This window comes from Cupriavidus sp. 05N40 (genome assembly GCF_056397305.1).
Genome location: NZ_JBFTND010000006.1, coordinates 1 through 57,671 on the forward strand (window position 1 = coordinate 1; position 57,671 = coordinate 57,671).

Genomic DNA, 57,671 nt, shown 5'->3' on the forward strand with positions numbered 1-57,671 from the left:
CCGAAAGGCCGCTCGCGAAAAGCGAGCGGCTTTTTTTCTTCATTTTCGTAAAACGAAGGGGAGGAAACGGGGGTATGCTGTTTGGACGGGTCCTGCAAGTGAGGCAAGCAGCATTTGCACGGGGTCATGAATCGTTGGCGACGCCTGTCTTGCAATCGATTCATGCGACCCAATTTACGCCTAAATGACTGACTGGGGAAAATGATGTCCGGAACACAACTCCTCCCGGCTGAGCCGATTCGCCTCCCACTGTTGCCGTTGCGCGACGTGGTGGTGTTTCCGCACATGGTGATCCCACTGTTCGTGGGACGTCCGAAGTCCATCAAGGCGCTTGAAACTGCGATGGAGTCGGGCAAGAGCATCATGCTTGTAGCCCAGAAAACGGCGGCCAAGGATGAGCCGACCGCCGACGACCTCTACGAGGTAGGCTGCATCGCCAATATCCTGCAAATGCTCAAGCTGCCCGACGGCACCGTCAAGGTGCTGGTGGAAGGCACGCAGCGCGCGAATATCCGCGAAGTGAGCGAAGACGACTCGCACTTCATGTGCGAAGCCGTGCCCGTGCCGCCGGGCCCGGTCGAGACCGCCGAGACGGAGGCGCTGCGTCGCGCCATCGTGTCGCAGTTCGACCAGTACGTGAAGCTGAACAAGAAGATCCCGCCCGAGATCCTGACTTCGCTGTCGGGCATCGACGAGCCTGGCCGCCTGGCCGACACCATCGCCGCGCACCTGCCGATCAAGCTCGAGCAGAAGCAGAAGATCCTGGAGATGGTGAACGTCACCGAACGCCTGGAAAGCCTGCTGTCGCAACTCGAAGGCGAGATCGACATCCTCCAGGTCGAGAAGCGCATCCGTGGCCGCGTCAAGCGCCAGATGGAGAAGAGCCAGCGCGAGTACTACCTGAACGAGCAGGTCAAGGCCATCCAGAAGGAACTGGGCGAGGGCGAAGAAGGCGCCGACCTGGAAGAACTCGACAAGCGCATCAAGGCTGCGCGCATGCCGAAGGAAGCCAAGAAGAAGGCCGACGCCGAATTCAAGAAGCTCAAGCTGATGTCGCCGATGTCGGCCGAAGCCACCGTCGTGCGCAACTACATCGACACGCTGGTCAACCTGCCGTGGCGCAAGAAGAGCAAGGTCAACAACGACCTCGCCAACGCCGAGCGCGTGCTGGACGAAGACCACTATGGCCTGGAGAAGGTCAAGGAACGCATTCTCGAGTACCTCGCAGTGCAACAGCGCGTGGACAAGGTGAAGGCGCCGATCCTGTGCCTGGTCGGGCCTCCCGGCGTGGGCAAGACCTCGCTCGGTCAGTCGGTGGCGCGCGCCACGAACCGCAAGTTCGTGCGCATGGCGCTCGGCGGCGTGCGCGACGAGGCCGAGATCCGCGGCCATCGCCGTACCTACATCGGCTCGATGCCGGGCAAGATCCTGCAGAGCCTGTCCAAGGTCGGCGTGCGCAACCCGCTCTTCCTGCTCGACGAAATCGACAAGATGGGCATGGACTTCCGCGGCGACCCGTCGTCGGCGCTGCTCGAGGTGCTGGACCCGGAACAGAACCACACGTTCCAGGACCACTACATCGAAGTGGACTTCGACTTGTCGGACGTGATGTTCGTGGCGACCTCCAACTCGCTGAACATCCCGCCGCCGCTGCTGGACCGCATGGAAGTGATCCGCCTCTCGGGCTACACCGAAGAGGAAAAGGTCAACATCGCCCAGCGCTACCTGCTGCCCAAGCAGATCAAGAACAATGGTCTGAAGGCAGGCGAGATCGAAGTCAGCGAAGAAGCCCTGCGCGACATCATCCGCTACTACACGCGGGAAGCGGGCGTGCGTTCGCTCGAGCGTGAAGTGTCGAAGATCGCCCGCAAGGTGGTGAAGCTGCTGCTGCTCAAGAAGGAATCGGGCACGGTCAAGGTAGCCTCGGAGAACCTGGACAAATTCCTCGGCGTGCGCAAGTACGACTTCGGCCTGGCCGGCAAGGAAAACCAGGTGGGCCAGGTGACCGGGCTGGCGTGGACGGAAGTGGGCGGCGATCTGCTGACCATCGAAGCCGCGATCATGCCGGGCAAGGGCAACATCACCCGCACCGGCTCGCTGGGCGACGTGATGAAGGAATCGGTCGAGGCAGCACGCTCGGTGGTGCGCTCGCGGGCACGTCGTCTGGGCATTACGGACGAGATGTTCGAGAAGCGCGACATCCACATCCACGTGCCCGAAGGCGCCACTCCCAAGGATGGTCCTTCGGCCGGCGGTGCGATGACCACGGCGCTGGTATCGGTACTGACGGGCATTCCCGTGCGTGCCGACGTGGCCATGACCGGCGAGATCACGCTGCGCGGCGAAGTGCTGCCGATCGGCGGCCTCAAGGAGAAGCTGCTGGCGGCCCATCGCGGCGGCATCAAGCTGGTGCTGATCCCCGAGGAGAATGTGAAGGATCTCGCGGAGATTCCGGACAACGTCAAGAACGCCATCGAGATCGTCCCGGTGCGCTGGATCGACAAGGTCCTGGAACTCGCGCTCGAGCGCAAGCCCGAGCCGCTGACCGAAGATGTGGCCAAGCCCGCCGACGTGGCGGACAAGGCTGCTGCCAAAGTCGAGATGATCCACCACTGAGATCTCACCGGGATCGCCGGGGCTCGCCGTTCGGGGCCTCGCAGGATGGCAGCAATGGAAGACGCCGCGGGTCACGCCCGCGGCGTTTTTTCATTGCGCGCCGACCCCTGTTTTCAGGGGTATTCATGCGGCCTTCGCGCTGTTCGACGCTAGCGCGAAGAATGCTTGGCAAAAGGCCAAAGCCTGTATTACACTTGCGGCCTYGCAACGCAAACAGCAGTAAATGCTCTGATATGTGCGCGGCGATGCTTGCAGCATGCAGTGTGGCTGCGGTACGAGCGGGTGCTTAGCTCAGTTGGTAGAGCGGCGCCCTTACAAGGCGTAGGTCGGGGGTTCGAGCCCCTCAGCACCCACCATCGCTCCTGCCGCAAGACAAGCCACACCACCGGCGCATGCAGCCGCACCGAATCCAGGAGTGGTAGTTCAGTTGGTTAGAATACCGGCCTGTCACGCCGGGGGTCGCGGGTTCGAGCCCCGTCCACTCCGCCAGATATACGCAGTCAGCAAAACGGGCCCTTCGCGGCCCGTTTTGCTTTTCTGCGCCTGCCGCCTTCGCGCAAACCTCCATTCGCCGCGCGCTGCCGTGATGCGCCAGGCGAGCGCGGCACCCGCAAATCACGTGAAGCCTGCCGCTCCTGATAGAATCCCGGAGTTTGCCGTTCGTACCAACCCTTTTCCTGAGTCAGCATGCTTGATTTCGTTCGCAACAACCGGCGCTTGATGCTTTTGCTGCTGCTGGTGCTTGTCTTCCCGTCGTTTGTGTTCTTCGGCGTGGAGAGCTACTCGCGTTTCATGGACAGCTCGCACGACGCAGCCAAGGTCGACGGCCGCGCGATCACCACGCAGGAAGTCGACAACGTGGTGCGCGACCAGAGCGAGCGCATGCGCCAGGTGCTCGGCACCAACTATGACCCGCGCCAGTTCGAAGGCACGCAGGCCCGCCAGCAGGTGCTCGACCAGCTGATCCTGCAACGCGTGGTGGCCAACGAGGTCGCCAGCAAGCACCTGACCGTCTCCAACGAACGCCTGTTCGAGAGCATCAGCAGCATCCCGGCCATCGCGCAGTTGCCGAAGAAGAAGGACGGCACCATCGACGACAAGGCTTACGTCGCGCTGCTGGCCCAGCAGGGCATGACGCCCGAGCAGTTCGACGCGCGCATGCGTTTCGATCTCGCCACGCAGCAGCTGGGCGGCTCGATCGGCGGTACCGCCTTCGTTCCCAAGTCACTGCTCGACCGCCTGATCGCCATCCGCGACCAGCAGCGTGATGTGCAGGTGCTGCAGTTCAAGCCCGCCGACTTCGCCGCCAAGGTCAACCCGGACGATGCCGCGCTGAAGGCGTTCTACGAAAGCCACAAGGCCCAGTTCGCCGTGCCCGAGCAGGCCAAGGTCGACTACCTCGTGCTGTCGGCCGATGCGCTGGCCGCGTCGCTGGCGGTCACGCCCGATGAGCTCAAGTCCTACTACGACAGCAATATCGCGCGCTTTCGCACCGACGAGCAGCGCCGCGCCAGCCATATCCTGATCGCCGCCGCCAAGGATGCCCCGGCGGCGGACCGCAAGGCCGCCAAGGACAAGGCCACCAAGCTGCTGGACGACCTGCGCAAGCACCCCGAATCCTTCGCCGACGTGGCCCGCAAGGAATCGAAGGACCCGGGCTCGGCGGAGAAGGGCGGCGACCTCGGCTTCATGGGCCGCGGCGCGCTGGTCAAGCCGTTCGAGGACGCCATGTTCGCGCTCAAGGACGGCCAGATCAGCGACGTGGTGGAGACCGACTACGGCTACCACATCATCAAGCTCACCGGCATCAAGGCGGCCGAGACCAAGCCGCTCGACCAGGTCCGCACCGAACTGGAAGCCGAACTGCGCAAGCAACTGGCCGCCAAGAAGTTCACCGAGCTGGCCGATTCGTTCGGCAACACGGTTTATGAACAGTCGGACAGCTTCAAGCCGGCGGCCGAGAAGTTCAAGCTGGCCATCCAGAGCGCCGACAACGTGACGCGCGAGCCCAACCCGGCGCTGGGTGCGCAGAGCCCGCTCAACAACGAGAAGCTGCTCAAGGCCCTGTTCAGCGACGACTCGATCAAGAGCAAGCGCAATACGGAAGCCGTGCAGGTGGCGCCCAACACCCTGGTGGCGGCGCGCATCGTCGACTACCGTCCGGCCACCACGCGCAAGTTCGAGGAGGTGCAGGCCAAGGTGCGCGAAGGCTATATCGCGCAGCAGGCAGCCGAGCTGGCCGACAAGGAAGGCGCGGCCCGCCTCGAGGCGCTGAAGAAGAGCGCAAGCGCCGAGGGCTTCGGCGCCGCGGTCACGGTCTCGCGTGCCAAGGCCGGCGGCCTGCAGCCGAAGGCGCTGGAGGCCGTGATGCGCGCCGATGTCGCCAAGCTGCCCGCGCTGGTCGGGGTGGACCTGGGCGCGGATGGCTATGCGATCTACCGCATCACCAAGATCAGCCAGCCCGCGCAGGCCGACGCCGCGCAGCGCCAGGGCGAAGCCCAGCAACTGGCCCAGATGGCCGGCCAGACCGAACTGGAAGCCTTCTACGACAGCCTGAAGGCCCGTGCGAAGGTGAAGGTCCTCAAGCCCGCGGCGGCCGCGGACGCAGGTTCAGCCAGCGGTGCCGCCGCGCAGTAACACCGGCATCGCAGCAAACGAGAAGAGGCGCCCATGTGGCGCCTCTTCTCGTTTCAGGCGGCCCGGCGCTGCGCGCAGGCCCGATGCCACGGCAATCCCTAGCGTCCGGCGGTGCGCGCCGCGGGCCCTTTGAGCAGGGGCCTGAGCTGCGGCCACACCGTATCGAGCAAGGTGCCCTGGGCCTGCGCGGTGGGATGGATGCGGTCCTGCTGGAACCAGTCCGGCTTGCTCACCACGTGCTCGAGCAGGAATGGCACCAGCCGCGTCTTGTACTCGCTGGCCAGTCTGGGATAGAGCGCGAAGAAGCGCTCGGTATAGTCCGGCCCGTAGTTGGGCGGGATGCGCATGCCGACCAGCAGCACGCTGGCCTTGGCCTGCTGCGCGCCGCTGACGATGCTGCGCAGGTTGGCCTCGGTGGTCTGCAGCGGCAGGCCGCGCAGCGCATCGTTGGCGCCGAGCTCGACGATCACCACGGCCGGATGGTGCCGGGCCAGCAGGTCGGGCAGGCGGGTCTTGCCGCCCACGGTGGTCTCGCCGCTGATGCTGGCATTCACGACGCTATAATCGAGACGCTCTGTGCGCAGCCGCGTTTCCAGCAGCTTGACCCAGCCCGCATCGCGCGCGATGCCGTATTCGGCGGACAGGCTGTCGCCCAGCACCAGGATGGCCGGCGCCTGCGTTGCCGCGTGCGCCACCGATGCGGTGACGGGCAACACCRTGGCAGCACATAGCGCCAGCGCCAGCTTGCGCCAACCGCACCAGAACTTCTTGCTCATGTCTTCTTCCATTCTTGCTGTCGAGTCACTAGGAAAGACCGTTGCCGACACGACCGGTTCGCTGACGATTTTGCATGACGTCACGTTTTCCGTCACGCCCGGGGAGACGCTGGCCATCGTCGGCGCTTCCGGCTCGGGCAAGTCGACCCTGCTGGGCCTGCTGGCTGGCCTGGACCTGCCCACCACGGGCACCGTCAGGCTCAACGGGCAGGACCTGTTCGAGCTCGACGAAGACCAGCGCGCGGCGCAGCGCGGACGCCATGTGKGCTTTGTGTTCCAGTCGTTCCAGCTGGTCGGCCACCTGAACGCGCTGGAGAATGTCATGCTGCCGCTCGAACTGYGCGGGGAAACCACCAGCGTGCGCGAACGCGCCGCCGACATGCTGGAACGCGTTGGCCTGGGCGGGCGGCTTTCCCATTATCCGCGCACGCTGTCCGGCGGCGAGCAGCAGCGCGTTGCACTTGCGCGCGCCTTCGTCGCGCGGCCCGATATCCTGTTCGCCGACGAGCCCACCGGCAGCCTCGACACGGCCACCGGAGAGGCTGTGATCGCCCTGATGTTCGAGCTGAACCGCGACGCCGGCTCGACCCTGGTGCTGGTGACGCACGACCGCTCGGTGGCGGCGCGCTGCGGGCGCATCCTGACCATCGAGGCAGGGCGCGTGGCCAGGGACGAATGGATGAGCGCGCCGGTCTGACCCCGCGCCGCGCGCAGGCCGGCCGGCAGGCGCGGGCTAGGGCTGGCCCAGCGCGGCGCGCGCCCGAGCGATCAGGTTGCTGGTGGAGGCATCGTGCTGCGCCGGCGCGGCCGCGGTGCCTGTCAGCTCTGCCTCGATCGGCTTGGCCAGGATCTTGCCAAGCTCCACGCCCCACTGGTCGAACGAGTTGATGTTCCAGACCACGCCCTGCACGAAGGTGCGGTGTTCATAGAGGGCGATCAGCGCGCCCAGCGTATGTGGCGTGATGTCTTCGATCAGCAGCGTATTGCTGGGCCGGTTGCCCTCGAACACCATATGCGCGATCCGCAGCTCGTCGCGCATGCCGCCGGCGCGCAATTCCTCGGCGCTGCGCCCGCGCATCAGCGCCTCGCCTTGCGCGAAGCAGTTGGCCAGCAGCTTGGCATGGTGGCCGGGCAGCTCGCGCGGCGGCCGCAGCGGCGCCACGAAATCCACCGGCACGATCTGCGAGCCCTGGTGAATCAGCTGGAAATACGCGTGCTGGCCGTTGGTGCCGGCCGAACCCCAGACCACGGGGGCGGTATGCGCGCGCACATTGCGCCCATCCAGCTGGACCGACTTGCCGTTGCTCTCCATCTCCAGTTGCTGCAGGAAGGCGGGGAACAGTTCCAGCGAAGTGGAATAGGGCGCCATGCAACTGGTCGGCATGCCGAAGAAGTTGCGGTACCAGATGCCGAGCATGCCCAGCACCACCGGCATATTGCGTTCCAGCGGCGCGCTGGCGAAATGCGCGTCCATGGCGCGGCCGCCGGCCAGCAGGTCGGCGAAGGCGTCGAAGCCGACCGCCAGCGCGATCGACAGCCCCACCGACGACCACAGCGAAAAACGCCCGCCGATCCAGTCCCAGAATTCGAACATATGGGCCGGGTCGATGCCGAAGGCGCGCACCGCTTCCACATTGGTCGACACCGCGGCGAAATGGCTGGCCAGTTGCGCCTGGTTCACGCCGCGCGCGAGGAACCACTCGCGCGCGCTGTTGGCGTTGGCCATGGTCTCGAGCGTGGTGAACGTCTTCGAGCAGACGATCACCAGGGTCTGTTCCGGGTCCAGGCGCTCCAGCGTCTCGGCCAGTTCGGTGCCGTCCACGTTGGAGACGAAATGCATGCGCGGCCCGCCGCCGGCCAGGTGCGACAGCGCCCGGCACACCATGCGCGGGCCCAGGTCCGAGCCGCCGATACCGATGTTGATCACGTCCGTGATGCGCTTGCCGGTGGCGCCGGTCCACTCGCCGCTGCGCACGCGCCCGGAGAAGGCGCGCATGCGCTCGAGTACGTCATGGATCGCGAACATCACCGGCTTGCCGTCGACCTTGAACGCAGAGTTGCATTCGGCGCGCAGCGCGATGTGCAGCACGGCGCGGTCTTCGGTGGCGTTGATGTGGTCGCCTGCGAACATGGCGTCGCGGCGCCCGGGGACGCCAGCCTCGTCGGCCAGCTGCATCAGCAGGGCAACGGTCTGCGGCGTGATGCGGTTCTTGGAATAGTCGAGATACAGGCCGGCCGCTTCCAGTGAGAACTGGGCGACACGCTGGCCTGCATCGCCGGCCGCAAACCAGTCGCGCATCGGTGTTTCGCGGATCGCTTCATGATGCTGCAGGAGAGAGTGCCAGGCGTGGAGATCGGTGGGCATGCGTGCGTGATTCTCTGGAGATTCTTGGGTATGCAGTACGGAGACCGGCCGGCGGAAGCCGCTTTCAAGTATAGCGCTCCCGCTTGACGCGGCTTTGGCAAATAGCGGGAATAGACAGCATTGCTGCGGATTCGGAAACACTACCAAATGGGGGTATGGCGCGCTGTCGGCGCCTGGCTGACACTCACTGCGCGCGTCCAAGCCGCCGCGCCACCGCGCGCAGCGCCGATTCGCCGCCGGCCACGCAGACGCCGCCGACGCAGATCACCGCCACGCCCAGTGCCGTGATCCAGTCCGGCAGCTGGCCGAAGGCCAGGTAGCCGATGGTGGTGGCCGACAGGATCTGCAGGTACAGGAAGGGGCTGAGGAACGACGCATCCGCATACTGGAACGCGCGGATGACGAAGTAATGTCCGACCGAGCCGGTGATGCCGGTACTCAGCAGCAAGACCGCCTGCAGCGGCGTGGGCGCGGCGTCGAACCAGAAGAAGGGCACCAGCACGGTGGTCAGGGCCGCGCCGGTSAMGCCRCTCTGGATCAGCGTGGTCATGGGGGCGTCATGSGCGGCGATGCGMCGCGTSAGCATCTGCAKCAGCGCRAACACCAGCGCGGACARCAGGCCCAGCGCAATGCCGGTCGCGCTCARCTCGCCACCGGGGCGCACCACCACCAGCATGCCGGCAAAGCCGATCGCCACGCCGGTCCAGCGGCTGGCGCGGGCATGGATGCCGGGGCGCTCGCCCAGCAGCCACGGCGACAACGCCACCACGAACAGCGGCGCGCAAAAGTTCAGCGCGGTGGCCTCGGCCAGCGGCATCAGCTTGAGCACGCTGAAGAACACCAGCGTGGAAACCAGCATCAGCCCGCCGCGCAGCCATTGCAGGCCCGGCTTTACCGGACGCCATTGCGCGCGAAAGCGTGCCGGCCCCAGCAGCAGGAAGATGGCAACCACATGCCCCACGTAGCGCACCCAGGCCACGCCGACCACCGGCACGCCCTGATGGGTCAGCGTCTTGCTGCTGGCGTCGAGCAGGCTCAGTATCCACTGGCCCAGCACCAGCAGCGCAACGCCGGTGAGCAGCTGGCGCCGGGCCGGGGAGTTCGCCGGAGCCGGCGGGGCCAGGCGTGCGCCGCGATCGGTGGCGTTGTTCATGCGCGGCGCGGCTCCCGCAGCAGGGCGTTGAACAGGCTGCGCAGCGGTATGTAAAGCTCGCTGGCGGTCAGTCCCGCGGGGCCGGTGCCCTCGGCCACCAGAAAATCGGCGGCACGCCCGTGCAGCCATACGGCTGCCTGCGCGGCTTGCAGCGGCGGCATGCCCTGCGCCAGCAGGGCGCCGATCATGCCGGCCAGCACGTCGCCAGTGCCGGCGGTGGCCAGCCCGGCGTTGCCGGTCGGATTGATCGACAGGGCCTGGGTGCTCCCTGCGTCGGGAGGTGCCGCGATCACCGTGCCAGAGCCTTTGAGCACCACCACCGCCTGCCATTGCGCCGCCAGCGAGCGCGCCGCCGCGAGGCGGTCGCGCTGGATCTCGGCCACGCTCAGGCCGGCCAGGCGTGCCGCCTCCAGCGGGTGCGGCGTCATCACGCGGGGCAGCTGGCTGGCCGCCAGCATGGCAGCCAGCGCGGGGTCGGCGGCCAGCATATTGAGCGCGTCTGCGTCCAGCACCAGCGCGGGCGCGCCGGTGGCCGCGGCGCAGCCGTGCAGCAGTTGCGCGAACTGCTTGCGGGCCGCGGCGCCGGTGCCCATGCCGGGGCCGATCACCAGCGCGGACATGTTCGCCAGCTCGATATCCGCGAGCGGGTGCAGCATCAGCTCCGGGTGCACGGGATCGAGCAGCGGGGCCGGTTGCGCCAGGAAGGCGATATGCACGCGCCCGGCACCGAGGTGCTGCGCGGCGCGCGCGCCAAGCAAGGGCGCCCCCGTCATGCCRATGCCGCCGCCGATCACGGCCAGCGAGCCGAAGCTGCCCTTGTTGGTGGCGTGCCGGCGCGCGGGCAGCGCTGCGGCGAACGATGCCGGCAGGCCGACCATGGCGCAGGGCGCTTCGGCCGGCGGGTAGGGCAGGCCCAGCGGGGCGATGTCGACCTCGCCCGCGCAGTCGCGGCCATCGAGCGTGAGCAGGCCGGGCTTGGCGCCGATGAAGGTCAGCGTGCGGCAGGCCCGCACCGCCGGCGCGCCGGCGCCGGTATCGGCGAACAGGCCGCTGGGGATGTCGAGCGCGAATACCGGCAAGCCAGCGTCGTTCGCCTGGACGATCCACTGCGCCATGTAGCCGTCGGCGGCGCGGTTCAGGCCGATGCCGAGCAAGCCGTCCACCAGCGCGCGGGTGTCGGCGGGGAACGGCGGCAAGCCGCCGCGGCAGGCGGATTCGGGCACCGCATGCAGCGGCACGCCGGCCGCGCGCGCCTCCAGCCACGCGCGTGCCGCATCGGCGGGCAGGCGGTCCGGGTCGGCTGTCAGCCATGCCTGGACCTTGCGGCCGGCCAGGTGCAGGCGGGTGGCGGCCACCAGCGCGTCGCCGCCGTTGTTGCCGGGGCCGGCCAGCATCAGCAGCGGGCCGTCCGGCGCTTGCCGCGCCAGCCAGTCCGCCGCGGCCGCGCCCGCGCGCGACATCAGCTCGAATGCGGGCAGCGTGGCCATGGCGCTGGCCTCGATGCGGCGGATGGCGGCCACGTCGTAGAGCGGGATCTCGCCGTGGCTTGCGGCGTCAAGCGCCAGCCAGGCATCGGCCGGCCGGGAGGGCAATGGCAAAGGTGTCTGCATGATCAGCGCGGGCCGAGCCCGTAGCGGGCCGGCGTCAGGCCGTCCAGGTCGATGGCGGGGCGGTTGCCGGCGATCAGGTCGGCGGCGACGCGGCCCGAGCCGCAGGCCATGGCCCAGCCGGTCGAACCGTGGCCGAGATTGAGGAAGAGCCCGGGCACGGCAGTCGCGCCGATCAGCGGCGGGCCGTCCGGCAGCATGGGCCGCGCGCCGGCCCAGAGCGTGGCGCTGCCGTAGTGGCCGGCCACGGGAAACCAGTCACGCGCGACCTTGAGCAAGGTATTGATGGCGGCGGGGCGCAGGTCGAGGCGGCGCGAACCGAGTTCGGCCGTGCCGGCGATGCGCAGGCGGTTGCCCATGCGCGTGATGGCCACCTTGTACGATTCGTCCATCAGCGCGGCCAGCGGTGCCTGCAGCTCGTCGCTGACCTGCACCGTGGCGGAGTAGCCCTTGACCGGATAGAGCGGAATGCGCAGGCCGAGCGGGCGCAGCAGCGCCGCGCTGGCGACGCCCGCGCACACCAGCACGCGGTCCGCCGCAAGCGTTTCGCGCACGCCGCCGGCCTTGATGCTGCCGGCGCCGCCGCCGGCATCGCGCAAGTCCAGCGCGAGCTGCCCGCCCGGCAGCGGCCGCAGGGCGGCGGCGTCGCTGTCCATGACGAAGCGCACGCCCGCGGCTTCGGCCAGCACGCGCAGCCGGCGCACGAACATCGGGCAGTTGCCCGACTCGTCCTCGGGCAGGTGCAGGCCGCCGGCCAGCGGGGTGTCGGTGGTCAGCCCGGGTTCGATGCCCCGGCAACCCGCGGCATCGACCAGGCGATGCGGGACCTCGTGCTCGCGCAGCAGCGCCAGGGCGGGCCCTGCCAGGTCCAGGTCGCGGCGGGTACGGAACAGTTGCAGATAACCCTGCGATTGCTCGTAGTCGATCTCGAGCCGGCCGCGCAGCTTGTGCAGGCACTCGCGGCTGTAGAAGGCCAGGCGCTGCATGCGCACCTTGTTGACGCGGTAGCGCTCCAGCGTGCATTCGCCCAGCCAGCGCAGGATCCAGCGCCACATGGCCGGATCGGCGCTGGGCCGGAACAGTACCGGCGAGGTGCTGGCGAAGAGGTTGCGCAGCACCTTGCCCGGCATTCCGGGCGCGGCCCATGGCGTGACATAGCCCGGCGCGATCACGCCGGCATTGCCGAAGCTGGACTCCTGCGCAGGTGCGGCGCGCCGCTCCACCACGGTCACTTCGAAGCCCGCTTCGCGCAGGTACCAGGCCGAGCAGACGCCGATCACGCCGGCGCCGATGACGATCACATGCATGGCACTCCGTTGGGGGCCGCGGCCCCCGCTGCATTGCAATGCTGCCGGCAGCGCGGGGCGGCCGTCACTTCAGTTCTTTCTGCATCACCACGTCGGGCAGCCATGTGACCAGGTCGGGCCACACGGTGATGATGCCGATGGCTACCACCATCATCATGAAGAACGGCAGCGATACCCGCGCTATGTAGTTGCTGTCCTTGCCCGTCATGCTCTGCAGCACGAACAGGTTGAAGCCCACGGGTGGCGTGACCTCGGCGATCTCGACCAGCAGCACGATGAATATCCCGAACCATACCAGATCGAAGCCCGCGGCCTGCACCATCGGCAGCACCGTGGCGGTGGTCAGCGCGATCATGGAAATGCCGTCCAGCGCGGTGCCCAGCAGGATATAGATCACCGTCAGCACGGCGATCAGCGACCACGGCGACAGGTGCATCGAAGCCACCCATTCGGCCAGCGCGCGCGGGATCCCCGTGAAGCTCATGGTCACCGACAGGAACGAGGTGGCGCCCAGCACGAACATGATCATGGCGGTCAGCCGCGTGGCCGACATGAGGCTTTCCCAGAACGCCTTGCGCGTCAGCGAGCCGCCCATCCACGCCAGTCCCAGCGACGCCACCACGCCGTAGGCGGCCGCCTCGGTGGCGGTGGAATAGCCGGTGATCATGATCCAGGTGATGAAGGCGATCAGGATCATGCACGGCATCAGCTGGCGCACCGAGGCCAGGCGCGAGCGCCAGTCGAAGCGCTCGGCCGGCGGTGTCTTGTCCGGGTTGGACAGCGCCCACACCACGATATAGCCGGAGAACAGCAGCATCAGCAGCAAGCCCGGCAGGAAACCCGCCAGGAACACCCGGATGATGGAGACGTCGGCCGACACCGCATAGACCACCATGGTGATCGACGGCGGGATCAGGATGCCGAGCGTGCCGGCGCACGACAGCGAGCCCAGCGTCACGCGCTCGTCATAGCCGCGCCGCGTCAGTTCCGGCAGCGCGGACTTGGCGATGGTGGCGCAGGTGGCCGCCGACGAGCCCGAGACGGAACCGAAGATGCCGCAGCCCAGGATATTGACGTGCATCAGTCGCCCGGGCAGCCAGTTCAGCCATGGCGACAGGCCGTTGAACATCTGCTCGGACAGCTTGGTGCGGAACAGGATCTCGCCCATCCATACGAACAGCGGCAGCGAGGCCAGGGTGTAGGAGGCGCTCGACGACCACCATGAGTTGGCCAGGTTGACCAGCGCATCGTGGTCGGCGAAGACCACCAGGCCCACCCAGGAGGTGACGGCGATGGCCACCGGGATCCACGCCCCGATCACCAGGAAGACGATCATCACCACCAGCAGGACCAGGGAAACAAGGATGGTGCTCATCAGACGGTCTCCCCGAAATCGCCGGCGGCCAGCTTGGCTTCCTGCGCCAGCTGGTAGCGGGGCTTCTGGCGGCGCGCCACGCGCAGCCACTCGTCGAGCACGGCCAGCGTGAAGCCGGCGCAGCCCAGCACGGCAAAGCTCTGCGGAATCCACAGGGGCACCACGATCTGGCCCTGCGAGACATCGCCGATTTCCCAGCTCTGCCAGGCGAAGCTGAACAAGGCCCAGGTGGCATAGGCCGCGAAGGCGGCGCAGATGGTCAGCGAAAGCAGTTCGAGCCACCAGCGCTGGCGCGGGCTCACGGCTTCGAGCAGCATTTCCACGCGCACGATGCCGCCGTGCTGGAAGGTCTGGCCGAGCACGAGAAAGGCGGAGGCGGCGCAAAGCCAGGCGACGATGTCGTCGCCGCCCTTGAAGATGATGGTGGTCTCGCGCGAGAAGGACATCAGGATCATGACGATGCAGACCCCGAGGATGCACAGCGCGCCGAGCACGGCGAGCAGGTCAAGCAGCCGGTCCAGCCAGCGCTTGTTGACAGCAGGAGCTTCCATGGCGGGTGAGGAGGGATGATGCGGTGAAAAGAGACGCGGGCCGCGGCGGCTGGAACGCTGCCGCGGCTACATGGGGGGCGCTTGCCGTTGCGCCGCTGCCCGCTGGTTTGTCGCCGGAAGCCGGCTTACTTCTTGTAGGCTTCGAGGATGGCCTTGCCGTCGTCGCCGGCGCTCCTGGCCCATTCGTCCACCATCGTCTGGCCAACCTTCTGCATGTCCTGCCTGAGCTGCGGCGAGGGCGGCTGCACGGCCATGCCGTTCTTGCCGAGCACGGCCAGGTATTCGCGCGTCTTTTGCTCGGAGACCTGCCAGCCGCGCTTCTCGGCCTCGGCCACGGTCTTGAGCACGGCGTCCTGTGTCGGCTTGTCCAGCGCGGCGAAGGCCTTCTTGCTGACCACCAGCATGTTCTTTGGCAGCCAGGCGTCCACCGTATAGAAGTACTTCACGCTCTCCCACACCTTGGTGTCGACGCCGGTGGCGCCGGAGGACATGAACGAGTTGACCGTGCCGGTGGCCAGCGCCTGCGCCAGGTCGGCGGCCTGGATGGTTACCGGCTGCGCGCCCACCAGTTCGGCGATCTTGGACGTGGCGGGGTTATAGGCGCGCCACTTCAGGCCCTTCATGTCGGCCGCGGCGTTGATCGGCTTGTTGGCGTAGATGCCTTGCGGCGGCCAGGCCACGGCGTAGAGCAATTTCATGCCTTGCTTGTCGAGCACCTTGTCGGTGACCGCGCGCGACGCCTGCCACAGCTTGTAGGAGTCCTGGTAGCTGGTGGCCAGGAAGGGCACCGCGTCCACGCCGAACACCGGGTTCTCGTTGGCCAGCAGCGACATCAGGATCTCGCCCATCTGCACCTGGCCGGTCTGCACGCCGCGCTTGATCTCGTTGGCCTTGAGCAGCGAGCCGTTGGGATGGATCACGATCTTGAGCTTGCCGCCGGTGGCCTTCTCCACATCGCTGGCCATCTGCTGCAGGTTCTCGGTGTGCAGGTTGTTGGTGGGGTAGCCGGTCGGCAAGTCCCACTTGGTCTGCGCCTGCGCCACGGGGGCCAGCATGGACGCGGTGGCGAGCACCCCGCCCAGCAGCATGTACTTCAGTGTTGCCTTCCCTTGCATCGATCTCTCCTGGTTTGTCGTTGCGGCTCGTTCTGTTTTTTTGCTGCTTCGGTGCTACCTGGGTTCTGCTTTGGCTCTGCTTCGGTTCTGCTTCGGCTCTGCTTCGGTTCTGCTTTCGGGTGCTGCCTTCGGGTGCTGCCTTCGGGGGCTGCCTTGTCCTGCGCGCGCCTCGCGCAAGTCCCGTGCGCGCAGGGCCTTTGTCTTTTCCTTGTCTTTGCCTTGTCTTCCCGTTGTCCTGTCTCTGTCTTGCCCGCGCGGACTGGCTCAGGGGCCACGCGGGCAAGCGCCTTGTCACGGTGCGGGCGCCTCAGGCGGCCGGCTTGACGATGTTCTCCAATGCAATTGCCGTGCCCAGCAACTGCGCGTCGCGCAGCGCGCCGTGCGAGAGCATGAGCCCGACCGGCAGTTCGTCCGGCTGGTGRCAGGGCAGGGAGATCGAGCAGCCGTCGAGGAAATTGAAGGMCGAGGTATTGCGCAACAGCAGCGCGTTGGTGCGGAAGAAAAGCGCGTCGTCTTGCGCCAGCGGCGCGATCGCGGGYGCCACCATCGGCACCGTGGGGCAGGCCACCGCGTCGAAACCGTCGATGCGCGCCAGCACGCGCGCGATCCAGCCGGCGCGCACGCGCATCAGGTCCACATAGTCGGCCGCGCCCATGGCGGCGCCGCGTTCGATGCGCATGGCCACGCGCGGATCGTATTGTTCGCGCCGGCTGGCCAGCGTGCCGCGATGGATGGCGTAGGCCTCGGCAGCCGTGAAGCCGCCGGCCGCGTTGATCGCGGGCAGCTCGGCCAGCTCCGGCAGGTCGATCTGTTCGATCCGCACGCCGGCCGCGGAAAGGCGGGCCAGGGTCCGGTCGAAGGCGCGCGCCACGGTGGTGTCCAGGTCGTCCAGCAGGTACTGGCGCGGCACGGCCAGGCGAATGCCGGCCAGGGCCTTGCTGGCCGGCACCACGGCCTGGTCCGCGATGACGCTGTCCACCAGCGCGCAGTCATGCACCGAACGGGCCATCGCGCAGGCCGTGTCGAGCGTATAGGACAGCGGGAAGGCCCCGTCGAGCGGCACCCGCCGGGCGGTCGGCTTGAAGCCGGTCAGCCCGCAGAGCGCCGCCGGAATGCGGATCGAGCCGCCCGTGTCGCTGCCCAGCCCGGCAACCGCCAGGCCCAGCGCCACCGACACCGCCGCGCCCGACGACGAGCCGCCGGGAATGCGCGCCACGCCGGCATCGGCCGGATTCACCGGCGTGCCGAAATGCGGGTTGATGCCGACGCCGGAGAAGGCGAACTCGGTCATGTTGGTGCGCCCCACCAGCGCCGCGCCGGCCTCGCGCAGGCGGCGCACCACGGTCGCATCGGCCGTGGCCGGGGCCGCGTCGGCGCGCACCGGGGAGCCGGCGCGGGTGGTCTGGCCGGTGACGTCGAACAGATCCTTGACGGACACCGGCAGGCCGGCCAGCGGGTGCAATGGCTGGCCGGCCTGCGCGGCGGCATCGGCCGCGCGCGCGGTCTCGGCCGCGGTGTCGAAGGTGGGGTGGAGCAGGACGGCTTGCGCCGCGGGTTGCCGCGCCAGATGGGCGGCTTCGGCAATCACGCCGGCACGCGATGCGGTGCCGTCGCGAAGTTTTGTCTGTAATGTATGGATATCCGTGGGCATTTGGCTCGCGATCAGTTGCGCTTGGCAGGGTTCGGATCGAGTCTAGCCAGTGCGCCGGCGCGGCGCAACCAGGCTGCGCAAGGGTTGTCCGTTGTCCCCGCGATAGTGCGTAAACGGTTTTGCCTGCCCTCTCTTCGTGCAGAATCCACTGCCACGTCCCCGATGTTTTGCTTGGATTTATTTGGCGTTTATCCTCATAATTTGTTAATAAACTGTCAAGCCAAATCTGTGCGCGAGGCCATCGGGGATATACCTAGTCGCTCCGGATTGCCCGTGTCACGCCGGCTCATGGAATCAACAACGAGAGAGGAGTGAAGACATGGCTCGTAAGCCAGCCGCCGGCCAGGTACCGGCCGAGCACGACAATGCCGGGCAGCAGGGCGCCGCCAGGGCGGAAGCGGGCGCGCCGCCGCGCGCGCTCGGGCCCAATATCGTCTCGTCTTCGCACCTGGTGTCCGAGCGCAGCCCCGAGTTGTCCGAGTTCGAGTTCGGCCTGAATACGGCCTATAACGCCTACAGCCGCTGGGTGGTGCGCTGCATGGGCGCCTCCGGCGTGCGCGACCTGACCTTTCTGGACGTGCTGGTGCTGCATCACGTCAACCACCGCGCCCGGCCCAAGCGGCTGGCCGATATCTGCTTCGTGCTGAACGTGGAAGACACGCACCTGGTGACCTATGCGCTGAAAAAGCTGCAGGGCATCGGGCTGGTCGAGGGCGAACGGGTCGGCAAAGAGGCGACCTACACCACCACGCCGGCCGGCACCCAGGCCTGTGCCCGCTATCGCGAGATCCGCGAGCAATGCCTGACCAGCAACTTCACGGCGGGCAGCGCGGAGAACATCGAGATCGGCGAGCTGGCACGGCTGCTGCGCGTGCTTACCGGCCTGTACGAGCAGGCCGCGCGCTCGGCCACATCGCTGTAGCCCCGGCCGCCAGCGAGSGCTCCTGCGCGCACGGCGGCTTGCGCTGCCGGCGTGCCGCCCGCGTACCCGACATTTCCACCACGATAAACAAGGAAGCCACCGCATGTCGCAGCCATCCTCCGCCGCCTTCGTCCCGGACCGCCGCCGCTGGCAATTCTGGATCGACCGTGGCGGCACCTTCACGGACGTGGTCGGGCTGCGCCCCGACGGCACGGTGGTCACGCACAAGCTGCTGTCCGAGAATCCGGAGCAGTACAGCGACGCCGCCGTGGCCGGCATCCGGCACCTGCTGGGCCTGGCGCCCGGCGAGCCGGTGACGCCGGCGCTGGTGGAGGTGGTGAAGATGGGCACCACGGTGGCGACCAACGCGCTGCTCGAGCGCAAGGGCGAGCCGCTGGCGCTGTTCATCACGCGGGGCTTTCGCGATGCGCTGCGCATTGCCTACCAGAACCGGCCGCGCCTGTTCGACCTGAACATCGTGCTGCCCGAACTGCTCTACCGCGAGGTGGTGGAAGTGGGCGAGCGGATCGATGCCCAGGGCAATATGGTCACGCCGCTCGATGAAGCCGCGCTGCGCGCGGACATGCAGCGCGTGTTCGCCGGCGGCACCCGCGCCATCGCCATCGTGTTCCTGCACGGCTACCGCGAGCCGGCGCACGAGCGGGCCGCGGCGCGCATCGCGCGCGAGACCGGCTTTACGCAGATCTCGGTCTCGCACCAGGTGTCGCCGCTGATGAAGCTGGTCTCGCGCGGCGACACCACGGTGGTGGACGCCTATCTCTCGCCGATCCTGCGCCGCTACGTGGAGCAGGTCGAGCAGCAGATGCCGGGCGTGCGGCTGCAGTTCATGCAAAGCAGCGGCGGCCTGACCGACGCGCACCGGTTCCAGGGCAAGGACGCCATCCTGTCCGGCCCGGCCGGCGGCATCGTCGGCATGGTGCGCTCGTCGCAGAGCGCCGGCTTCGGGCGCATCATCGGCTTCGACATGGGTGGCACCTCCACCGACGTGTCGCATTTCAATGGCAGCCATCCCAACGATTTCGAACGCGTGTTCGAGACCAGCGTGGCGGGCGTGCGCATGCGCGCGCCGATGATGAGCATCCACACGGTGGCCGCCGGCGGCGGCTCGATCCTGCATTTCGACGGCAGCCGCTTCCGCGTGGGCCCGGATTCGGCCGGCGCCAACCCGGGGCCGGCCAGCTACCGGCGCGGCGGCCCGCTGGCCGTGACCGACTGCAACGTCATGCTGGGCAAGATCCAGCCGCGCCATTTTCCGAGCGTATTCGGGCCCCGCGCCGACGCGCCGCTGGACCGCGACGCCGTGCTGGCCCGCTTCGGCGAGCTGGCGCGGGCCGTCAGTGCCGCCACCGGCGACGCGCGCAGCCCCGAACAGGTGGCCGAAGGCTTTATCGAGATCGCGGTGGGCAATATGGCCAACGCGATCAAGCAGATCTCGGTGCAGCGCGGCCACGACGTGACCGGCTACACGCTCACCACCTTCGGCGGCGCCGGCGGCCAGCATGCCTGCCTGGTGGCGGACGCGCTCGGCATGCAGACCGTCTTCGTCCACCCGCTGGCCGGTGTGCTTTCTGCCTACGGCATGGGGCTGGCCGACCGCACCGCGATGCGCGAGCGCGCGGTGGAAGCGCGGCTCGACGCCGATGCCCTGCCGGCCCTGCAGGCCACGCTCGACGCACTGGCCCAGCAAGCGCGCAACGAACTGCTGGAGCAGGAAGTGGCCGACGCGCAGATCGACGTGGTGCGCCGCGCCCACCTGCGCTACGAGGGCACGGACTCCGCGCTGGTGGTGCCGTTCGGCACCTTGCCGGCCATGCAGGCCGCGTTCGACGCCGCCTACCGCCAGCGCTACGCCTTCCTGATGCAGGGCAAGCCGCTGATCGTGGAAGCCGTGTCGGTGGAAGCCATCGGCAGCAGCGAGCCGCCCGCGGAAAAACTGCCCGAGCCGCTGCCGCGCAGCGGCGGACCGGTGCCGGCCGAGCAGGTGCGCATGTTCAGCGGCGGCTCCTGGCACGACACGGGCTTGTTCCCGCGCGACGCGCTGCGCCCCGGCGACGTGCTGCCCGGCCCGGCCATCATCGCCGAGCGCAACGCCACCACCGTGGTGGAGCCCGGCTGGCAGGCCGAGCTGACCGCGCGCGACCACCTCGTGCTGACGCGCGCGGTGCCGCGCCCGCAGCGCCGCGCCATGGGTACCGATGCCGACCCGGTCATGCTGGAGGTCTTCAACAACCTGTTCATGTCGATCGCCGAGCAGATGGGGCAGCGGCTGCAGAACACCGCCTACTCGGTCAACATCAAGGAGCGGCTCGACTTCTCCTGCGCCATCTTCGACGCCGACGGCAACCTGATCGCCAACGCGCCGCACATGCCGGTGCATCTTGGCTCGATGGGCGAGAGCATCAAGACCGTGATCGCACGCAATGCCGGCGGCATGGCCGACGGCGACGTCTACGTGCTCAACGATCCCTACAACGGCGGCACGCATTTGCCCGACGTGACGGTGATCACGCCGGTATTCGACGAGGCCGGCGCCGGGATCCTGTTCTACGTGGGCTCGCGCGGGCATCACGCCGACATCGGCGGCATCACGCCGGGCTCGATGCCGCCGGACTCCACCGTGGTGGAAGAAGAGGGCGTGCTGATCGACAACTTCCCGCTGGTCACGGCCGGCGTGCTGGACGACGCCGGCATGCGCGCGCTGCTGGCCGACGGGCGCTACCCGGCCCGCAATATCGACCAGAACATGGCGGACCTGCGCGCCCAGGTGGCGGCCAATGCCAAGGGCGTGGAAGAGCTGCGCAAGATGGTGGCGCAGTTCGGCCTGCCGGTGGTGCGCGCCTATATGGGCCACGTGCAGGACAACGCCGAGGAAGCCGTGCGCCGCGTCATCACCGCGCTCAAGGACGGCAGCTACGACTACCCGCTCGACAACGGCGCGCGCATCCAGGTCAAGGTGACGGTGGACCAGGCCCGGCGCGAAGCCGTGGTGGACTTCACCGGCGCCTCGGCGCAACTGCCCAACAACTTCAACGCGCCGCGCGCGGTGTGCATGGCGGCAGTGCTCTACGTGTTCCGCACGCTGGTCGACGAGGACATCCCGCTCAACGCCGGCTGCCTCAAGCCGATCAAGGTCATCATCCCGGAGGGGTCGATGCTCAACCCGCGCTATCCGGCCTCGGTGGTCTCGGGCAATGTGGAGACCTCGTCCTGCATCACCAACGCCCTGTATGGCGCGCTGGGCGTGGTGGCGGCCAGCCAGGGCACCATGAACAACTTCACCTTCGGCAATGCGCGCTACCAGTACTACGAGACCATCTCGGGCGGCAGCGGGGCCGGCGACGGCTTCGACGGCTGCGACGTGGTGCAGACCAATATGACCAATTCGCGGCTGACCGACCCGGAAGTGCTGGAATGGCGCTTCCCGGTACGGCTGGAAAGCTACGAGATCCGCCCGGGCTCGGGCGGGGCGGGGCGCTGGCACGGTGGCAGCGGCGGCATCCGCCGGGTGCGCTTCCTGGAGCCCATGACCGCGTCGATCCTCTCCAACAACCGCCTGCACGCGCCGTTCGGCATGGCCGGGGGCGCGCCCRGCGCCACCGGGCGCAACTACGTGGTGCGGCGCGACGGGCGGGAAGAGGCGCTCGGCCACGTCGGGCGCTGCGAGATGGAGGCGGGCGACCTGTTCGTGGTGGAAACGCCCGGGGGCGGGGGCTTCGGCGAGGCCTGAGCGTGCCGCGTTGCGGGCCGCCGAAGCGGCCCGCGCGTGGTGTCGCGGGCCGTGAGTGGTCCCGGCGCCGCTTCGCGCCCAGATCAACCGGGTAGCCGGGTAGCCGGGTAGCCGGGGCGTCGCCGGCTCTGCTGCAACGCGGGAAAGGTCCGCCGACAAGGTATAATGCCGGTTTCCCGCCAGCACGGCGCCCCAACCAGCGGCGCCGGCCGGTAGCAGCCCCTACCTCCTGCCCTCCCGACCGCTCAGACCATGGCGCATTTCTCGTGCTTCCCCGGCGCATTGGCCCTTTCTGCCTTCCGCCAGCAACGCCTGCTCACCGCCCTCAAGCAGATCGACGCCGACATCGAGTCGGTTCACGGCCAGTTCCTGCACTTCGTCGATTCCGATGTGCCGCTGTCGCAGGACGACAGTGCCCGCATCGGCGCGCTGCTGACCTACGGCGCGCCGTTCGAGCCACAGGCCGAAGGCGACCGCTTCGTGGTGATCCCGCGCTTCGGCACGATCTCGCCGTGGGCCAGCAAGGCGACCGATATCGCGCATAACTGCGGCTTCGCCAGCGTGCACCGCATCGAGCGCGGCATCGAGATCACCGTGATCTGCAAGAAGGGCCTGCTGCGCGGGCGCAAGACGCTGGACGCCGGCACGCGCGCCGCCGTGGCCGCCCATCTGTTCGACCGCATGACCGAGGCCGTGGTGGCCGCGCGCGAAGACGCGGCCGGCCTGTTCCAGGAACTGCCGGCCAAGCCGCTGCGCTTCATCGACATCTCGGGTGGCCGCGCCGCGCTGGCGCAGGCCAATACCGAGATGGGCCTGGCGCTGTCGGAAGACGAGATCGACTACCTGGTGGACGCCTACGCCCGGCTGGGCCGCAACCCGACCGACGTCGAGCTGATGATGTTCGCGCAGGCCAACAGCGAGCACTGCCGCCACAAGATCTTCAACGCCACCTGGACCATCGACGGCGTGCAGCAGGACAAGTCCCTGTTCGCCATGATCCGCAATACGCACCAGCTCAACCCGCAAGGGTCGATCGTGGCGTACTCCGACAATTCGGCGGTGATGGAAGGCGGCGTGGCGGAGCGCTGGTTCCCGCGCGGCAGCGAGCAGAAGTACGGCCGCCACGAGGCGCTCACGCACACGCTGATGAAGGTGGAGACCCACAACCACCCGACCGCCATCTCGCCGTTCCCCGGCGCCTCCACCGGTGCCGGCGGCGAGATCCGCGACGAGGGCGCCACGGGCCGTGGCGGCAAGCCCAAGGCTGGCCTGACCGGCTTCACGGTCTCCAACCTGATGCTGCCGGATGCCGTCGAAAGCTGGGAAAACGCGCGCGATGCCGCCCAGCCGGTGGCACACCGCAATCCCGACGACAAGCCCGCGGTCACCGGCAAGCCGGACCGCATCGCCTCGCCGCTGCAGATCATGACCGAAGGCCCGCTCGGCGGCGCCGCCTTCAACAACGAATTCGGCCGTGCCAACCTGGGTGGCTACTTCCGCGTCTACGAGCAGAACGTGGGCGGTACCGTGCGCGGCTATCACAAGCCGATCATGATCGCCGGCGGCATCGGCGCGATCGATGCCAGCCATACCCACAAGAACCCGCTGCCCGCCGGCACCCTGCTGATCCAGCTGGGCGGCCCGGGCATGCGCATCGGCATGGGCGGCAGCGCCGCCAGCTCGATGGCCACCGGCACCAACACCGCCGACCTGGACTTCGATTCGGTCCAGCGCGGCAACCCGGAAATGGAGCGGCGCGCGCAGGAAGTCATCAACGCCTGCTGGCAGCTCGGCGACGACAACCCCATCCTGTCGATCCACGACGTCGGCGCGGGCGGTATCTCCAATGCCTTCCCCGAACTGGTGGACGGCGCCGGCCGCGGCGCGCGCTTCGACCTGCGCCAGGTGCACCTGGAAGAGTCCGGCCTGAGCCCGGCCGAGATCTGGTGCAATGAATCGCAGGAGCGCTACGTGCTGGCCATCGCGCCGGATTCCTTCCCGCTGTTCCAGGCCATGTGCCAGCGCGAGCGCTCGCCGTTCGCGGTGGTCGGCGTGGCCACCGAAGAGAAACAGCTGCAGCTGGTGGACGCGCACGTCGACGCCTCGCTCAAGGAACACTACGCGGTCGACATGCCGATGGAAGTGCTGCTCGGCAAGCCGCCGCGCATGCACCGCGACGTCCGTCACGTGGAGCAGGCGCTGCCGCCGGTGGACGTGACCGGCATCGCGCTGGAGCAAGCCGTGCGCGACGTGCTGCGCCACCCCACCGTGGCCAGCAAGTCCTTCCTGATCTCCATCGGCGACCGCACCGTGGGCGGCATGAACGCGCGCGACCAGATGGTCGGTCCCTGGCAGGTGCCGGTGGCCGACGTGGCCGTGACCACGCTCGACTACAAGGGCCGCGCCGGCGAAGCCATGACCATGGGCGAGCGCACCCCGCTGGCCGTGATCAACGCCCCGGCCTCGGGCCGCATGGCCATCGGCGAGGCGCTGACCAACCTGGCCGCCGCGCCTGTCATGGACCTGGGCAAGGTCAAGCTGTCCGCCAACTGGATGGCCGCGTGCGGCGTGGACGGCGAGGACGCCAAGCTCTACGACACCGTGCACGCGGTGGGCATGGAACTGTGCCCGGCGCTCGGCATCAGCATCCCGGTGGGCAAGGATTCGCTGTCCATGCGCACCAAGTGGGAAGAGAACGGCATCGCCAGGGAAGTGGTGGCGCCGGTCTCGCTGATCATCTCGGCCTTCGCCGCGGTGGACGACACCGACCGCACCCTGACGCCGCAACTGCGCACCGATGCCGGCGACAGCGTGCTGATCGCCATCGACCTGGGCCGCGGCAAGAACCGCCTGGGCGGCAGCATCCTGGCGCAGGTCACGCAGCAGGTGGGCGACGCCGCGCCGGACGTGGACAGTGCCGAAGACCTGAAGAACTTCTTCAACGTCATCCAGCGCCTGAACCGCGAAGGCAGGCTGCTGGCCTACCATGACCGCTCCGACGGCGGCTTCCTGGCGGCGCTGGCGGAAATGGCCTTTGCCGGCCACTGCGGCCTGTCGCTCAACGTCGACATGCTGGCGCTGGACCCGCAGCAGGAGCAGGACTACGGCGACGCCAAGAACTGGGCCCAGCAGATCGGCGAGCGCCGCAACGACCAGACCCTGCGCGCGCTGTTCTCGGAAGAACTCGGCGCGGTGATCCAGGTGCGCCTGGAAGAGCGCGACGCCGTGTTCGGCGTGCTGCGCGAAGCCGGCCTGTCCGCCTGCAGCCACGTGGTGGGCAAGCCCAACACGACCGACCAGATCGAGATCTACCGCGACGCCAAGAAGGTGTTTGGCGCCGCCCGCGGCGAGCTGCAGCGCAACTGGAGCGAAGTCAGCTGGCGCATCGCGCGCCTGCGCGACAACCCCGCCTGCGCCGACAGCGAATACGACCGCCTGCTCGACGCCGCCGACCCCGGCATCTCGCCGGTGCTGACGTTCGACCCGGCCGAGGACATCGCCGCGCCGTTCGTGGCCACCGGCGCCCGTCCGCGTGTGGCCATCCTGCGCGAGCAGGGCGTCAACTCGCAGATCGAGATGGCCTACAGCATGGACCGCGCGGGCTTCGACGCGCACGACGTCCACATGAGCGACCTGATCGCCGGGCGCGCCAGCCTGGCCGATTTCAGCGGCTTCRTTGCCTGCGGCGGCTTCAGCTACGGCGACGTGCTGGGCGCCGGCGAAGGCTGGGCCAAGACCATCCTGTTCAACGCGCAGATGGCCGAGCAGTTCGCCGCCTTCTTCAACCGCCAGGACACCTTCGCGCTGGGCGTGTGCAATGGCTGCCAGATGATGAGCAACCTCGCCCCGATCATCCCGGGCGCGGGCGCGTGGCCGAAGTTCACGCGCAACCAGTCCGAGCAGTACGAAGCACGCTTTGTCACCGTGGAGGTGCAGTCCTCGCCGTCGATCTTCTTCGCCGGCATGGAAGGCAGCCGCATCCCCATCGTGGTGGCGCATGGCGAGGGCTTTGCCGACTTCTCCCAGCAGGGCGACCAGAAGCAGGCCCAGGTGGCGCTGCGCTTCGTGGACAACCACGGCGCGCCCACCCAGACCTACCCGCTCAACCCGAACGGGTCGCCCGAAGGCATTACCTCGGTGACCACCGTGGACGGCCGCTTCACCGTGCTGATGCCGCACCCGGAACGCGTGTTCCGCACGGCCACGATGAGCTGGGCGCCGGATGCGTGGAAGCAGATCCCCGATGGCGGCAGCCCCTGGATGCGCATGTTCAGGAATGCCCGCAAGTGGGTGGGGTGATCCGCTCGCGCGTCGACGACATGCAAAACGGGCCCTTCGGGGCCCGTTTTTCATTCCCGGCGGCCAATCATCCGGCCAGCGTGCTCCACGCCTGGTAGACGTAGTAGAGCGGTCGTTGCGGATCGGAGCGTTGCGCCGCGTCGGGTGCGGCGCCGCGTAGCTGCATGGTGACCAGCACCATGCGCGCGGCCTTCACGGGGGAGTAGCGGTCGCGTAGCGGAAGCATGGGCAGCACGGCCCGCCACTCGGGCGGCAGGCCGTCGTGGCTGAAGGTGCCGAGCGCACAGTAGCCCCAACCTTCGGAAGTCATATGCCAGAGTTGCCGGGATGCGCTGCCTGATGCCATGGTCTCCCTCGTCTGTTGCGGGGCCCGCGGCGGGAGGTGATGTGCGGGTGTGAGCCATGCGCGGCCGTGCGCGCATCGAGCGGCGGCGGCCGGGCGGATGCTCTCGATCTTACGCACGAGTGACCGCGCTGGGAATCCTTGCTGGCCCCGGACGGCGTGTCTTTGGTGATAAATGTGTGCGTAGCGCCATATTTGGCGGCGGGCGCGTGGCTGTCTGGCGCGGGGAACCGCCTGTGCGTCACCTGCCGCTAGTCACTTTTTCAGGTCCGGGCCAGGTCCTGGGCCAGGCTCTCTCAGATCCCGCTGAACCAGTTGTAGCCCTGGTCTTCCCAGTAGCCGCCGGGATTCTCGTTGGTCACGAACAGCGCGGCGATATGCTTGGGGTTCTTGAAACCGAGCTTGGTCGGCACGCGCAGCTTGAGCGGATAGCCGTACCTGGCAGGCAACGGTTCGCTGCCGAAATCCAGCGCCAGCATGGTCTGCGGGTGCAGTGCGGTTTCCATGTCGAGGCTGGAGTAATAGCGGTCCGCGCACTTGAAGCCGACATAGCGCGCGGTGGTGTCCGCGCCGATACGCTGCAAGAAGGTCCGCAACGGCACGCCGCGCCATTCACCGACGGCGCTCCAGCCTTCGATGCAGATATGGCGGGTGATCTGGCCAGCCTGCGGCAGCGCGCGCAATTGCGCCAGGCTCCAGCTGCGCTTGTCGGCGACCAGGCCGGAGACTTCCAGCTGGTAGTCGTTGCCGTCTACCTCGGGTACGTCGAACTCCTGGTAGAAGGCGTTGAAGGGGAAGGGCTGCGTGATCTGGCTGCGCGCATAGGTGGGCGCCAGCCGGTCGCGGCTGAACAGCCAGGCCTGCACGCGGTCGTTCCAGCGCGACATGGACCATAGCACCTTGTCCACGGTGTCGCCGTCCTGCAGCGTGCAGCCGGCCAGCATGGATACGGCACCGAGCGAAAGCGATGAGCGCAGGAACATGCGCCGCTGCAGCCGCGGCTTGAAATCCGCCGCGCTGATGCGCTCCCGCGAGGGCGTGGCGATGGCGGCGCCTGCCGCGCGCGGTTCGCCTGCGGAGCGCGCGGTGGCGGGGATATCCTGGGTAACGGGACGCGCGATCCGCGTCTTTCCGGACGGCTCGCTCATGCTTCGGCTTCTCCATGATGACCGCGCCCCGCGCGGCCCGTGAACATCGGCAACAGGGTCGACGGTACCGCGATGACGAGCACCAGGTGCACCACGACAAAGGCGACGATCCCGGCCATGGCGCCGAAGTGCACATAGCGGGCCGTATCGAAGCCRCCGAACAGGTTCGCCAGCCAGTACAGCTGCACGGGCTTCCAGATCGCCAGGCCGGAGGCCACCACCAGCGCGCCGAGCAGGAGCACCGCCACGTACATCAGCCTTTGCACCGCGTTGTACACGCCGGGCCGGTGCGGCAGGCGCAGGCGCAGCGCAAGGCCCGCGTCGCGCAGCGCGGCGCGCGCGCTCAGGGGCAGGAAATGCCGGCGGAAGTGCCGCGTGGCGAAGCCATGGCCGAGGTAGAGCAGGGCATTGGCGCACAGCAGCCACATCGCGGCGAAATGCCAGGCGATGGAGCCGCCCAGCCACCCCCCCACCGTCGCCCACGCAGGAAAGCGGAAGGCGAACAAGGGCGACGCGTTGTAGATGGCCCAGCCGCTCATCACCATGCACGTCATGGCGAAGGCGTTGATCCAGTGCGCGGCGCGCACGGCCAGCGGGTGGACGATGGCACGCCGCGCGGCGCGGGCGGGGGTTGGCTTGTGCATGGCCGGTGACCTTACATCGGCGGCACGACGCCGTTCTTGCCGGCCGAGATGAAGCGCGCGGTCAGCGCGCCGTCCGGTGCCTTGGCGGCGAACAGCACGACATGCGTGCCCGGCACCAGCAGCGAGCGGTCGCCGGGTTCGAGATTGACGATAGGCACGTCGACCGGGATCACGATGCGCTTTTCGCCTTCGGGATACTTCACGGTAATGGTGCGGCCGTTGCTGACCACCACGCTGCCGACCGTGCCGTTGGTCATGCTGCTGTTCTTGCCCAGGTCCCATGCGCGATGGCCTTCGCCGCTGCCGCGCATGCTGGGCGGGAACACGTGTACTTCGAGCGCTTTGAGCGAACCGTCGGCCTGTGGCACCGCGGCCGAGCCGATATAGCTGCCGGCCTTGATCTCGTCGATCTTGGCGAGGGTCACGCCGCGCACCGCGGTGTCCTTGCCCAGGCCGATGTCGAGCTCCTGGCCCGAGCGGGTGCGCACCTTCAGCGTGTCGCCGGCAAAGGCCGTCACGGTGCCGCGCACGCCGGTGGGCGCGCTGGCCGGGGCGGCGGCCGGGGCCGCTTGGGCCAGCGCCGCGGGGGCGCCTGCAATCGCGGCGCCGGCCAGCATGGCGGCGGCCAGTACGGTACGCRTCAACTTGCTCGAAACGATCTTCATTCTGGCACTCCGTGCAGTGAAAGGTGCGGGCCAGATTAGGGCTCGAAAGCGGTCGTCCGAGTGACCGTTTGATGACAAAAATGTCATCAGCGGCGGGCTCGCGGTGGCTAGAATGGCAGCACACCAGCCGAACCGATTTGCGCATCATGAGCATCCTCGTCATCGAAGACGATCCCAAGACCGGCGACTACCTCAGGAAAGGGCTGCGCGAAAGTGGCTATGCCGTGGACCTCGCGCGCACTGGCACCGACGGGCTGCACATGGCGCTGGAGCACGCCTACGACCTRATCGTGCTCGACGTGATGCTGCCCGGCATCGATGGCTGGGAGATCATGCGCACCTTGCGCGCGCGGCGCGACCTGCCGGTGATCTTTCTGACCGCGCGCGATCATGTCAATGACCGCATCCACGGCCTCGAGCTCGGCGCGGACGACTATCTCGTCAAGCCGTTTTCGTTCATCGAGCTGGTGCTGCGCATCCGCACGCTGCTTCGGCGCGGCGTGGTGCGCGAAGCCGAGCTGTTCGAGTTCGCCGACCTCAAGCTCGATGTCATGCGCCGCAAGGTCACCCGCCAGGGCGTCGAGATCGCGCTGACCAACAAGGAGTTCCTGYTGCTGCACCTGCTGGTCAAGCGCCAGGGCGAGGCGCTGTCGCGCACGCTGATCGCCTCGGAAGTCTGGGACATGAACTTCGACAGCGACACCAACGTCGTCGATGTGGCGATCAAGCGGCTGCGCGCCAAGGTGGACCAGCCCTTCGAGAAGAAGCTGATCCATACCGTGCGCAGCATCGGCTACACCTTCGGCGACAGCGCATGAACGCCCGGCCCAGGCGGGCGCCGTCGCTCACGGCGCGCACCACGCTGTCGTTCGCGCTGATCGCCTGCGTAGTGATCGGCGCGCTGGGCGCCTATTTCTACCAGTCCGTCAAGACCTCGATGGAAGCGCGCGCCGATCTCCAGCTGATCGGGCGTGTCACGCATTTCCGCCGGCTGGCCAGCAACGTCTATACGGTCTCGGAACTCAAGGACCGTCCGCTGCTGTTCGAGACCATGCTCGGCGCCGAGCGCGACGTGCTGATCTTCCGCAAGCCGGGCGAGCCGCCGTTCATCCACGTCAACCCGGATGGGCTCGAAGTGCCGGCGGAACTGGGCCCGCTGATGCCGGGCGACGGCGTCGGCCTCACGCCGGACAGCATCCTGCGCACGCGGCTGGCCAACGGCGTGCCGATCCACTGGGCGGCGGCGCGCGCGCGTTCGAACGAAGACGGCAGCGTGGTCGAGGTGATCGCCGCGCATCCGCTGGGCAATGAAGTGCAGATGCTCGCCGCCTACCGCGACCGCGTGCTGCTGGGCACGCTGGTGGGCATGCTGGCGGCCACGGCGCTGGCCGTCGTTGCCATCCGGCGCGGGCTGCGGCCGGTGGGCAGCATTGCCGCGCGGGCCGCCGAGATCGGCCCCGCCAGCTTCACCGTTCGTCTCGACGAGCACGGCGCGCCGGCGGAACTGCACGGCCTGGTGCGGGCATTCAACGCGATGCTGGACCGGCTGGGTGAAGGCTACGAACGCCTCTCCCAGTTTTCCGCCGACCTCGCGCACGAGATCCGCACGCCGGTGGGCGCGCTGATCGGGCAGACGCAGGTCACGCTGAGCAAGGCGCGCCGGCCCGAGGAATACCAGGAACTGCTCGAATCCAACCTGGAAGAACTGAGCCGCCTCGGCAATATCGCCGAGAACATCCTGTTCCTCGCGCAGGCGGACCACGCGCGCCTGACCATCGAGCATGCAGCAGTGCCGCTGCAGGCCGAACTCAACAAGATCGCGGAGTACTTCGAAGGCCCGGCCGACGAAAAAGGCATGCGCTTCGAGATCGCGGCGGAGGGCACGCTCTGGGCCAATCCGCTGCTGTGCCGCCGGGCCATCAACAACCTGGTGGTCAACGCCGTGCGGTACGGCACCCCGGGCACCGTCATCCGTCTGAGCGGCGTGCACCAGGCCGGTGGCACCGTCGTTGCCGTGGAGAACCAGGGCGACGACATTCCGCAAGAGCAGTTGCACCGCCTGTTCGACCGCTTCTACCGCGGCGACGTGGCACRCAGCCAGGTGGCCGAATCCAACGGACTCGGACTCGCCATCGTCAAGGCCATCATGACCCTCCACGGCGGCCAGGCCGAAGCGACTTGTCCCGCGCCGGGACGCCTGCGCTTTGCGCTGCATTTCCCGCCCGCTTCGCCCACCGCATAGGCGCTTTCCGCGTTCCCGCGGGCCAGCCGGGCCCTGCGCGCATCTCGCGTTCCTTTCCCGCACCGGTCGTTCGCCAGTCCGCTGCCGACCGGCCCGGGGCGGCCTTGATACGTCCTGAGACGTCCTGATGCGTCCCTGATGCGTCCCTGATGCGTCCTCCCGCGCGCCCCTGACGCATTCCCTGCCGCGCCATCGCCGGGCCGCCACCAGCTCTCGCGCGATCCTGCCTATCAGACCATGCCGTATGGTCTGCGGGAAACTTGCCATATCTCGTTCGGACGTTTCCGCCCCTCAGACGGCCTCCGCGCTTGTACCATTTCTTCGGTCGCCATCGCGTGATTGCCGTGGCGAATTTCCGGAAGATCGCGGTGACGAAGCCGGGCGCCTCTTGCGCCAGGCTGAAGCAACGTTTCGTCTTAGCTACTGAAGTCCACCGGGCGTCCGGCAGCTTGCCGCGCGCCGCAGGCATTTCCCGACGCACCGTCCCCCTGCGCCGAAGGCTAGCGCGCTCCCGCGGCATTCTTCCGGGAAACCTTCCTGGCCGCCATTCGGTCCGGGGTCATTCTTGAGTCGGCATGCCTTCAATTCGTCTTCGTTCCCGGTTTTCCGTCGCCATCTCGGTATGGCACGCGCTGTTCCTGCGCGAGGCCAATGCGCGCCTGGCCACCGGCCGCGCCGCATGGCTGTGGCTGCTGCTCGAGCCCGTCATCCATATCGGCTTCCTGATGCTGCTGTTCGGCGTGGTGCGTCACGTGCTGATTCCGGGTATCGCGGCCAGCCTGTTCATCATGATCGGCATCCTGGGGTTCTTCCTCGTGCGCAACGTGGCCAGTCGGGGCGCCGAGGCCGTCAAGGCCAATGCCGCGTTGTTCGCGTATCGGCAGGTAAGGCCGGTCGATACGGTGCTGGTGCGTACCGCGCTCGAAGGCCTGCTCTACGGACTGGTGTTCGCCGTGCTGCTGGCGGCGTGCAGCCTGGCCGGGGTGGACGCGCTGCCGCGCGATCCGCTGCAAGTGCTGCTGGCCGCCGCGCTGCTGTGGCTGCTGGGCGCCGGGCTGGCATTGAGCCTGTCGGTGCTCGGCACGCTGGTGCCGGAGTTCGGCCGCATCGTCGGCCTGTTCTTCGCGCCGCTGTATTTCGTTTCGGCGGTGATGTACCCGGTCGCCAGCGTGCCGCGTCCGGTGCGCGACTGGCTGTTGCTGAACCCCATCCTGCACGGGCTCGAAGCCATGCGCGGCGGCTTTTTCTCGGCTTATCGGGGGCAGGACTTCGCCAGCCTGTCCTATCTCGCGGCCTGGTCCCTGTGCTCGGTCCTGTGTGGGCTTGCGTTGCAGCGCCGCTTCGCAGCGCGGCTGGTGGCGCAATGATCAGGATATCCGGCTTGCACAAGCGCTATCGCGGCGCGGCGGCGGACGCCTGGGTCCTGCACGATGTATCGCTGGAAATTGCCAGGTCCAGCCGCGTCGCGCTGATCGGCAGGAATGGCGCGGGCAAGTCCACGCTGCTGCGCCTGATCGGCGGGACCGACACGCCCAGCCGCGGCGAGATCGACCGGCGCTGCCGGGTGTCGTGGTCGCTCGGGCTTTCCGGTGGCTTCCAGGGATCGCTGAGCGGGCGGCAGAACGCCAAGTTCGTCTGCCGCATCCATGGCGGGCGGGCAGGCCTGGCAGACAAGCTTGCCTTCGTGCGGGACTTTGCCGAGCTGGGCGCGGCATTCGATGCGCCGGTCAAGACCTACTCCTCGGGAATGCGTTCGCGGCTGGCTTTCGCGCTGTCGATCGCGTTCGAGTTCGACGTGTACCTGGTGGACGAGCTGACCGCGGTCGGCGACGCCGCTTTCAACGCCAAGTCCCGCAAGGCCTTCGAAGCGCTCGCGGGCCGCGCGGGCCTGGTGATGGTGTCGCACAGCGAATCGACCTTGCGCGGCTTTTGCGACTCCGCGATCTGGCTGCACGAGGGCCAGGCCTACCGCTTCGACAGCGTGGACGAAGCCATGCGGGCATACAAGAAGAGCATGACAAGGTGAACAAGCTGTTGAGGGAAATCAGGCAGTGCGGCTGGCCGTGGCGCATCGCCATCGCCGCATCCATCCTGGCGATCGTCTACTGGGGCGTGGTTGCCGCCGACCGCTATGTGTCCGAAGCCAAGGTGGTGGTCGAGCGCAGCGATGCGGTAGGCGCCACCACGACCGACTTCTATGCTTCGCTGCTGGGCGCCAATGCGCCGCCGCGCGATCTGCTGCTGCTGCGCGAGTACCTGCTGTCCGTCGACATGCTGAACAAGCTCGATGCGACGCTCGCGCTCAAGGGCCACTACAGCGATCCGCGCCGCGACGCGCTGTCTCGCCTGTGGCCGGCGGATGCGTCGCTCGAACGCTTCCACGATTACTACCTCGGCCGGGTGAGCGTCGAGTATGACGACTACTCGCGCACCCTGGTCGTGCGCGCGCAGGCCTTCACGCCGGCGATGGCGCAGGCAGTGACGCGTGCGCTGGTAGAGGAGGGCGAACGCTTTATCAACGACCTCACGCATCGTGTGGCAGAGGAACAGGTCGTCTATATCGAGCGGCAGGCGCGCACGCAGGGCGAGCGCATGAAGGCCGACCGCCAGGCCCTGCTGGCGTACCAGAACGCCAACGGCATTGTCTCCCCGCGCGGCGACGTGGAGAGCCTGTCCGGCGTGGTGGCGGCCGCGGAGTCCGAGTTGGCGGACCTGCGCGTCAAGCGCGCCGCGCTCAAGGATGTCTATACCCCGCAGTCGCCGGCCATCCAGCAGCTCGACGCGCAGATCGTCGCCGTGCAGGCCCAGATCGGTGCCCAGCGCGCGCGCATGACCTCGTCGAGCGGCAAGGCGCTCAACCGGGTAGCGGAGCAGCAGGAACGCCTGCAGGCGGCGGCCGGGTTCAGCGAGGACCTCTACAAGACCGCGCTGAGCGTGCTGGAGAAAGCGCGCATGGAATCCACGCGCAAGCTCAAGAACGTGGCGGTGGTGCAAAACCCCACCCTGCCCGAATACCCGTTGCAGCCGCGCCGCCTCTACAACATCGTCGTGTTCGTGCTGGGCGCCCTGATGCTGGCCGGCGTGCTCCAGTTGCTCGGCGCCATCATTCGCGATCACCGGGACTAGCCATGCATCGTTTCCTCCTTGTCCTTCTGCTCGCCACGGCCATGCAAGGCGCGCACGCCCAGTCCGGCACGCGCGTCGACACCGGGCCCGGCTTCGCCGCCATGGCCGCGCAGGGCGGCCTGCCGCCGGCGGGCGCCACCGGCATGCCGGTGCAAGCCGCCACGCCCATGGTACCGGCGCATCCCGCGCAAGCCATGCCCGACAGCGCGCCGCAGAACGCCGACTACGGTGCCAACCTCGCCAGCGACGCCTTCGGCGCGCAGCTCTTCACCGGCGCCTTCAGCCGCGAGAGCGCAGCGGTCTTCAACCCCAGCCACGTCATCTCCGTGGGCGACCGCATCCAGCTGCGCATGTGGAACGGCTACAACCTCGACACCGTGCTCGCGGTGGATGCCGGCGGCAACATCCTGCTGCCCGAGATCGGCCCGTTCCGCGTGCAGGGCATCACCAACGCCAACCTGCAGGCCGCCGTCACCGCGGCGCTGCGCCGCGTGTTCGCCGGCCGCGTTTCCATCTACGCCAGCCTGCTGGCCGCGCAGCCGGTGCGCGTCTACGTCACCGGCGCCGTCTATCGACCCGGCATGTACGACGGCACGTCCAGCGACAGCGTGCTGCGCTACCTCGACCAGGCCGGCGGCATCGACCCCGAGCGGGGCTCCTTCCTGGACGTCGCCATCAAGCGCGGCACGCAGACCCTCGCCGTCGTCAATCTCTACGACTTCCTTCTCAAGGGCGAACTCGCCACCCGCCAGCTCAACAATGGCGACGTGATCTTCGTCCAGCCGCGCAAGCGCACCGTCAAGGTCGGCGGCCTGGCCGAGAACGCCAAGCGCTTCGAATTCCAGGGCGAGCAGGCCCGGCTCGACCAGATCGCCCGCCTGGCCAAGCCGCTGCCGCAGGCCACCAACGTGCGCGTGGTGCGCAACACCGGCACCATCCGCAATGTCGAATACTTCCCGATCTCCCAGGACCAGGAAATCATCCTGCACGACGGCGACGAAATCGAATTCACCGCCGACAAGCGCCCCGGCACCATCACCGTGCGCGTGGAAGGCGAGCACGCCGGCCCGCAGGAATTCGTGCTGCCCTACGGCAGCCGCATGGGCGAGCTGCTCAGCCAGGTCGCCTTCACGCCGCAGTCCGACGCCGACAGCATCCAGCTCTACCGACTCAGCGTCAAAGCCCGCCAGAAAGTGCTGCTCGGCACCGCGCTGCGCAGCCTTGAGTCCAGCGTGCTCACCGCCCGCTCCGGCACCGCCGACGAAGCCCAGTTGCGCAAGGAAGAAGCCGCGCTCGTGCTGCAATGGGTGGAACGCGCCCGCAAGATCGAACCCACCGGCCAGACCCTGATCGCCAAGTCCGGCACGCGTGACCAGCTGCTGCTGGAGAACGGCGACATCCTGCGCGTGCCGGTCAGGGACGGCCTCGTCATCGTCAACGGCGAAGTCCTGTTCCCCAACGCCGTCGCCTTCGATTCCGGCATGAGCGTGGCCGACTATATCGAGCAGGCAGGCGGCTACTCGCAGAACGCCGACAGCGCCCGCGTGATCGTCGCCCACCGGGACGGCAGCTTTACGGAAAGCAAGTGGGGCACGCAGGTGCGCTCCGGCGACGAGATCCTGGTGCTGCCGAGGGTGGACATGAAGACGCGGCAGTTTGCCAAGGATGTGTTCCAGATTCTTTATCAGTTGGCGATTTCGGCCAAGGTGGTGTTGGGGTTGTGATGGAGGTCATGCAAAAGCATCAGAGCGCCGATTCCTTGCTCTCCGCGGTGATACCGGTGGATCTGCTACGCCGGCCCGCGAGCTTGAAGGGCAGGGTGCTGGACCTGGCCCGGCATCCGGGCATGGCAAAGCTGAGGATGGTGGTCGCGCATAACGATCGTGGCAGTCGCCACGACCGGACGCTGGTCCGGAAGCTGGCGGCGTTTCCTCATGTCACGTTGGTATCGCGCGCCTTCCACGATGGCGCTGTCAATAGCGGCCTGCTGCGCAACCGTGCCGCCGAGCACGTCGATTCGGCCACGATGTTGCTGCTCGACGCCGATCTGTATCCGCTTCCCGACCTGTTCCTCGATAGCGCCCGCCTCGTCGCATCGGGGGCCGAGAAGCTGGTGGTGTTGCCGTGCCTGTACCTGACGAAATGGGCGAGCAGCCGGCTGCAAGCCGGCAGAGAGACGCCCGGCACGATCCTGGACGGCTATCTGTCGTTCCGTCGGCGGTATTTCCAGCACATGGCCAATCCGTCGTCGGTGGTAGTGCTGCGTACCAGGGACTACCGGGACCTGGGTGGCTTCGACGAGGCCTTCCACGGGCATGGCTACGAGGATTTCGATTTCATGCTGCGCCTGGCGATGCGCCACGAGCTGATTCCGCGCACGGAGGATCTGCTGAAGAACAAGAGCTTTCGTGCGCCGCTGCTGGCAGAGGGCTTTCGCAAATACCTTGGCAGGCTGAGCCTGCCGCGCCTGCTGGACAGGCAGGTGGTGTTTCACCTCTACCACGACAAGCCGCGCGGCGACGCCTACTACCACGCCCGCGCCGAGAATGCCGAACGGCTGCTGGGCAAGCTGAGGGCGTGGGTGGGCGGCGGCAATGTCACCGACACGGCGGCGGGCCATTTCCTGATCGAGGAGTTCTTTGCATGCTGCGGCGAGCGAGGTCTCGCGGCACAGGATTTTTTTGTGTTGTTCGACACTCGCCCTGGGCATGTGGACCGGCTCGGCGGCTGGATGGACCGGGCCAGGTACCTGCTGGGATTTCACTGATGGATGTCGAGCTGCGCCGCCGACAGCGTGGACGCGCCGATGGGAGAGGAACGATGGGCGGAACTGGCGGATGGGAAGGCAGGGCTGGAGAGAGCGTGGGCATCGTTTCGCCCGGGATTCTCATGATTCCCCACCTGGCGGCTTTTCTCGGCAAGCCATGCCGTGCCGTGCTGCGCCGGCGCCACGAAACCGGCGCGCTCGCCGCGGTAGCGGGCTGGGGCAGGCGGCCCAGCGCGCAGCGGGCGGTGCGGCTGGCGCGGGAACTGGAGCTGCCATACCTGGCGCTGGAGGATGGCTTCCTGCGTTCGGTCGCGCCGGGCAGCCGGGAGGCGCCCTTGTCGCTGGTGGTGGACGAGGCCGGCATTTACTACGACGCTCGCCAGCCGTCGCAACTCGAACTGTTGATCCGCGACACCGCGCCAGACCAGCCGGCGCTGGCCGAGGCGCAGCGCGGCCTTGCCCTGGTGGTGCGCCACCGGCTTTCCAAGTACAACCATGCGCCGGTGTTCTCCCTGCCACCGCGCAGCGTGTCGCGGCGCGTGCTGGTGGTGGACCAGACGCATGGCGACATGTCCGTGTTGCTGGGCGGCGCGGATGCCGAGACGTTTGCGGCCATGCTGCGGGCGGCGCTCGACGACGACCCGGGGGCAGAGGTTTGGGTCAAGACCCATCCGGAGGTCGTCTCCGGGCACAAGGCAGGCTATCTCGCACAAGGCAGCAGCGAGAATTCGCGGATACGCTGGCTGGCGCGGGATTGTTGTCCGCTCTCCTTGATCGAGCAGTTCGACCGCGTCTATGTCGTTACATCGCATATGGGCTTCGAGGCCCTGATGCTCGGAAAATCCGTCGTCTGCTTCGGCAAGCCGTGGTACGCGGGCTGGGGACTCACGGACGACCGGCACCCGGAGGGCGCCGCATTGCGCGCGCGGCGCGCGGGCCGCGACGGACAGCGTCCGCTCGCGCATTTGTTCCTGGCGGCCTACCTGCGCTACGCGCGTTATGCCCATCCTGTCAGCGGCCGCCCCGCCACGCTGTTCGACGCCATCGAATGGCTGGCGCGCAACAAGGCTGCGAACGAGCAGTGCCGGGGCACGTTCTATTGCGTCGGCATGAGCGCGTGGAAGCGCGCCATGGTCCGGCGCTTCCTGGATACGCCGTCGAGCCGGCTGAAGTTTGCCCGGGATCTTGCAGAAGATCAGATTGCGCGTTTGCCGGCCGGCGCGCGGCTTGTGGTGTGGGGCAGCCGCAATCCCGCACTGCGGGCATATGCGGCCGCGGCGGCCATTCCCGTATTGCGCGTGGAGGATGGTTTCGTCCGTTCCGCCGGGCTCGGCTCCGACCTGCACGGCCCGCTATCGCTGGCGCTGGACGGGCCGGGCATCCATTACGACCCGCGGGAGCCGTGCCTGCTCGAAACCATGCTGGCCACGGTCGCGCTCGGCGAGGCCGAGTGGCTGCGGGCGATGCGCTTGCGTGAAAGCCTGGTGCGCCAAGGTATCAGCAAGTACAACGTGGGCGGGGGCTTCTCCCTGACCCCGCAGAGCGCCGGACGCAAGGTGCTGCTCGTGGCCGGGCAGGTGGAAGGCGACGCATCGCTGCTGGACGGATCGCCGGCGATCCAGCGCAATCGAGATCTGCTGGCCACGGTGCGCGCGGAAAACCCGCAGGCGTGGATTGTCTACAAGCCGCATCCCGATGTGGTGGCCGGGAATCGCCCGGGCCGCATCGATGCCGATGAACTGCACGCGCTGGCCGATCAGACCGCCGCGCAGGCAAGCATCAATGCCTGCATCCAGGCAGCGGACGCCGTGCATGTCATGACATCGCTGGCCGGATTCGAAGCCCTGCTGCATGGCAAGGAGGTGCATTGCCATGGGCAGCCGTTCTATGCAGGCTGGGGCTTGACGGTGGACAGGCTGGCGATATCCCGGCGGTCTCGCCGCCTGTCGGTGGAGCATCTGGTCTATGTCGCGCTGTGCTGCTATCCGCGTTATCGCCTGCCCGGCATCGACGGCTTCTGCGCGGCCGAGGACGTGGTCGCACACCTGGCGGAGCGCTCGCGGGGCCCGCGGGCGATCGGCAGCCACTGGCTTTGGCGGCAGTGCCGCAAGGCACGTGAACTGGCGAAGACATTCAGGTTTGCCTATCGCGGTGGATGGTAGCCGGTGCGGGATTCCGGTGGCAGCAAGTATGGGGAGTAAAGCTATGTATGCATCTCGGTCAGGGAGAGAATATTCAGGCGGTGCGCAGGCGCAGCCCGCCCGGGCTGCCTTCCAGCGGCTGGCGCAGTATCGTCGCATCCTGCTGCTGCAGGGACCGAACGGGCCGTTCTTCGCGCGCTTGCGGGATCAACTCGCCGCTGCGGGCTGCGAAGTCTGGAAAGTCAATTTCAACGGTGGCGACGACCTCTTTTACCGCGGCCGCAACGTCCTTCGCTTCCGCGGGGCCATGGCGTCGCTGGCAGGTTTCCTGCAAGCCACGCTGCGGGAAAAGCGCATCGATGCCGTCATAGCGTTCGGTGACTGCCGGCGTCCGCACCGCATCGCCGCGCGCGCTGCCGCGCAGGCAGGCATTGCCTTCTGGGTGTTCGAAGAAGGCTATATCCGGCCGGACCACATCACGCTCGAAGCCGGTGGCGTCAACGCGCGCTCGGGGCTGGCGCCGATGCGGGCGCAGCAGATGCCGGCCGTGCGGATGCCCGCTGCGGGACGCCACTTCCGCCATGCCTTCGCCTGGATGGCCTGGTACTCGTTCTGGTATTTCGCCGCCGGCGTGGTCGCCTCCGCGAATTATCCGCATTACCGCCATCACAAGCCGTTTGGCATCAGGGAACTGGCTTGCTGGATAAGGGCCGGATACCGCAAGCATGCGTACCGGTGGCTTGAGCGGCCTCAGGTGCGACACCTGTTTTCGGGCGAACCGGAGCCATTCTTCGTCGTGGCACTGCAGGTCTACAACGACAGCCAGATCCGCGCCGCCAGTCCGTGGCGGCGCGTAGGCGATTTTATCGAGTGGACGATGTTCTCGTTCGCCAGGCATGCGCCGCGGGACAGCGTGCTCGTCTTCAAGCATCACCCGATGGATCGTGGCCATACGGACTATGCGGGCACGATCCGCAGTTGCGCGCGCCGCTTTGGCGTGGAAGGGCGGGTGCGCTATGTCCATGATGCGCACTTGCCGACGTTGCTGCAGCGTTGCCGGKGACTGGTGACGATCAACTCGACCACTGGTTTGCAGGCGCTTTTCCACGGTGTGCCGGTGATCGCGCTGGGGCGCTGCTTCTATGCAAAAGAGGGCGTGACCTTCCAGGGCGCGCTGGACCAGTTCTGGTCGGCGTCCAGGCAGGTCGACGTGGCCGCCTGCCAGCGGCTGCGCGGATACGTGGCCTATGCCTCGCAGATCAATTCCTCGTTCTACGCGGACACGACGCTGGATGAATACGCGGTGCCCGCCGCCCGGACGAGACGGCTCGGCGCGCAGTTGGGGTGCCTGGCCAGCCTGCTGATACTGGATCTGCTGAGCGGGCCGGCAAGGGAGATCCTGCCCGGCATCGGATAGCCGCGCGGCCCGGCACGGGAATTTGGAAACGGGACGGGGAGCCGAGCGAGGCTCGGCATCGGCGGGGAAGCCAGAAAGACTTGAGTAAGAGAAATGATCAATAGGAAACTGAGGAAGTTGCGGCGGGACCCGAGGTTGTTTTTCGTCGACATGTATCTGAAGCGGGCGCGCGGCATGCGCAAGTACATGCGGGACCTCGGGCTCGTGCAGCCGAGGCGCCAGCCCGGGCACGACCGGTACACCGTTGTGTCGGCGGTCTACAACGTGGGCAAGTACCTGGACGAGTATTTCGCCAGCCTGGTCAATCAGGAACTCGACTTCATCCGCCATATCGATGTGGTCGTGGTGGACGACGGCTCGACCGACGACTCCGCCACGAGCATCGAAAGATGGCGCAGGCGGTATCCGGGCAACATCCGCTACATCCACAAGGAAAACGGCGGCCAGGCTTCGGCCCGCAACCTTGGGCTTCAGCATGTCCGGACGGACTGGGTGACGTTTCTCGATCCGGATGATTTCGTCGATTCTCGCTTCTTTCTCGAAGCCGATGATTTTCTGCACCGCCATCGCAACAGCCGCGTGAAGATGGTCGCGTGCAACCTGGTTTTCTATCACGAGAGCGGGAAGCAATACAGCGACACGCATCCGCTGCGCTACCGCTTCGCCGCAGGCGAGCAGATACTGGACCACCATGACCTGAAGAAGAATTTCCAGTTGTCGGCAAGCTCGTCGATCTTTTCGGTACAGGACATCAGGAAAGCCGGGTTGGYGTTCGACGAGTCCGTCAGGCCGAACTTCGAGGACGGCCTCTTTATCGGGCTGTTCCTCGCCAGCTTGCGACAAGGAACGGTGGGATTCCTGCCGAAAGCGATCTACTACTATCGCAAGCGCGAGGACGGCARCTCCACGCTGGATTCCTCGTGGACCCATCCCGGCCGCTACGGAGCCGTGCTCCAGAACGGCTATCTCAAGTTGCTGGAAACCTGCATGCGGGAACTGGGCCATGTTCCGGTCCATGTGCAGAGGACGATCGTCTACGACATGGTCTGGTATGTCCGCCAGATAGTCGATCGACCCGACGTCGTCGGGTTCCTCTCGCCCGAGCAGAAATCGCGCTTCGAGGAACTGGTCCGCGCAGTATTTCGCCATATCGACAGAAAGACCATCCAGGATTTCGAGCTGGCCGGCTGCTGGTTCTATCACAAGGTGGGCATGCTTGCGTGCTTCAAGGGCTTGCCGCCGCAGCAACAGATCGCCTATGTCGAATCGTTCGATGCCCCCAAGAGGCAGGTCCAGATCCGTTACTTCTGCCATGCGCAGGATGTCGAGATCGTCACGCTGGACGGCGTGGAGCGGATTCCGGCCTTCGCCAAGTCCGTCGGGCACGACTTCGTGAACAGCAGTTTCGTTTGCGAGCGGCGGTTGTGGATCCACCTGCCTCGGGATACGGGTACGCTCAGGCTGCATGTGGGCGACCAGCAGGCGCGCATCAACCTGGCTGGTGCGCAGCACCGCGACGGCGTGCCGGCAAGCGCCATCGTTGAGCATTTCGCGGCGGCTGCGGCGAAGCCGGATAGCGGCAACGCCTATGCCGGGGCCTGGCTGGTGATGGACCGGGACATTCAGGCCGATGACAATGCCGAGCATTTCTACCGTTATCTGTTGCACGCGCGCCCGGAGCGCGAAGCCTATTTCGTGTTGCGCAAGGACTCGCACGACTGGCGGCGCCTGCAGCAGGACGGGTTCCGGCTCCTGGCCTTCGGCAGCGAGGAACACAAGCGGGCGCTGCGCACTTGCGCCAAGCTGATCAGTTCCCACGCGGATGTCTACGTCACCGACTACCTCGGGCCGAAGACGCTGGACGGCAAGCATTTCGTCTTTCTCCAGCACGGTGTCATCAAGGACGACCTGTCGGGCTGGCTGAACCGCAAGCGCAGGATCGACTGCTTCGTCACCACGAGCCGCTTCGAGTACGAGTCCATCGCCGGGGATGGCTCTCGCTATAAGTACGGACGCAAGGAAGTGGTGCTGACCGGGCTGCCGCGCCATGACAAGCTGTTGTCCTGCGCGCGCGAGGACAAGATGATCTTGATCATGCCGACCTGGCGCAAAAGCGTCGTGGGCCAGTCCACCGTGGCCGGCAGCGCGCGTGGCCTCAATCACGATTTTTCCGAGACACGCTTTGCCAGGGCATGGGGCGGCCTGCTGCGCAGCGAGGCGCTGCGCCGGCTCAGCGAGCAGTATGGCTACGCCGTGGTGTTTTTCCCGCATGCCAATATCCAGCCGTACATGGCGCAATTCCACATACCCGCCTTCGTCAAGGTGATCGGGCATGCGGCCGCCGGCATCCAGCCATTGCTTGGTGCGGCGTCGCTCATGATCACCGACTATTCCTCGGTCGCGTTCGACATGGCGGTACAGGGCAAGCCCACCATCTACTACCAGTTCGACGAGGATGAGATATTTTCCGGCCTGCATACCTATGCGCCGGGCTACTTCGACTATCGGCGCGACGGCTTCGGCCCGGTGGCCGTCAGCGAGGCGGCGCTGCTTGAGGCACTGGGACGGATGCTGGCCAGCGGATGCCGGCCGGATCCGGAGGTCAGCGCCCGGATCGACGCGACCTTTCCGTTTCGGGACGGCCGCAACTGCGAGCGGACTTATCAGGCGGTGGTGGCGCTGGACCAGCCCTATGACGAAGCGCAGGCCGATCCGCACACGTTGCGGGGCTATGCCGCGCAGGCCAGCGCAGGCAGGCGATGGCGGTTGGCCGAGCAACGCTGGTCGGCGTTGCTACAGCACGACTGCGGCAGCATGCGCGCCGCCGCACGGCTAGCGCTGGCGCAGGCGCTCAGGGAGCAAGGCAAGCTGGGCCGGGCACGAGCGGTTATCGAGGCCGATTCCGCCGGCGATGCCATCCATTCAGCGCCCGGGCGGCGCGAGCGGGCGGAACTGCTTACCGCCGAACACGACTGGGCGTCCGCCGCGCAGGCGTGGCAGGCATTGGTCGCAGACGATGCATCGGCACTGGCCGGATTGTTGATCTGCCATGTGCCGCAACGCCGGGGGCATGAGGCGGCCCGGCTTCTGTCTTCCCCGGCCTATGGCCAGCTTTCTGCACACATGCAATTGCTGTGCCGCGCGTTGGCCCACGCGGCGGGCGGTGACTGGCGGCAGGCGGCCGAGGCCCTGCGATCGGCAATGCCGGCATTCTCGCTCACGGAACTCCGGCGCTACAAACCCCATCTGGTGCTTGCGCAGGCCTACCGGCACGAGAAGAACTTCGACCGCGCGCATCAGCAATTGGTCGCCTACGAAAAGCATACCGCGAGCGATCCGGCCTGCCGCTGCGAGATCGCCCGCCTGGCCAGCGTGCGGGGCAACTGGGAGAAAGCTGCCCGTCAGATCGCCCTGGCTTTCCCCGACATTGCTGACATGCCGCTCAGCCTTGCCGTGCGCTACGTCCAGGCATTGCGCAAGAGCAGCAAGATCAATTCCGCGCGTGAAGCAGTGGCGCTCTTGCTGCCGCGGCGCCGCGACAGTGCCGCACTGCGTGTCGAACATGCCGAGGTGGCCATGGCGGCGCAGCGTTGGGACGAGGCGGTCGAGGCCTGGCAAGCGGTGCAGTCGGACGTGGAAGACGTTGCCTGCAGGCTGGCGCAGGCGTACGAGGCCGGCGGGAAGCCGGAGCAGGCATGGAAGGCGCTGGCCGCGCCGCAGGCCACGCGAGCTCGGACGCTGGACGAATGGCGGCTGGTGGCACGGCTGGCTCCGCCCGGTGGCGAGCGCTGGGCGTGCCTGATGGGGGAGCCAGGGATCGCAGAGAGCTTGCCGCTGGCGTTCCGGATTGGCAACCAGGCTGGTGTGCTTGCGCAGCAACAGCGCTGGCCCGCGCTCATAGCGTGCTTGCGCAATGAGATCGACGGGCTTGCCGATGCAGAGATCAAATCGTTCGGCTTGCGTGGGCTGCTGGCGCGGGCTTACCGCAACATGGGGGATCCGGACGCGGCACAGGCACAGCTGCTGGCGGGCGAGAGACAGTCCCCGGGCGACGCCGTGTGCCAGCTGGAAAGCGCGATGCTGGCATTCGACCGCAAGTCATGGTCGAAGGCCGTCGCGGGATTCGAACAAGCGTTCCCGGACGCGGCRGTAATGCCGGAAGCCGTTGCCTGTGCCTATCTGCGGGCGCTGCGTTATCAGAATCAGTTCGACAAGGCGCGGGCGGTGCTGTCGATTCTGCTGGCGCACTATCCCGATAGCGCGGCGATGCAGATGGAGGACGGCGAACTCGCTCTCGCCCGCCGTGACTGGGAGCGTGCGGTCGCGGTCTGGAAGTCGCTGCTCGACGGGCCCGAGGTGGCACCGTACCGGCTGGCGCGGGCATACCGCATGACCGGTCGCGTGGAGGACGCCATGAAGGTTCTGCGCCGGCGCGGAGTGCGGGGACCGAATTGCGCGCAGGAGTGGCTGCTGCGCGCGGAAGTCGCTCAGCTTACGAGGAACTGGAGCGAAGCGGCCGCAAGCTGGTCTGCCTTGCTCAGGTTTCACGCCGACGAGGCACCCGCGCACAGCTGGGACCAGCTCAACGCCTCCAACCTGTTGAGCGCGATGAAACGGGCGTGAAGGCGACATGGCGCAAGTCCGGGGCGGGAAGCGTCCGGCAGCCGGGAGGCGCTGCCGCGGGATGACTCGATCCGGCAGCGGCCGCCAGAGCGTGCGAGCCGGGATGGCGGCGTAGTGGAATTGTGGGAGGAACTGGAAACTTTGCGAGGACAGGACATGAAAGAGCAGAAGCGCATGGTGGACGGCATCGAGGTCACCTTCAGGCGCAAGCGCCGCAAGTACGATGCCAGGCATCTCATCGTGGTGTTTTCCGGCTTCGGGCTTGGCGAGTTCACCTATGATTTCGAGCACGCGTTGCAGGACTGTCCGGCCGACGTATTGTGGATCAAGGACCAGTTTGACGGCCATTGTGCGTACTACGTGTGCAAGGACATGGATTTCAGCATCGAGGCGGCGGTATTCGCGCTGATCGACGCCGTGCTCGACGAGCTTGGGCTCACGAAGAACCAGTGCACGCTGGCGGGATTTTCCAAGGGAGGCTCAGCCGCTCTGTACTTCGGCATGAAGCACGGGTTCGACAACATTGTTGCCACCGTGCCGCAGTTTCGGATCGGGTCGTATATCGCGCGCAACTGGCCCGTCGTGGCCGCCCATATGATGGGGGAGGCGGATGAGGAGAAGGTCCGGGTGCTGGATCGCCTGCTGCCCGAGGCGCTCGCCGGCGCCGCCTGCGACAACAAGAACGTCTACCTGCTGACCTCGCCGTCCGACCCGCAGTTCGCCGCGGAAATCGTGCCGAACCTGGGCGGCTTTGTCAGATGCTCGAACTTCAACCTGCTGGTCTCGCGTTCGCGCCTGGTGCGCGAGCACAACCAGGTCACCCAGCATAATGTCCCGCTGCTGCTCGGCATCTTCTACAGCCTGGCGGYGGGCGCCGTACCGCGCTTTGGTTATACGGAGATGATCGGAGACGATGCCGGGCCACCGACGTATCCGGAGGTGACGCCGATCGCCGCGCTGCGGCGCGTCCGCATCGAGGGCGGCAGGTTATTTCCCGAAGGTGTCGCCGTGCTGCGTGGCCTTAGCTGTGGCGAGTACCAGGACATATCTTCTTTTCTGATACTCCACGGCGGCCCTGGCGACATCGAGATTCCGCTTGCCAAGGCCAATCGGCCGGGCTTGACACGCGAACTCTATGATGGCGGCTTCGTCAACTACGACAAGGGCTGGTTCTGCACCTACCAGCACAAGGGCGTGGACTTGGCGGAGGTGCCTGCGGGCGAATACAGGGTGTCGCTGCGGATCCATTGCCAGGGCGTGACGCGAACCAGCGCGATGATGTCGGCTGCGCAGGTCGATGTGCAAGGACCCGCCGGTACGCATTTGCTGCGCCTGTTCACGAGCGGGGGCCTGGTTCATTTGGTGAAGACCCCGCTGGCCGGCACGCCGTAAGAAGGACAACGGCGCCCGCCTCAATCGTCCTTGGTGCGATGCCACTATGGAGATTTGTCGACGGCATGCACATTCGGCTTGTAGTACGGCTTGCTTAGGGTCAGGTGGGGTCGCTCCCAGGCGCAGTTGCGGCGAATGACCTTGGCGGGGATACCCGCCGCCACGCAGTTGTTCGGGATCGTGCCCTTGACCACGCTACCCAGCCCGATGACGCTTCCGTCTCCGATCTGCGCGCCGCCCAGAACCACGGAGCGCGCGCCCAGCCACACATGGTCGCCTATGTGGATGGGGCGCGGGAGGTTGATACGCTCGCCGCTATCGACATCGAAGATGGGGTGCGCGTCGTCGGCCCGGATCTCGATGCCGGAGGCGAGCATGCAGTCATTGCCAATGGCAACGGTTGCATACTCGGCGGTCGAGATATAGCAGTCCGAAGTACACGTGACGTGGTCGCCTATGGCGACCTTGCTGTAGTGTCCGACGCGGATTGTTCCTTTGAATGCGTTGTTGCCTATTTCGCAGTACCCATGATCGCAGTCAAACATGATCGTCAGACCCGGCAGCAGGGCGTCAGGTTTGACGACCAGCGTATTGTGCTGTCCCCTGAACAGGACCTTGACGCCGCGATCCAAGGTCTTCTCGTAGCGTACTGTGTTGCCGGCGTCGTCCTGGTAGTTCTCAAGTCTGGTAAGTGTTCGCATCGGGAGATCTGGCTTGGTGTCCTCTGGTCTCCCGATTAGATGCTGGATGCCCCGGGCAGATGGTCGGAAAATTTTGATTCGCCGCCTGGATCGTTCCGAAAATTGCCTGCGCGCCGTAGCCGGCCATCGCCAGCATCGGCCCGGGCCATCCCCTTACAACAACCCGTCCAGCAGATCCGGCCCGAACACCTCGCGGTGCACGCGCTCGGCCTTCACGCCGCGCGCTTCCAGCGCGGCGCGTTGCGCCTGCATGAAGGGCAGCGGGCCGCAGAGGTAGAAGTCCGCGTCGGCGAGGTCGTCGCCGGCGAAGATGGCGTCGATGTCCATGCGGCCGGGCAGGGCGGGCTGGGCCAGGAACTCGGCTTGCTCTCCGGATTCCAGGAAGAAGTGCGTGCGCAACTGGGGCAACTGGCGTGCGGCGTGCCTGACGTCCTTGATATGGGCGACGTGCGAGACCATGCGCGCGGCGTGGCCGAAGACGACCTTGCGGGCGGGGTTGCGCTGGGCGACGGCGTTGAGCGCCGAGATCATGGGCGTGACGCCGACGCCGGCGGAGAGCAGCACGATCGGGGTGCTGGGCTCGATGCTGGGCGCAAAGTCGCCGAAGGGCTGGCTGACCATCAGGACGTCGCCTACCTTGGCGTTGTCGTGCAGCCAGCTGGAGACCGCGCCGGCGGGCAGGTCGGCACCGTCGCCGCGGTCGCGCTTGACGGAGATGCGCCAGGTGCGGCCGTTGGGCGCGTCGGACAGGCTGTACTGGCGCTGCTGGAAGACGCCGTGCGACAGTTCCACCACCACGGAGATGTACTGGCCGGGCAGGAAGTCGACCAGCGTGGTGCCGCCGACGGCTTCGAAGGTGAAGGATGTGATGTCGGCGCTTTGTTCTTCGCGGGCGATGATGCGTACCGGCTGGCGATGGTCGGGGCCGGTGTTGGCGCGCTCGTACAGGCGGGTCTCGGCGGCGATCAGTTCGGCGGCGAGCAGCCAGTAGGCTTCGTCCCAGGCGGCGACGAGTTCGGGCGTGGCGGCGTCGCCAAGCACTTCGCCGATGGCGCCGATCAGGTGGCGGGCGACGACGGCGTAGTGGCTGGGCTTGATGCCGACCGAGGCGTGCTTGTGCACGATGCGGCTGACCACGGGGGCCAGCGCGCTGTTGTCGCCATAGTTGGCGGCATAGGCGAACACGGCGGAGGCGAGCGATTGCTGCTGCGAACCATTGGCCTGGTTGCCCATGTTGAACAGGTTGGTCAGCTCGGGCCTGTCGGCGAACATATTGCGATAGAACGTGGTGGTAATGGCAAGGCCATGTTCCCGCAGGACGGGTACGCTCGCATCGATCAGGGGTCTCGATTTTTCGGACAGCACGGCAACCTCCAAAGATATACAGTTAATGCAACAAATAAGACGAATGGGTCCGCAACGTTGGGCGGTGGTGGCGTGCGATCTCGATCTGTTCGCGACGCCCTGGAACCCATTTTATTAAACATGCATTTGCTGTGCAACATAAATTTGCGGCATTGCAAAAGATGCATGAAGTGTCCATGTTAGACTGCGCCTGCCGTCACCCGAGGGCGCAACGCCCGCAGCAGGCGCTTCCTGGCTGCCACGCAAATCGCATCACGATCCGCACGGCGGAGGAGCACTTTCCATGAGACTGACCGACTACACCGACTACAGTCTGCGGACCCTGATCTACGTCGCGGTCTACCCGGGCGAGCTCGTCACCATCCAGCGTATCGCCGATGCGTTCGACATTCCCAAGAACCACTTGATCAAGATCGTGCAGAAGCTTGGGCAGGCTGGCTTCCTGCACACCGTGCGCGGGCGCGCGGGCGGCATCGAGCTGGGCCGGCCCGCGGCCGAGATCAACGTGGGGGAGGTGATCCGCACCATGGAGTCGGACTTCAGCCTGGTGGAGTGCTTCCAGGGCGACGACAACCATTGCGTGATCACGCGCGTGTGCGGCCTGCGCGGGGTGCTTTCCGCGGCGCTGCGGGCCTACTTCGAAGTGCTGGACTCCTATAGCCTGCAAGACCTGGTGGAGAAGCCCGCGGCGCTGAGCCGGGCGCTTGGCCCCGACGGCGCGGACACGGTGGTCGGCATTCCCGTCAAGAGCGTGACGCGCAAGGCGCGCGCCGCGCCGGCGGTGCCCGGCGAGAACGGTCCCGCCTAGCCGGCGCCGCCTGCCGGGCGGCGGTGCCCGGCGAGAACGGTCCCGCCTAGCCGGCGCCGCCTGCCGGGCGGCGGTGCCGCGGGCAGCTGGCACTGGCTACCCCAAATGGCCACCAAATGGCCACCAAATGGCTATTGTCGACGCGGCCAGCCGAAACTAGGCTGTGCCATGGGTCCGGCCGTCCGGCCGGGCCGCGCAGGGGAGACAGGGATGGCATTGCGCCTCGACAGTTACCGGGCCAACCGGACCAGCACCGAACTATTGCTTCGCCTCGACCGGCGCAGCGAGCGCTACCGGCTCGAGCATTCGCTGGCGGACCTGGTGCGCCTGCGGGTATCGCAGATCAACGGCTGCCCCTATTGCATCGATCTGCACTCCGCGCGAGCACGCAAGGACGGCGAGATGGCGATACGGATCGATTTGCTGGAAGTGTGGCGCGAGACGACGCTCTATACCGACCGCGAGCGGGCGGCGCTGGCGTGGGCCGAGGCGGTGACGCGCGTGGCCGACACGCATGTGCCGGACGAGGTCTGGGATGCGGTGCGGCCGCAGTTTTCCGAGCGGGAGATGGTGGACCTGACCTTGCTGGTCACGGCGGTCAATAGCCTGAACCGCTTCGGTATCGCGTTCCGCCGCGCGCCCGCCTAGGCGTGGCGAGGGCGGCAGGCAAGCGATGCGCGGGCGTGATGGGCCGGACGGCGGCTCCCCCGCGCGCAGCCCGTTCCCGCGGCTTACTGAGGTAGCGGGCGCTTGATCGGCTCGCCTTCGGCGGCGATGGCGAATACCAGCAACCTGGCCGGCCTGGTCTTGCTGGCGTTGCGCGTGACGAGGTGCTGCGCGCCGGGCGGCTCGTACCAGCTCTGGCCCCTGGCGTAGGTCTTGGCCGGCTCGCCGCCGAGCTGCGACACCACTGAGCCTTCGAGCACGTAGGCGAAGATCGAGCCTGGATGGACGTGCGGCGTGGATTCCTGGCCGGGCGCGAAGGTGACCGTGGCCAGCAGCACGTTCTTGCCGCCTGCTTCCGGAATCGCCTGCTTCATTACCGGCTGCACGCTTTCCTCGGCGTGGCCGGRCTTGCCGTCCGGCGTGTGGGCGCGGGCCTGGCCGGCGCCGGCCAGGGCCAGCATGGCCGGCACGAAGGCGGCGATGATGAGGCGGGGCATCGCCCGCCCGCTGTTCGAACGGGTCATGATCGGCGTCTCCCGCTCAGGCCGGCAGCTTGCGGAACGAGATGGCGAAGCGGTTCCAGCTATTGATGGCGGAGATCAGCAGTGTCAGGTCGACCAGTTCGGCATCGTCGAAGTGCGGGCGCACGGCGTCCCAGGCAGCGTCGGGCACATGGCTTTCGGAGACCAGCGTGACGGCCTCGGTCCAGGCCAGCGCGGCCTTCTCGCGCTCGCTGAAGAACGGGGTTTCGCGCCAGACCGACAGGGTGGCCAGGCGGCGGTCGTCTTCGCCGCCCTTGCGCGCGTCGGTGGTATGCAGGTCGACGCAGTAGGCGCAGCCGTTGATCTGCGAGGCGCGCAGGCGCACCAGTTCCACCAGCGGTTTTTCCAGCCCGCTCTTGGCGATGCGCTCTTCCAGGCCGATCAGGGCCTTGATGGCGGCGGGGCTGGCTTTGTAGAAGTCGAGACGTTGTTCCATGCTTTGCTCCTCGTTTGCGCCGCCGGGATGGGGCGCGACAGGAACAAGATTAGGACGCGTACTGGCTATTCAAAAGAGCCAGTTTTCTGTAATTTGAGGTAACCAGTGGCGCGGCCGGGCGGTACACGGACCACGTGCCGGCCGCCCTCACGCCGCCATCACGCCGCCATCACGCCGGCCAGCTTTTCCATGCCGGCATGGATGTCGGCGACGCCGATGCCGCCATAGCCGAACAGCAGCCCCGGCTCGGCCTGGCGCCCGGCGTACATGCCGGAGATGCCGTACAGGCCGATCGAGGCCGCCGCGGCGCGCACGATCAGCGCGCGCTCGTCCTCGCCCGTCTTCAGGTGGGCGGCCAGGTGGATCCCCGCGGCTGGCGCATGGGCCGTGAACCACGGCGCCAGCGGGCCGTTTAGGTGCGCGAGCAGGGCCTCGCGGCGCGCGGCGTATTCCTTGTGCATGCGTCGCAGGTGCTTGGCGAAGTAGCCGTCGAGCATGAACTTGGCCAGCGCCGTCTGGGTCATGGTGCAGCTGTGCCAGTCGCCCGCCTGCTTGGCGCGGCGCATGGCGTTGCCGAGCGGGGCCGGGGGGATCACGTAGCCGATCCGCAGCTCGGGGAAGATGGTCTTGGAGAAGCTGCCCACGTAGGCCACCACGCCGGCGTTGTCCAGGCTCTTGAGCGACTCCATCGGCCGGCCCATGAAGCGGAATTCGCCGTCGTAGTCGTCTTCCACCACCAGCGCGCCGCGCCGCTGGGCCCATTCCAGCAACGCCATCCGGCGCTCCAGGCTCATCGCCATGCCGAGCGGGAACTGGTGCGAGGGCGTCACATAGACGATGCGCGCATTGTCCGGCAGCGCGTCCACGACCAGCCCGTCCGCGTCCACCGGCACATAAGCCAGCCGTGCGCCCACGGCGGAGAAGACGATGCGCGCGGGCGGGTAGCCGGGGTCTTCCACGGCCACCACGTCGCCCGGGCGGCTCACCACGCGGGCCAGCAGGTCGATGGCCTGCTGCGCGCCATGCGTGACGATGACATCCTGCCAGTTGCTGACCACCGCGCGGCTGAAAGCCAGGTAGCGCGACACCGCCAGGCGCAGTTCCTGCTCGCCGGCGGGGTCGCGGTAGGCGCCTCGTCCGCGTGCCTGTACCCGCAGTGCGTGCCCCACGCAGCTGCGCCATTTGTCGAAGGGGAACAGGCTTTTGTCGGTCACGCCGCCGACGTAGTCGAAGGCAGGCGCCGCGCCCGGTGCCGTGTGCGGCAGGGCGTCCGGCAGTTCTTCCCAGATCGAGCCCGAGCCCGGGCTCGGGAATGCCGGCGAAGGTGGATGCGCCAGCCGGCTCATCTCGGGCGCCACGAAGGTACCGTCGCCGGCGCGCGAGCGCAGGTAGCCTTCGGCGATCAGGCGCTCGAAGACATCGAGCGTGGTCTTGCGCGAAACGCCGAGCCTGGTAGCGAGATCCCGGGTGGACGGAAGCCGTTCGCCCGGCGCCAGCCGGCCGTCGACGATGCCCGCGCGCAACTGGCGGTAGAGCTGGCCGGCCAGCCCTTGCCGGCCGTGAATATTCAAATGGACATCCATTTACTGGTTACCTGAGGCGCAAGGAATTTCGTAGATTCTACGAGCCAGTCCGGACGCTTTCCACTTGCCCCGGACGGGCATCGTCGTTTGTGCTTCATCCAGCGCTGCCCGCGCCGGCGGGCGCGGCGGCGCGCGGCGCCAGGCTGCCGGCGAAGCGGCCCGCCGTACGCAGCGCCAGGTAGCCGATGACCAGGTTGCATGCCAGGAAGAACGGCCCGGCCAGCGCGCGCGCCGCCGGCACGCCGGCAAGGGCCAGCTGCAGCACGCCGACCGCGGCGCTGGCCAGCCCGAAGGTGTACGACCACGAGCCGAAGTGGTGGAAGGGCTGTTCGCCAAGCCAGCGAAACAGGCGCAGGCCGAGCAGCATCTGGAACAGGCCGTAGCCCAGCAGCATGAGGATCCACTGCGAGTGGGCCGATTGCGGGGCTACGGCCAGGCATGCGGCCGCGCACACCATGGGCGGCGCGAACTGGATGCCCAGCAGCGCCCGCTGCGAGGCCGGCATGCCCTCGTGCTGCAGCAGCCGGCCAACCACCTGCGATTCCAGCGCCAGCCACGACAAGGTCCCCGCCCCGACAAACAACCAGCCCCAGTCCGCGTGGCCGAGCACGCCCAGCGTGGCGCCGCTGGCCAGGTTGGCGGCCACCGTGGGCAGGTAGAGCGCAGGCGTGGTGTCGCGCGGATCGCGGCCGCCTTGCCACAGCCTGCCGGTGTGCCAGAGGGCGAAGGCCAGGTGCCAGCCGATGCCGGCCACGGCCAGCAGCCACGCGCCGGCCGGCGAATACGGCAGCAGCGCCGGCACCAGCTGGAGCGTGGCGATGGCCAGCAGGGCCGGCGTGCTGCCCCGTACCGGATGCGCGAATTCTGCTTCCAGGGCGCCGCGCCGGTGCAGGAGCTGCGCGGCATAGGTCACCAGCAGCCCCGCCCACAGCAGTGCCGCGCAGGCCAGGATCGTCTCGGAGATGGCATGCGGCATCTGCCACAGCGTGCTGGCGTGGCGCCACGCGCGGCCGATCACGGCCAGCCCCAGCACGATGCTGAAGGCCGCGGCCGGCAACGGCGGCGCCATGGCGGCAGCGTGCGGGACGGCGGGTTCGTTGGCGGCACAGGCCGGCGCGATGCCGGCCGCTGGCGGGTGGAGCGGTTCGTGGGACATGGGGGCGGCTTGCTTGCGTACTGACGTACTTCCAGTGCGGAGATTCCCTGGCCGTGGGGCAGGCGTCAGCCCTCGCGCCCGTCGGCGCGCGGCCGCGTCAGGAACGGCGCGTACTTGAACAGGTAGAGGGCGAATGCCGCCATCCAGGCTGCCGCCGCCGAGCCGATCCAGAACGCCTTGTACTGCGGCAAGAGCAGCGGCCCGGCCACGCGCAGCAGGGCCGCCGCGGCGATGCAAGCGTAGGCGGCCGTTTCCATGGCGCGCGCTTCGAGCTTGCGGCCGGTGTGGCCCAGCGCCGTGCGCGTGATCATGCCCATGATGGCGCAGCCGATGGCGCCCACGGTGAGCGCGTGCAGCGCGGTGGAGCGGTCCGCCCAGCCCAGCGCGGCGGCGGCCAGCAGCGCCAGCCCAAGCGGCAGGCAGGCGTAGGCCAGGTGCAGGATGGCGGTCAGCGGCGTGCGCAGGGTATGGCGCGAGCCCCAGCCGCCCAGGCGTACCGCCTGGGCCAGGGCCGCCAGCAGCGCGATCGCGGCGGTGGCGATGCCTTGCGGGGCCAGCGCGCAGGCGGCCATCGCGGCCAGCGTCAGCGGCACCACGCTACGCTCGGCCAGCGAAGAGCGGCGGATCCGTACCCCGGGTACGGAATTGGCGGTGAACATGGGGATGACGCGCCCCCCGATCACCGTGATGAACACCACCACCAGCCCGATGCCGGCGTCGGCGCTTTGCAGCGCCACGTGCGCGGCACCCCGCGCCAGGGCCACATGGAACGCCAGGTTGAGCGCCCACAGCAGGAACATGGCGCCGGCCAGGCCGTAGTTACGCTTGCTGCCGGCGCGCACCAATACATGCAGGAAGCTGGCCGCGCATAGCAGCAGGAAAGCCAGGTCCAGCACCACCGCGGCCGGCGCCGGTCCGGTCCACATCAGCACGCGCGCCGCCAGCCAGACGGCCGCCAGCGCGGCCAGCAGCGCGCCGCGCGGTGTTTGCAGCCCGGTCCAGTTCTTGCCCGCCGTGAACAGGAAACCTACCACCACCGCCGCCGCAAAGCCGAACACCATTTCATGGGCATGCCAGAGCATGCCGCCCATGGGCGGTTGCGCGGCGCCGCCCGGCCACCAGCCCAGGTAGATGGCCGCCCAGAGGCCCACCGAGACCACCGCGAAGGCAGCCGCGAGCAGGTAGAAGGGCCGGAAAGCAAGAGCGAGCACGGGATGGCCGCCGGGACCGGCAGGGGAGCGGCTGGCGGGTGGCTGGGTCTGGAGCAGGGGCTGCATGGGCGCCTCGCAGAATGTCGGGTTACGTATCCCCGTGGGATGCCGGGGAACTCAGGCTGTGGCGGCTTCCTCGCAATGCTTGCGGAAGGCCGGGTACAGGCGGATCTCCTCGCGCGTCATGCGGGCCCGCAGGCGCGACACGGTGCGACCCAGCGCACGTGCGAACTCGAGCTTGTCGCCGCCTTGCCGGTAGCTATCGAAGAAGGCCAGCACCTCACGCGAGATGACATGCATCTCCGCCTCGTATTCCTGCGCGATCGGCTGGGTTTGCGCATGGCGGTGCATGGGCGGATAGAGGCGGCGATCTTCGCGCGCCAGGTGGGCTACCACCAGCTGGCGCAGCTCGACGAGCTTCTTCTTGCCGGCATCCGAGCCGATGCCCAGGGCATGGAGTTCGTCGAGCATGGCGAAGATGCGTTGGTGCTCGTCCAGCATGGTGTCGATCAGCGAGGTCATTGCGCTTCTTCCTTGTCGTATTTATCGCGGTTGCGGCGGGCTCACGCGGTGTCTTTGCATCGTGCGGCGCAGCAACCTGACAACGATTCTATAAAACAAGCATTTCAAATGCAACATAAAAAACGGCGTGCGAATCGGGCCATGCAAAAGGACTGGCAGGCAGCGGGCGCGACGATCCGCCGCGGCATTGCCGGGCAAGCCATTCCCGGCAATGCCAGCAAGCACTGCAGCGAAGCGGCCCCACAGGTGGTTACCAGAAAAATCCGAAAACTGGCTATGGCGGCCAAGCCATCGAGGACCTAATCTGCACGGGACGGGGCCTGTGGCGCACCCAGGCGTAGCCGTTTCCCGCCTGTGCCAGCCCTTTCGCAAAAAAAGAACCAAGTTTGATCATCGTCTGCGCATGCCTGCATGCCGGGATGAATTAACGGAGGGCAGGCTGCCGCCGGGCGCCGCCTGCATGTCCGCAATATTGCCACCCACAGGGCGGGCGCATCCGCATGCCCGGCAACCGTCGCCATACGCTAAGTGCGGCAGCAACCGATCGTCCCATGAACACCATCGCTATCCTGCTATCCGCCTTCTTGCTCTCGGTGGTCGCGCTCGCGGCCTTTATCTGGAGCATGCAGAAGGGCCTGTTCGATACCTCGCCGGCCGCGGCGAACGTGATCTTCGACCGCGGGGAGGCGGGGCAGTCGGAAGACCCTGCCTCCGACCAGTCGGGCGCGCACGCGTACAGGGCTGCCCACGAGGCGGAGCACGATTCGTCGCGCGATATCGCCGATGAATCGTCGGCACCCGTGGTCTTCCTGTTTATCTGTTGCGCCATGGTGTGGCTGGTGGTCGCGTCCATGGCGGGGCTGACCGCCTCGGTCAAGCTGCACGAGCCCGACCTGCTGGCGCAGGTGCCCTGGCTGTCCTTCGGCCGCATCCGCACCATCCACCTGAATGCCGTGGCTTACGGCTGGGCACCGATGGCAGGCTTGTCGATCGCGCTGTTCCTGCTGCCGCGCCTGCTCAAGACACGCCTGCAGGGCGCGAAATACGCGGTGCTGGGCGCCGCGCTGTGGAACGCGGGCCTGATCGCCGGCATCGGCAGCATCGCCGCCGGCATCTCCGACGGCCTGGAATGGCTGGAGATTCCCTGGCAGGTCGACATCCTGCTGGTGGCGGGCGGCGCGCTGGTCGGCATGCCCCTGGTGCTGACGCTGGTCAACCGCAAGGTGGACCACCTCTACGTTTCGGTCTGGTACATGGGCTGTGCGCTGTTCTGGTTCCCGGTGCTGTTCCTGGTGGCCAATTTCCCCGGCCTGCACTTCGGCGTGGAGCAGGCCACCATGAACTGGTGGTTCGGCCACAACGTGCTGGGCCTGTTCTACACGCCGCTGGCGCTGGCTTCGATCTATTACTTCCTGCCCAAGATCATCGGCCAGCCGGTCAAGTCGTACGGCCTGTCGTTGCTGGGCTTCTGGGCGCTGGCCTTTTTCTACGGCCAGGTCGGCGGGCATCACCTGATCGGCGGCCCGGTGCCTGGCTGGCTGATCACGCTGTCCATCGTGCAGAGCATGATGATGCTGGTGCCGGTGATCGCGTTCTCGATCAACCAGCACCAGACGCTGCGCGGCAACTTCCACCGCCTGATCGATTCGCCCACGCTGCGCTTCATGACCTTCGGGGGCATGATGTACACGCTCAGCTCGGCCCAGGGCTCGTTCGAGGCCCTGCGCTCGGTCAACCGCGTGACCCACTTCACGCACTACACCGTGGCGCACGCCCACCTGGGGCTGTACGCCTTCGTCAGCTTTGCCTTCTTCGGCGCGATCTACTTCATGGTGCCGCGCGTGACCGGCCGCGAATGGCCATACCGCTGGATGATCTACGCTCACTTCTGGCTGGCCGCGGGCGGCATCGGCGTGTACTTCGTGGGACTGTCCATCGGCGGCTGGCTGCAGGGCACGGCCATGCTGGACGCCGCCAGGCCATTCATGGATTCCGTGAGCGTCACCATCCCCTACCTGAAGGTGCGCTCGCTCGGCGGCAGCATGATGCTG

Annotated in this window: 43 protein-coding genes and 2 tRNA genes (1 of these 45 running past the window's edge); 24 read left to right on the plus strand and 21 right to left on the minus strand. The window is 67.4% G+C overall.

Going from position 1 to position 57,671, the window contains the following annotated elements; all coding sequences use genetic code 11:
- The 5 genes from AC1DO7_RS02625 to AC1DO7_RS02645 form a co-directional block, all read left to right on the plus strand.
- A partial coding sequence (locus AC1DO7_RS02625) for a hypothetical protein (protein ID WP_477115758.1) occupies positions 1-188 on the plus strand: 188 nt, incomplete at its 5' end.
- A 16-nt stretch (positions 189-204) separates the two neighbouring features.
- Positions 205-2,616, plus strand: a complete 2,412-nt coding sequence (lon, locus tag AC1DO7_RS02630; RefSeq protein ID WP_441616496.1) for an endopeptidase La — start codon at positions 205-207, stop codon at positions 2,614-2,616.
- Positions 2,617-2,896: 280 nt separating this feature from the next.
- A tRNA-Val gene (locus tag AC1DO7_RS02635) sits at positions 2,897-2,972 on the plus strand.
- Positions 2,973-3,028: 56 nt separating this feature from the next.
- A tRNA-Asp gene (locus tag AC1DO7_RS02640) sits at positions 3,029-3,105 on the plus strand.
- A 198-nt stretch (positions 3,106-3,303) separates the two neighbouring features.
- Positions 3,304-5,253, plus strand: coding sequence for a SurA N-terminal domain-containing protein (locus AC1DO7_RS02645; protein ID WP_441649678.1), 1,950 nt, complete (start codon positions 3,304-3,306; stop codon positions 5,251-5,253).
- A gap of 98 nt (positions 5,254-5,351) precedes the next feature.
- On the opposite strand, the gene AC1DO7_RS02650 is transcribed toward AC1DO7_RS02645, so the two are convergent.
- Positions 5,352-6,029 carry an arylesterase gene (locus tag AC1DO7_RS02650; protein WP_477115759.1) on the minus strand — a complete coding sequence of 226 codons (678 nt, stop codon included), beginning with the start codon at positions 6,027-6,029 and terminating at the stop codon, positions 5,352-5,354.
- Here AC1DO7_RS02650 and AC1DO7_RS02655 point away from each other — a divergent pair.
- A complete protein-coding gene (locus tag AC1DO7_RS02655) occupies positions 6,028-6,726 on the plus strand; it encodes an ABC transporter ATP-binding protein (RefSeq protein ID WP_477115760.1) in 699 nt (232 codons plus the stop codon). The genes AC1DO7_RS02650 and AC1DO7_RS02655 overlap by 2 nt on opposite strands.
- Before the next feature lie 36 nt (positions 6,727-6,762).
- Here AC1DO7_RS02655 and pgi read toward each other — a convergent pair whose 3' ends face one another.
- From pgi to AC1DO7_RS02695, 8 genes are all read right to left on the minus strand, one after another.
- The gene (gene pgi / locus AC1DO7_RS02660; protein ID WP_441615809.1) at positions 6,763-8,394 is read right to left on the minus strand and encodes a glucose-6-phosphate isomerase; all 1,632 of its coding nucleotides are present in this window, start codon (positions 8,392-8,394) and stop codon (positions 6,763-6,765) included.
- A 184-nt stretch (positions 8,395-8,578) separates the two neighbouring features.
- Entirely contained in the window at positions 8,579-9,547 is a 969-nt protein-coding gene (locus AC1DO7_RS02665; RefSeq protein ID WP_477115761.1) for a DMT family transporter, read from the minus strand.
- Entirely contained in the window at positions 9,544-11,157 is a 1,614-nt protein-coding gene (locus tag AC1DO7_RS02670; protein WP_441615805.1) for an NAD(P)H-hydrate dehydratase, read from the minus strand. The genes AC1DO7_RS02665 and AC1DO7_RS02670 overlap by 4 nt, the downstream gene beginning before the upstream one ends.
- A gap of 2 nt (positions 11,158-11,159) precedes the next feature.
- Entirely contained in the window at positions 11,160-12,461 is a 1,302-nt protein-coding gene (locus AC1DO7_RS02675; RefSeq protein WP_441615803.1) for a D-amino acid dehydrogenase, read from the minus strand.
- A 64-nt stretch (positions 12,462-12,525) separates the two neighbouring features.
- The gene (locus tag AC1DO7_RS02680) at positions 12,526-13,836 is read right to left on the minus strand and encodes a TRAP transporter large permease (protein ID WP_441615801.1); all 1,311 of its coding nucleotides are present in this window, start codon (positions 13,834-13,836) and stop codon (positions 12,526-12,528) included.
- Positions 13,836-14,387, minus strand: a complete 552-nt coding sequence (locus AC1DO7_RS02685; protein WP_441615799.1) for a TRAP transporter small permease subunit — start codon at positions 14,385-14,387, stop codon at positions 13,836-13,838. The genes AC1DO7_RS02680 and AC1DO7_RS02685 overlap by 1 nt, the downstream gene beginning before the upstream one ends.
- 125 nt (positions 14,388-14,512) lie before the next feature.
- The gene (locus AC1DO7_RS02690) at positions 14,513-15,475 is read right to left on the minus strand and encodes a TRAP transporter substrate-binding protein (RefSeq protein ID WP_441616494.1); all 963 of its coding nucleotides are present in this window, start codon (positions 15,473-15,475) and stop codon (positions 14,513-14,515) included.
- Between the two features lie 334 nt (positions 15,476-15,809).
- Entirely contained in the window at positions 15,810-17,153 is a 1,344-nt protein-coding gene (locus AC1DO7_RS02695; protein ID WP_477115762.1) for an amidase, read from the minus strand.
- 319 nt (positions 17,154-17,472) lie between these two features.
- On the opposite strand from AC1DO7_RS02695, the gene AC1DO7_RS02700 reads away from it, so the two are divergent.
- The 3 genes from AC1DO7_RS02700 (at position 17,473) to purL (ending at position 26,122) form a co-directional block, all read left to right on the plus strand.
- On the plus strand, positions 17,473-18,075 hold the full coding sequence (locus AC1DO7_RS02700; RefSeq protein WP_441615795.1) for a winged helix DNA-binding protein: 603 nt from the start codon (positions 17,473-17,475) through the stop codon (positions 18,073-18,075).
- 103 nt (positions 18,076-18,178) lie between these two features.
- Positions 18,179-21,823 carry a hydantoinase B/oxoprolinase family protein gene (locus AC1DO7_RS02705; protein ID WP_477115763.1) on the plus strand — a complete coding sequence of 1,215 codons (3,645 nt, stop codon included), beginning with the start codon at positions 18,179-18,181 and terminating at the stop codon, positions 21,821-21,823.
- A 252-nt stretch (positions 21,824-22,075) separates the two neighbouring features.
- Positions 22,076-26,122 carry a phosphoribosylformylglycinamidine synthase gene (gene purL / locus AC1DO7_RS02710; protein WP_477115764.1) on the plus strand — a complete coding sequence of 1,349 codons (4,047 nt, stop codon included), beginning with the start codon at positions 22,076-22,078 and terminating at the stop codon, positions 26,120-26,122.
- A 67-nt stretch (positions 26,123-26,189) separates the two neighbouring features.
- Here the strand turns inward: purL and AC1DO7_RS02715 are convergent, their stop codons facing one another.
- The 4 genes from AC1DO7_RS02715 to AC1DO7_RS02730 all read right to left on the minus strand — a co-directional run bounded on the left by AC1DO7_RS02715 (position 26,190) and on the right by AC1DO7_RS02730 (position 28,922).
- On the minus strand, positions 26,190-26,432 hold the full coding sequence (locus AC1DO7_RS02715; RefSeq protein WP_441615789.1) for a hypothetical protein: 243 nt from the start codon (positions 26,430-26,432) through the stop codon (positions 26,190-26,192).
- Between the two features lie 329 nt (positions 26,433-26,761).
- Complete coding sequence (locus tag AC1DO7_RS02720; protein WP_441615788.1) at positions 26,762-27,613, minus strand: molybdopterin-dependent oxidoreductase; 852 nt, start codon at positions 27,611-27,613, stop codon at positions 26,762-26,764.
- Positions 27,610-28,257, minus strand: a complete 648-nt coding sequence (locus AC1DO7_RS02725) for a cytochrome b/b6 domain-containing protein (RefSeq protein ID WP_441615786.1) — start codon at positions 28,255-28,257, stop codon at positions 27,610-27,612. Before AC1DO7_RS02725 ends, AC1DO7_RS02720 begins: the two co-directional genes overlap by 4 nt.
- 11 nt (positions 28,258-28,268) lie before the next feature.
- Positions 28,269-28,922: a hypothetical protein gene (locus AC1DO7_RS02730; RefSeq protein WP_477115765.1), complete on the minus strand. Its 654-nt coding sequence runs from the start codon at positions 28,920-28,922 to the stop codon at positions 28,269-28,271.
- Positions 28,923-29,068: 146 nt separating this feature from the next.
- Here AC1DO7_RS02730 and AC1DO7_RS02735 point away from each other — a divergent pair, with 146 nt between their 5' ends.
- From AC1DO7_RS02735 to AC1DO7_RS02785, 11 genes are all read left to right on the plus strand, one after another.
- Positions 29,069-29,740 carry a heavy metal response regulator transcription factor gene (locus tag AC1DO7_RS02735; RefSeq protein WP_441615782.1) on the plus strand — a complete coding sequence of 224 codons (672 nt, stop codon included), beginning with the start codon at positions 29,069-29,071 and terminating at the stop codon, positions 29,738-29,740.
- Positions 29,737-31,164: a heavy metal sensor histidine kinase gene (locus AC1DO7_RS02740; RefSeq protein WP_477115766.1), complete on the plus strand. Its 1,428-nt coding sequence runs from the start codon at positions 29,737-29,739 to the stop codon at positions 31,162-31,164. The genes AC1DO7_RS02735 and AC1DO7_RS02740 overlap by 4 nt, the downstream gene beginning before the upstream one ends.
- A gap of 575 nt (positions 31,165-31,739) precedes the next feature.
- A complete protein-coding gene (locus AC1DO7_RS02745) occupies positions 31,740-32,531 on the plus strand; it encodes an ABC transporter permease (RefSeq protein WP_441615778.1) in 792 nt (263 codons plus the stop codon).
- A complete protein-coding gene (locus tag AC1DO7_RS02750) occupies positions 32,528-33,190 on the plus strand; it encodes an ABC transporter ATP-binding protein (RefSeq protein WP_441615776.1) in 663 nt (220 codons plus the stop codon). The genes AC1DO7_RS02745 and AC1DO7_RS02750 overlap by 4 nt, the downstream gene beginning before the upstream one ends.
- Entirely contained in the window at positions 33,187-34,290 is a 1,104-nt protein-coding gene (locus AC1DO7_RS02755; protein ID WP_441615774.1) for a KpsE/RkpR family capsule polysaccharide export protein, read from the plus strand. The genes AC1DO7_RS02750 and AC1DO7_RS02755 overlap by 4 nt, the downstream gene beginning before the upstream one ends.
- A 2-nt stretch (positions 34,291-34,292) precedes the next feature.
- Positions 34,293-36,014, plus strand: coding sequence for an SLBB domain-containing protein (locus AC1DO7_RS02760; protein ID WP_441615772.1), 1,722 nt, complete (start codon positions 34,293-34,295; stop codon positions 36,012-36,014).
- Positions 36,015-36,022: 8 nt separating this feature from the next.
- Positions 36,023-37,057, plus strand: coding sequence for a galactosyltransferase-related protein (locus AC1DO7_RS02765; protein ID WP_441615770.1), 1,035 nt, complete (start codon positions 36,023-36,025; stop codon positions 37,055-37,057).
- Positions 37,058-37,152: 95 nt separating this feature from the next.
- On the plus strand, positions 37,153-39,219 hold the full coding sequence (locus AC1DO7_RS02770; RefSeq protein ID WP_441615768.1) for a capsular polysaccharide biosynthesis protein: 2,067 nt from the start codon (positions 37,153-37,155) through the stop codon (positions 39,217-39,219).
- Positions 39,197-40,615 (plus strand): capsule biosynthesis protein, encoded by a 1,419-nt coding sequence (locus AC1DO7_RS02775; protein WP_477115767.1) that lies wholly within the window; start codon positions 39,197-39,199, stop codon positions 40,613-40,615. Before AC1DO7_RS02770 ends, AC1DO7_RS02775 begins: the two co-directional genes overlap by 23 nt.
- Before the next feature lie 186 nt (positions 40,616-40,801).
- Positions 40,802-45,238, plus strand: coding sequence for a CDP-glycerol glycerophosphotransferase family protein (locus AC1DO7_RS02780; RefSeq protein ID WP_477115771.1), 4,437 nt, complete (start codon positions 40,802-40,804; stop codon positions 45,236-45,238).
- A gap of 156 nt (positions 45,239-45,394) precedes the next feature.
- Positions 45,395-46,630, plus strand: coding sequence for a hypothetical protein (locus AC1DO7_RS02785; protein WP_477115768.1), 1,236 nt, complete (start codon positions 45,395-45,397; stop codon positions 46,628-46,630).
- Between the two features lie 44 nt (positions 46,631-46,674).
- Here the strand turns inward: AC1DO7_RS02785 and AC1DO7_RS02790 are convergent, their stop codons facing one another.
- Entirely contained in the window at positions 46,675-47,331 is a 657-nt protein-coding gene (locus AC1DO7_RS02790) for an acyltransferase (RefSeq protein WP_441615761.1), read from the minus strand.
- A gap of 153 nt (positions 47,332-47,484) precedes the next feature.
- Positions 47,485-48,696 carry a globin domain-containing protein gene (locus tag AC1DO7_RS02795; RefSeq protein WP_441615759.1) on the minus strand — a complete coding sequence of 404 codons (1,212 nt, stop codon included), beginning with the start codon at positions 48,694-48,696 and terminating at the stop codon, positions 47,485-47,487.
- Positions 48,697-48,979: 283 nt separating this feature from the next.
- On the opposite strand from AC1DO7_RS02795, the gene AC1DO7_RS02800 reads away from it, so the two are divergent.
- Together AC1DO7_RS02800 and AC1DO7_RS02805 are read left to right on the plus strand one after the other, a co-directional pair.
- On the plus strand, positions 48,980-49,504 hold the full coding sequence (locus AC1DO7_RS02800) for an RrF2 family transcriptional regulator (RefSeq protein WP_441615757.1): 525 nt from the start codon (positions 48,980-48,982) through the stop codon (positions 49,502-49,504).
- Between the two features lie 210 nt (positions 49,505-49,714).
- On the plus strand, positions 49,715-50,152 hold the full coding sequence (locus tag AC1DO7_RS02805; RefSeq protein ID WP_441615755.1) for a carboxymuconolactone decarboxylase family protein: 438 nt from the start codon (positions 49,715-49,717) through the stop codon (positions 50,150-50,152).
- 83 nt (positions 50,153-50,235) lie between these two features.
- Here AC1DO7_RS02805 and AC1DO7_RS02810 read toward each other — a convergent pair whose 3' ends face one another.
- From AC1DO7_RS02810 to AC1DO7_RS02835, 6 genes are all read right to left on the minus strand, one after another.
- The gene (locus AC1DO7_RS02810; RefSeq protein ID WP_477115769.1) at positions 50,236-50,694 is read right to left on the minus strand and encodes a cupin domain-containing protein; all 459 of its coding nucleotides are present in this window, start codon (positions 50,692-50,694) and stop codon (positions 50,236-50,238) included.
- A gap of 16 nt (positions 50,695-50,710) precedes the next feature.
- Complete coding sequence (locus AC1DO7_RS02815; RefSeq protein WP_441615752.1) at positions 50,711-51,148, minus strand: carboxymuconolactone decarboxylase family protein; 438 nt, start codon at positions 51,146-51,148, stop codon at positions 50,711-50,713.
- A gap of 158 nt (positions 51,149-51,306) precedes the next feature.
- Positions 51,307-52,731, minus strand: coding sequence for a MocR-like pyridoxine biosynthesis transcription factor PdxR (gene pdxR, locus AC1DO7_RS02820; RefSeq protein WP_441643260.1), 1,425 nt, complete (start codon positions 52,729-52,731; stop codon positions 51,307-51,309).
- A 94-nt stretch (positions 52,732-52,825) separates the two neighbouring features.
- Positions 52,826-53,887 (minus strand): SLAC1 family transporter, encoded by a 1,062-nt coding sequence (locus tag AC1DO7_RS02825; RefSeq protein ID WP_441623632.1) that lies wholly within the window; start codon positions 53,885-53,887, stop codon positions 52,826-52,828.
- Positions 53,888-53,952: 65 nt separating this feature from the next.
- On the minus strand, positions 53,953-55,164 hold the full coding sequence (locus AC1DO7_RS02830; RefSeq protein WP_441623630.1) for an NnrS family protein: 1,212 nt from the start codon (positions 55,162-55,164) through the stop codon (positions 53,953-53,955).
- Between the two features lie 51 nt (positions 55,165-55,215).
- A complete protein-coding gene (locus tag AC1DO7_RS02835; RefSeq protein ID WP_441623628.1) occupies positions 55,216-55,620 on the minus strand; it encodes a hemerythrin domain-containing protein in 405 nt (134 codons plus the stop codon).
- 141 nt (positions 55,621-55,761) lie between these two features.
- On the opposite strand from AC1DO7_RS02835, the gene AC1DO7_RS02840 reads away from it, so the two are divergent.
- Positions 55,762-55,923, plus strand: coding sequence for a hypothetical protein (locus tag AC1DO7_RS02840; RefSeq protein WP_441623626.1), 162 nt, complete (start codon positions 55,762-55,764; stop codon positions 55,921-55,923).
- A gap of 248 nt (positions 55,924-56,171) precedes the next feature.
- Positions 56,172-57,671 carry the 5' portion of a cbb3-type cytochrome c oxidase subunit I gene (locus AC1DO7_RS02845; RefSeq protein ID WP_441623624.1) on the plus strand. Its footprint extends 114 nt past the window's final position, so the window shows 1,500 of its 1,614 coding nt (coding positions 1-1,500); it begins with the start codon at positions 56,172-56,174; its stop codon lies off the right edge, out of view.

Excerpts from the sequence above, each read along its gene's own strand:
- lon (WP_441616496.1), top strand. The coding sequence starts at position 205 with ATGTCCGGAACACAACTCCTCCCGGCTGAGCCGATTCGCCTCCCACTG.
- AC1DO7_RS02645 (WP_441649678.1), top strand. The coding sequence starts at position 3,304 with ATGCTTGATTTCGTTCGCAACAACCGGCGCTTGATGCTTTTGCTGCTG.
- pgi (WP_441615809.1), bottom strand. The coding sequence starts at position 8,394 with ATGCCCACCGATCTCCACGCCTGGCACTCTCTCCTGCAGCATCATGAA.
- AC1DO7_RS02675 (WP_441615803.1), bottom strand. The coding sequence starts at position 12,461 with ATGCATGTGATCGTCATCGGCGCCGGCGTGATCGGCGTCTGCTCGGCC.
- AC1DO7_RS02680 (WP_441615801.1), bottom strand. The coding sequence starts at position 13,836 with ATGAGCACCATCCTTGTTTCCCTGGTCCTGCTGGTGGTGATGATCGTC.
- AC1DO7_RS02685 (WP_441615799.1), bottom strand. The coding sequence starts at position 14,387 with ATGGAAGCTCCTGCTGTCAACAAGCGCTGGCTGGACCGGCTGCTTGAC.
- AC1DO7_RS02690 (WP_441616494.1), bottom strand. The coding sequence starts at position 15,475 with ATGCTGCTGGGCGGGGTGCTCGCCACCGCGTCCATGCTGGCCCCCGTG.
- AC1DO7_RS02700 (WP_441615795.1), top strand. The coding sequence starts at position 17,473 with ATGGCTCGTAAGCCAGCCGCCGGCCAGGTACCGGCCGAGCACGACAAT.
- AC1DO7_RS02715 (WP_441615789.1), bottom strand. The coding sequence starts at position 26,432 with ATGACTTCCGAAGGTTGGGGCTACTGTGCGCTCGGCACCTTCAGCCAC.
- AC1DO7_RS02720 (WP_441615788.1), bottom strand. The coding sequence starts at position 27,613 with ATGAGCGAGCCGTCCGGAAAGACGCGGATCGCGCGTCCCGTTACCCAG.
- AC1DO7_RS02745 (WP_441615778.1), top strand. The coding sequence starts at position 31,740 with ATGCCTTCAATTCGTCTTCGTTCCCGGTTTTCCGTCGCCATCTCGGTA.
- AC1DO7_RS02750 (WP_441615776.1), top strand. The coding sequence starts at position 32,528 with ATGATCAGGATATCCGGCTTGCACAAGCGCTATCGCGGCGCGGCGGCG.
- AC1DO7_RS02760 (WP_441615772.1), top strand. The coding sequence starts at position 34,293 with ATGCATCGTTTCCTCCTTGTCCTTCTGCTCGCCACGGCCATGCAAGGC.
- AC1DO7_RS02765 (WP_441615770.1), top strand. The coding sequence starts at position 36,023 with ATGCAAAAGCATCAGAGCGCCGATTCCTTGCTCTCCGCGGTGATACCG.
- AC1DO7_RS02790 (WP_441615761.1), bottom strand. The coding sequence starts at position 47,331 with ATGCGAACACTTACCAGACTTGAGAACTACCAGGACGACGCCGGCAAC.
- AC1DO7_RS02800 (WP_441615757.1), top strand. The coding sequence starts at position 48,980 with ATGAGACTGACCGACTACACCGACTACAGTCTGCGGACCCTGATCTAC.
- AC1DO7_RS02805 (WP_441615755.1), top strand. The coding sequence starts at position 49,715 with ATGGCATTGCGCCTCGACAGTTACCGGGCCAACCGGACCAGCACCGAA.
- AC1DO7_RS02815 (WP_441615752.1), bottom strand. The coding sequence starts at position 51,148 with ATGGAACAACGTCTCGACTTCTACAAAGCCAGCCCCGCCGCCATCAAG.
- pdxR (WP_441643260.1), bottom strand. The coding sequence starts at position 52,731 with ATGGATGTCCATTTGAATATTCACGGCCGGCAAGGGCTGGCCGGCCAG.
- AC1DO7_RS02825 (WP_441623632.1), bottom strand. The coding sequence starts at position 53,887 with ATGTCCCACGAACCGCTCCACCCGCCAGCGGCCGGCATCGCGCCGGCC.
- AC1DO7_RS02830 (WP_441623630.1), bottom strand. The coding sequence starts at position 55,164 with ATGCAGCCCCTGCTCCAGACCCAGCCACCCGCCAGCCGCTCCCCTGCC.
- AC1DO7_RS02835 (WP_441623628.1), bottom strand. The coding sequence starts at position 55,620 with ATGACCTCGCTGATCGACACCATGCTGGACGAGCACCAACGCATCTTC.
- AC1DO7_RS02840 (WP_441623626.1), top strand. The coding sequence starts at position 55,762 with ATGCAAAAGGACTGGCAGGCAGCGGGCGCGACGATCCGCCGCGGCATT.